Origin of the sequence: Streptomyces sp. NPDC003038 (assembly GCF_040611115.1) — a bacterium.
Classification (GTDB): Bacteria; Actinomycetota; Actinomycetes; order Streptomycetales; family Streptomycetaceae; genus Streptomyces.
In genome coordinates this window covers 57,672-114,540 of record NZ_JBEXNN010000006.1, presented here as the reverse complement: position 1 = coordinate 114,540, position 56,869 = coordinate 57,672, and the positions used below count along the sequence as shown (strand labels likewise).

At 70.3% G+C, this 56,869-nt stretch carries 51 protein-coding genes, 1 tRNA gene and 1 riboswitch (2 of these 53 only partly in view); of the genes, 12 read left to right on the top strand and 40 right to left on the bottom strand.

Annotated elements, in window-relative coordinates:
* Positions 1-104, top strand: partial view of a hypothetical protein gene (locus ABZX75_RS10145; RefSeq protein ID WP_355409687.1) — the final stretch only. The gene continues 565 nt to the left of window position 1, outside the view; only the last 104 of its 669 coding nucleotides appear in the window; its start codon lies off the left edge, out of view; its stop codon occupies positions 102-104.
* Between the two features lie 100 nt (positions 105-204).
* Here the strand turns inward: ABZX75_RS10145 and ABZX75_RS10140 are convergent, their stop codons facing one another.
* Together ABZX75_RS10140 and ABZX75_RS10135 are read right to left on the bottom strand one after the other, a co-directional pair.
* Positions 205-1,536, bottom strand: coding sequence for a class I SAM-dependent RNA methyltransferase (locus tag ABZX75_RS10140; protein ID WP_355409686.1), 1,332 nt, complete (start codon positions 1,534-1,536; stop codon positions 205-207).
* Between the two features lie 100 nt (positions 1,537-1,636).
* Positions 1,637-3,691 (bottom strand): APC family permease, encoded by a 2,055-nt coding sequence (locus ABZX75_RS10135; protein ID WP_355409685.1) that lies wholly within the window; start codon positions 3,689-3,691, stop codon positions 1,637-1,639.
* Positions 3,692-3,898: 207 nt separating this feature from the next.
* Here ABZX75_RS10135 and ABZX75_RS10130 point away from each other — a divergent pair, with 207 nt between their 5' ends.
* Positions 3,899-4,567, top strand: coding sequence for a TrkA family potassium uptake protein (locus ABZX75_RS10130; RefSeq protein WP_355409684.1), 669 nt, complete (start codon positions 3,899-3,901; stop codon positions 4,565-4,567).
* Entirely contained in the window at positions 4,564-5,226 is a 663-nt protein-coding gene (locus tag ABZX75_RS10125; protein WP_355409683.1) for a TrkA family potassium uptake protein, read from the top strand. Before ABZX75_RS10130 ends, ABZX75_RS10125 begins: the two co-directional genes overlap by 4 nt.
* Before the next feature lie 183 nt (positions 5,227-5,409).
* On the opposite strand, the gene ABZX75_RS10120 is transcribed toward ABZX75_RS10125, so the two are convergent.
* From ABZX75_RS10120 to ABZX75_RS10095, 6 genes are all read right to left on the bottom strand, one after another.
* On the bottom strand, positions 5,410-6,144 hold the full coding sequence (locus ABZX75_RS10120) for a DUF3159 domain-containing protein (RefSeq protein WP_355409682.1): 735 nt from the start codon (positions 6,142-6,144) through the stop codon (positions 5,410-5,412).
* Positions 6,145-6,147: 3 nt separating this feature from the next.
* Complete coding sequence (locus ABZX75_RS10115; RefSeq protein WP_355409681.1) at positions 6,148-6,567, bottom strand: OB-fold nucleic acid binding domain-containing protein; 420 nt, start codon at positions 6,565-6,567, stop codon at positions 6,148-6,150.
* A gap of 24 nt (positions 6,568-6,591) precedes the next feature.
* Positions 6,592-7,278 (bottom strand): response regulator, encoded by a 687-nt coding sequence (locus ABZX75_RS10110; RefSeq protein WP_355409680.1) that lies wholly within the window; start codon positions 7,276-7,278, stop codon positions 6,592-6,594.
* A 194-nt stretch (positions 7,279-7,472) separates the two neighbouring features.
* A complete protein-coding gene (locus tag ABZX75_RS10105) occupies positions 7,473-8,270 on the bottom strand; it encodes a DUF3710 domain-containing protein (protein ID WP_355409679.1) in 798 nt (265 codons plus the stop codon).
* A gap of 1 nt (position 8,271) precedes the next feature.
* Positions 8,272-8,808 carry a dUTP diphosphatase gene (dut, locus tag ABZX75_RS10100; RefSeq protein WP_355409678.1) on the bottom strand — a complete coding sequence of 179 codons (537 nt, stop codon included), beginning with the start codon at positions 8,806-8,808 and terminating at the stop codon, positions 8,272-8,274.
* Entirely contained in the window at positions 8,808-9,392 is a 585-nt protein-coding gene (locus tag ABZX75_RS10095) for a PaaI family thioesterase (protein ID WP_355409677.1), read from the bottom strand. Before ABZX75_RS10095 ends, dut begins: the two co-directional genes overlap by 1 nt.
* A gap of 58 nt (positions 9,393-9,450) precedes the next feature.
* Here ABZX75_RS10095 and ABZX75_RS10090 point away from each other — a divergent pair, with 58 nt between their 5' ends.
* Entirely contained in the window at positions 9,451-9,906 is a 456-nt protein-coding gene (locus tag ABZX75_RS10090) for a DUF3093 domain-containing protein (RefSeq protein WP_355409676.1), read from the top strand.
* Between the two features lie 45 nt (positions 9,907-9,951).
* Here ABZX75_RS10090 and ABZX75_RS10085 read toward each other — a convergent pair whose 3' ends face one another.
* From ABZX75_RS10085 to ABZX75_RS10070, 4 genes are all read right to left on the bottom strand, one after another.
* Entirely contained in the window at positions 9,952-10,872 is a 921-nt protein-coding gene (locus ABZX75_RS10085; protein ID WP_355409675.1) for a hypothetical protein, read from the bottom strand.
* 12 nt (positions 10,873-10,884) lie between these two features.
* Positions 10,885-11,181: a DUF4193 domain-containing protein gene (locus ABZX75_RS10080; protein ID WP_030154344.1), complete on the bottom strand. Its 297-nt coding sequence runs from the start codon at positions 11,179-11,181 to the stop codon at positions 10,885-10,887.
* Between the two features lie 382 nt (positions 11,182-11,563).
* Positions 11,564-12,811 (bottom strand): HAMP domain-containing sensor histidine kinase, encoded by a 1,248-nt coding sequence (locus ABZX75_RS10075; RefSeq protein ID WP_355409839.1) that lies wholly within the window; start codon positions 12,809-12,811, stop codon positions 11,564-11,566.
* 5 nt (positions 12,812-12,816) lie between these two features.
* Complete coding sequence (locus ABZX75_RS10070) at positions 12,817-13,470, bottom strand: response regulator transcription factor (RefSeq protein WP_030008767.1); 654 nt, start codon at positions 13,468-13,470, stop codon at positions 12,817-12,819.
* A gap of 246 nt (positions 13,471-13,716) precedes the next feature.
* Between ABZX75_RS10070 and ABZX75_RS10065 the strand changes: the two genes are divergently transcribed.
* Positions 13,717-13,896, top strand: a complete 180-nt coding sequence (locus ABZX75_RS10065) for a hypothetical protein (protein ID WP_355409674.1) — start codon at positions 13,717-13,719, stop codon at positions 13,894-13,896.
* A 162-nt stretch (positions 13,897-14,058) separates the two neighbouring features.
* On the opposite strand, the gene ABZX75_RS10060 is transcribed toward ABZX75_RS10065, so the two are convergent.
* On the bottom strand, positions 14,059-14,859 hold the full coding sequence (locus ABZX75_RS10060; RefSeq protein WP_355409838.1) for an inositol monophosphatase family protein: 801 nt from the start codon (positions 14,857-14,859) through the stop codon (positions 14,059-14,061).
* A gap of 14 nt (positions 14,860-14,873) precedes the next feature.
* Positions 14,874-16,028, bottom strand: a complete 1,155-nt coding sequence (locus tag ABZX75_RS10055) for a ferrochelatase (protein WP_355409673.1) — start codon at positions 16,026-16,028, stop codon at positions 14,874-14,876.
* A 171-nt stretch (positions 16,029-16,199) separates the two neighbouring features.
* Between ABZX75_RS10055 and ABZX75_RS10050 the strand changes: the two genes are divergently transcribed.
* Entirely contained in the window at positions 16,200-17,459 is a 1,260-nt protein-coding gene (locus ABZX75_RS10050; RefSeq protein WP_355409672.1) for an MFS transporter, read from the top strand.
* Positions 17,407-18,738 carry a D-arabinono-1,4-lactone oxidase gene (locus ABZX75_RS10045; protein ID WP_355409671.1) on the top strand — a complete coding sequence of 444 codons (1,332 nt, stop codon included), beginning with the start codon at positions 17,407-17,409 and terminating at the stop codon, positions 18,736-18,738. The genes ABZX75_RS10050 and ABZX75_RS10045 overlap by 53 nt, the downstream gene beginning before the upstream one ends.
* 21 nt (positions 18,739-18,759) lie before the next feature.
* Here the strand turns inward: ABZX75_RS10045 and ABZX75_RS10040 are convergent, their stop codons facing one another.
* Positions 18,760-19,590, bottom strand: coding sequence for a hypothetical protein (locus ABZX75_RS10040; RefSeq protein WP_355409670.1), 831 nt, complete (start codon positions 19,588-19,590; stop codon positions 18,760-18,762).
* Positions 19,591-20,083: 493 nt separating this feature from the next.
* Here ABZX75_RS10040 and sepH point away from each other — a divergent pair, with 493 nt between their 5' ends.
* Complete coding sequence (gene sepH, locus ABZX75_RS10035) at positions 20,084-21,136, top strand: septation protein SepH (RefSeq protein WP_355409669.1); 1,053 nt, start codon at positions 20,084-20,086, stop codon at positions 21,134-21,136.
* A gap of 75 nt (positions 21,137-21,211) precedes the next feature.
* Here sepH and ABZX75_RS10030 read toward each other — a convergent pair whose 3' ends face one another.
* Entirely contained in the window at positions 21,212-22,057 is an 846-nt protein-coding gene (locus ABZX75_RS10030) for a sulfurtransferase (protein WP_355409668.1), read from the bottom strand.
* Between the two features lie 182 nt (positions 22,058-22,239).
* Between ABZX75_RS10030 and ABZX75_RS10025 the strand changes: the two genes are divergently transcribed.
* Both ABZX75_RS10025 and ABZX75_RS10020 read left to right on the top strand, forming a co-directional pair.
* Positions 22,240-23,058: a VOC family protein gene (locus ABZX75_RS10025; RefSeq protein WP_355409667.1), complete on the top strand. Its 819-nt coding sequence runs from the start codon at positions 22,240-22,242 to the stop codon at positions 23,056-23,058.
* Positions 23,059-23,529: 471 nt separating this feature from the next.
* On the top strand, positions 23,530-24,450 hold the full coding sequence (locus ABZX75_RS10020; RefSeq protein WP_355409837.1) for a nitroreductase/quinone reductase family protein: 921 nt from the start codon (positions 23,530-23,532) through the stop codon (positions 24,448-24,450).
* 133 nt (positions 24,451-24,583) lie between these two features.
* Here the strand turns inward: ABZX75_RS10020 and ABZX75_RS10015 are convergent.
* The 20 genes from ABZX75_RS10015 to ABZX75_RS09920 form a co-directional block, all read right to left on the bottom strand.
* A tRNA-Cys gene (locus ABZX75_RS10015) sits at positions 24,584-24,655 on the bottom strand.
* A gap of 299 nt (positions 24,656-24,954) precedes the next feature.
* Entirely contained in the window at positions 24,955-26,820 is a 1,866-nt protein-coding gene (locus tag ABZX75_RS10010; RefSeq protein ID WP_355409666.1) for a protein kinase, read from the bottom strand.
* A 498-nt stretch (positions 26,821-27,318) separates the two neighbouring features.
* Positions 27,319-28,074, bottom strand: a complete 756-nt coding sequence (locus ABZX75_RS10005; protein WP_355409665.1) for a hypothetical protein — start codon at positions 28,072-28,074, stop codon at positions 27,319-27,321.
* 331 nt (positions 28,075-28,405) lie between these two features.
* Positions 28,406-28,798, bottom strand: a complete 393-nt coding sequence (locus ABZX75_RS10000) for an Imm50 family immunity protein (RefSeq protein WP_355409664.1) — start codon at positions 28,796-28,798, stop codon at positions 28,406-28,408.
* A 1-nt stretch (position 28,799) separates the two neighbouring features.
* Positions 28,800-29,288, bottom strand: coding sequence for an Imm50 family immunity protein (locus ABZX75_RS09995; protein ID WP_355409663.1), 489 nt, complete (start codon positions 29,286-29,288; stop codon positions 28,800-28,802).
* Positions 29,275-33,909 (bottom strand): putative T7SS-secreted protein, encoded by a 4,635-nt coding sequence (locus tag ABZX75_RS09990; RefSeq protein ID WP_355409662.1) that lies wholly within the window; start codon positions 33,907-33,909, stop codon positions 29,275-29,277. Before ABZX75_RS09990 ends, ABZX75_RS09995 begins: the two co-directional genes overlap by 14 nt.
* A 510-nt stretch (positions 33,910-34,419) precedes the next feature.
* Positions 34,420-35,211, bottom strand: a complete 792-nt coding sequence (locus ABZX75_RS09985) for a methyltransferase domain-containing protein (protein ID WP_355409661.1) — start codon at positions 35,209-35,211, stop codon at positions 34,420-34,422.
* On the bottom strand, positions 35,208-36,167 hold the full coding sequence (locus ABZX75_RS09980) for a cysteine synthase family protein (RefSeq protein WP_355409660.1): 960 nt from the start codon (positions 36,165-36,167) through the stop codon (positions 35,208-35,210). Before ABZX75_RS09980 ends, ABZX75_RS09985 begins: the two co-directional genes overlap by 4 nt.
* A gap of 5 nt (positions 36,168-36,172) precedes the next feature.
* Positions 36,173-37,180, bottom strand: coding sequence for a serine O-acetyltransferase (locus ABZX75_RS09975; RefSeq protein WP_355409659.1), 1,008 nt, complete (start codon positions 37,178-37,180; stop codon positions 36,173-36,175).
* A gap of 40 nt (positions 37,181-37,220) precedes the next feature.
* Complete coding sequence (locus ABZX75_RS09970; protein ID WP_355409658.1) at positions 37,221-38,528, bottom strand: peptide ligase PGM1-related protein; 1,308 nt, start codon at positions 38,526-38,528, stop codon at positions 37,221-37,223.
* Positions 38,525-39,841 (bottom strand): hypothetical protein, encoded by a 1,317-nt coding sequence (locus ABZX75_RS09965; protein ID WP_355409657.1) that lies wholly within the window; start codon positions 39,839-39,841, stop codon positions 38,525-38,527. The genes ABZX75_RS09970 and ABZX75_RS09965 overlap by 4 nt, the downstream gene beginning before the upstream one ends.
* A 12-nt stretch (positions 39,842-39,853) precedes the next feature.
* Positions 39,854-41,119 (bottom strand): glycine amidinotransferase, encoded by a 1,266-nt coding sequence (locus ABZX75_RS09960; RefSeq protein WP_355409656.1) that lies wholly within the window; start codon positions 41,117-41,119, stop codon positions 39,854-39,856.
* Position 41,120: 1 nt separating this feature from the next.
* A complete protein-coding gene (locus ABZX75_RS09955; protein ID WP_355409655.1) occupies positions 41,121-42,479 on the bottom strand; it encodes an MFS transporter in 1,359 nt (452 codons plus the stop codon).
* Positions 42,480-42,515: 36 nt separating this feature from the next.
* Positions 42,516-43,676 carry a cytochrome P450 gene (locus ABZX75_RS09950; RefSeq protein ID WP_355409654.1) on the bottom strand — a complete coding sequence of 387 codons (1,161 nt, stop codon included), beginning with the start codon at positions 43,674-43,676 and terminating at the stop codon, positions 42,516-42,518.
* A gap of 193 nt (positions 43,677-43,869) precedes the next feature.
* Positions 43,870-44,019, bottom strand: a complete 150-nt coding sequence (locus tag ABZX75_RS09945) for a hypothetical protein (protein WP_355409653.1) — start codon at positions 44,017-44,019, stop codon at positions 43,870-43,872.
* A 333-nt stretch (positions 44,020-44,352) separates the two neighbouring features.
* On the bottom strand, positions 44,353-45,075 hold the full coding sequence (locus ABZX75_RS09940; protein WP_355409652.1) for a hypothetical protein: 723 nt from the start codon (positions 45,073-45,075) through the stop codon (positions 44,353-44,355).
* A 242-nt stretch (positions 45,076-45,317) separates the two neighbouring features.
* A complete protein-coding gene (locus tag ABZX75_RS09935) occupies positions 45,318-45,968 on the bottom strand; it encodes a thymidine kinase (protein ID WP_355409651.1) in 651 nt (216 codons plus the stop codon).
* A gap of 104 nt (positions 45,969-46,072) precedes the next feature.
* Positions 46,073-47,275, bottom strand: a complete 1,203-nt coding sequence (locus ABZX75_RS09930; RefSeq protein WP_355409650.1) for a nucleotide pyrophosphatase/phosphodiesterase family protein — start codon at positions 47,273-47,275, stop codon at positions 46,073-46,075.
* Positions 47,275-47,871 carry a DUF5998 family protein gene (locus tag ABZX75_RS09925; protein WP_355409649.1) on the bottom strand — a complete coding sequence of 199 codons (597 nt, stop codon included), beginning with the start codon at positions 47,869-47,871 and terminating at the stop codon, positions 47,275-47,277. Before ABZX75_RS09925 ends, ABZX75_RS09930 begins: the two co-directional genes overlap by 1 nt.
* Positions 47,872-47,941: 70 nt before the next feature.
* On the bottom strand, positions 47,942-50,812 hold the full coding sequence (locus tag ABZX75_RS09920) for a GNAT family N-acetyltransferase (RefSeq protein WP_355409648.1): 2,871 nt from the start codon (positions 50,810-50,812) through the stop codon (positions 47,942-47,944).
* A gap of 184 nt (positions 50,813-50,996) precedes the next feature.
* Between ABZX75_RS09920 and ABZX75_RS09915 the strand changes: the two genes are divergently transcribed.
* Positions 50,997-51,278 (top strand): HPr family phosphocarrier protein, encoded by a 282-nt coding sequence (locus ABZX75_RS09915; protein ID WP_031146520.1) that lies wholly within the window; start codon positions 50,997-50,999, stop codon positions 51,276-51,278.
* Between the two features lie 348 nt (positions 51,279-51,626).
* Here ABZX75_RS09915 and ABZX75_RS09910 read toward each other — a convergent pair whose 3' ends face one another.
* The 4 genes from ABZX75_RS09910 to ABZX75_RS09895 form a co-directional block, all read right to left on the bottom strand.
* Positions 51,627-52,304 (bottom strand): GntR family transcriptional regulator, encoded by a 678-nt coding sequence (locus ABZX75_RS09910; RefSeq protein ID WP_355409647.1) that lies wholly within the window; start codon positions 52,302-52,304, stop codon positions 51,627-51,629.
* 195 nt (positions 52,305-52,499) lie between these two features.
* Positions 52,500-53,291 (bottom strand): M23 family metallopeptidase, encoded by a 792-nt coding sequence (locus tag ABZX75_RS09905; protein ID WP_355409646.1) that lies wholly within the window; start codon positions 53,289-53,291, stop codon positions 52,500-52,502.
* A 12-nt stretch (positions 53,292-53,303) separates the two neighbouring features.
* A riboswitch (cyclic di-AMP (ydaO/yuaA leader) is annotated at positions 53,304-53,463 on the bottom strand.
* A 194-nt stretch (positions 53,464-53,657) separates the two neighbouring features.
* Positions 53,658-55,025 (bottom strand): pitrilysin family protein, encoded by a 1,368-nt coding sequence (locus ABZX75_RS09900; RefSeq protein ID WP_355409836.1) that lies wholly within the window; start codon positions 55,023-55,025, stop codon positions 53,658-53,660.
* A 20-nt stretch (positions 55,026-55,045) separates the two neighbouring features.
* Positions 55,046-56,404 carry a pitrilysin family protein gene (locus ABZX75_RS09895; RefSeq protein WP_355409645.1) on the bottom strand — a complete coding sequence of 453 codons (1,359 nt, stop codon included), beginning with the start codon at positions 56,402-56,404 and terminating at the stop codon, positions 55,046-55,048.
* Positions 56,405-56,667: 263 nt separating this feature from the next.
* On the opposite strand from ABZX75_RS09895, the gene ABZX75_RS09890 reads away from it, so the two are divergent.
* Positions 56,668-56,869: the 5' portion of a DNA topoisomerase IV subunit A gene (locus ABZX75_RS09890; RefSeq protein WP_355409644.1), read on the top strand. It continues 2,252 nt past the right edge of the window; only the first 202 of its 2,454 coding nucleotides appear in the window; its start codon is at positions 56,668-56,670; its stop codon lies off the right edge, out of view.

Genomic DNA, 56,869 nt, shown 5'->3' with positions numbered 1-56,869 from the left:
AGAGCGCGGGCCAGACACGGGCCAGCCCGGTCGCCCACAACCAAAAAGGTCGCCTCTCGCAACAGGGTCACAACCTGATGCGAGAGGCGCCCCTCCATTGCTGACGACTCGTCAGGCATGGCCGTCGGCGTGCGTCAAACGTGCGTCACGAGCGTCGCGATATCGCCCGTAACGCCCACAGCGCACACTGCCCTGAACCGCAGGTCAGGCGCCCTCCCGCACCGGTTCAAGGATCGCGACGCACTCCACGTGGTGCGTCATCGGGAACAGGTCGAAGACCCGCAGGGTCCGGACCTTGTAGCCGTGCTCCTTGAAGTAGCCCAGGTCGCGGGCCAGCGCCGCCGGGTCGCAGGCCACGTAAGCGATGCGGCGGGCCGAGAGGCCCGCGATGTGGCGGACCGTCTGCTTGCCGGCGCCCGCGCGGGGCGGGTCGAGGACGATCAGGTCGCACTCGGTGATCCCGGTCTTCGGCAGGATCTGCTCGACCTTGCCCTGCTCGATGCGTACGCGCGGCATGTCCGCCAGGTTGTGCCGGGCGTCCTCGACCGCGCGCTTCGTCGACTCGATGCCGAGCACCGCGCCCGTGTCGCCGAGCCGCTCCGCCAGTGCGCCCGCGAAGATGCCGACGCCGCAGTAGAGGTCGAGGGCCATCTCGCCCTTGCGCGGCATCAGGCCCTGCATGACCGCCTTGATCAGCGTGTCGGCGGCCTGCGGGTGGACCTGCCAGAAGCCGCCCATGCCGACGCGGTACGTACGGCCGTCCGCGCGCTCCCGTACGAAGGGGCGGCCGTGGACCCGGTGGACCCCGCCGTCCTTCTCCTCGACGCGCAGGACGGAGACCGGCTTGTCGAGCTCCACGAGGGGGAGGCGGCCGCCCGGGCGGGGGGTCAGGACGACCTGGCGGTCACCGGAACCGGAGGCGGCGATGGCCTCGACGGTTTCCATCTGCGGCCAGTCCTGCTTCTCGATGCCGAGCTCGGAGACGCCCTCGGCGGCGATCATGCAGTGGTCGATCTGCTCGATCTCGTGCGAGCGGTGCTTGCGCAGGCCGACGGTGCCGTCCTCGTCGATCGCGAACTGGACCCGGGTGCGCCACTGCGGTACCTGTCCGGCCGGCAGCTTGTCGCCCTCGGCGGGCATCACGGTGCCGTCCCAGCCGGCTTCCTCCGGGGTGAGTCCGGCGAGCCGCTTCAGCTGCTCGGCGACGACCTCGCCCTTGAGCCGGCGCTGGGCGCCGGGCTTGGCGTGCTGCCAGTCGCAGCCGCCGCACTTGCCGGGCCCGGCGTACGGGCAGGGCGCCTCGATGCGGTCCTTGGAGGCTTCCAGGACGGTGATCGCGTCGGCGCGCAGGTAGCGGGAGTCCTGGTCGCCCTCGGTGACCTTGGCGACGACCTTCTCACCGGGCAGGGTGTGGCGGACGAACAGGACCCGGCCGTCGGCGGTCCGGGCGATGCAGTGCCCGCCGTGTGCGACGGGACCGACCTCGACCTCGTACTCCTCCCCGACCAGTGACTGCTTCTCGTTCTGCTCGGTCATGGCGGGGAGACTCCAAGGATCAAATGCTTCAAAGTGAAGAACGGCCGGACGACCGACCCACCAGTTTACGTCGATCTCGTCCGGCCGTTCACCACCCTGCTCAGGCCTTCGCGGCGGGGTCCTTCGAGGGCCGCGGGGTGTCCACCGGCCCTCGGCGCACCGCGCCCGGGGCGTTCCACTCCTGCCGCTTCTTCGCCCGCCTCTTGGCGAGCTCCGAGGACTCCAGCTGGTAGGGCACCGACGTGACCATCACACCGGGTGTGAAGAGCAGCCGGCCCTTGAGCCGCAGCGCGCTCTGGTTGTGCAGCAGGTGCTCCCACCAGCGGCCGACGACGTACTCCGGGATGTACACGCTGACGGCGTCGCGCGGGTTCTCGGTACGCAGGCCCTTGACGTACTCCACCACCGGGCGGGTGATCTCCCGGTACGGCGAGTCGAGGATCTTGAGCGGGACGTTGATCCCGCGCCGGTCCCATTCCTCGCGCAGGGCCTTGGTCTCGGCCTGGTCGACGCTGATGCTGAGCGCCTCCAGGGTGTCCGAGCGGGTGAGTTTGGCGAACGCCAGGGCGCGCAGCGTGGGCTTGTGGACCTTGGAGACCAGGACGATCGAGTGGACCCGGGAGGGGCGCACGCTGTCGTCGCTCGGGCCCTCGGCCGCGGCGATCTCCTCCGAGACCCGGTCGTAGTGCTTCCGGATCGCGCTCATCGTGCCGTAGAAGATGAGCATGCCGAGCAGGGCGACCCAGGCACCGTGCGTGAACTTGGTGGCCAGGACGACGACCAGCACCATGCCGGTGAAGAAGGCTCCGAAGGTGTTGATCGCCCGGGAGCGGTACATCCTGCGGCGGGTGGCGGGGTCCCGCTCCGACCTCAGGTGGCGGTTCCAGTGCCGGACCATGCCGATCTGGCTCAGCGTGAAGGAGACGAAGACGCCGACGATGTAGAGCTGGATCAGCTTGGTCGAGTCCGCGTCGTATACCCAGACGAGCAGTATGGCCGCGCCGGCGAGCAGGACGATGCCGTTGGAGAAGGCGAGGCGGTCGCCGCGCGTGTGCAGCTGACGCGGCAGGTAGCGGTCCTGGGCGAGGATCGAGCCGAGCAGCGGGAAGCCGTTGTAGGCGGTGTTGGCGGCGAGGAACAGCACCAGCGCGGTGGCGGTCGCCAGCAGGATGAAGAGGAAGCTGCCCTCGCCGAAGACGGCCTCGGCCACCTGGGAGATCACCGGGTGCTGGACGTAGTCGGCGCCGACCGGGACGCCGTTCTCCAGCAGGTCGGTGGCGGGCTTCTCGGCCATCCGAACGTTGGTGGCCATGGCCAGGCCGATGATCCCGCAGAACATGGTGACGGCCAGGCCGCCCATGAAGGCGAGGGTGGTGGCGGCGTTCTTGCTCTTGGGCTTGCGGAAGGCGGGGACGCCGTTGCTGATGGCCTCGACGCCGGTCAGGGCGGCGCAGCCGGAGGAGAAGGCGCGCAGGAGCAGGAAGACCAGCGCGAAGCCGGCCAGTCCCTGGTGCTCGGGCTTGATCTCCAGATCGGCGGTCGGCGCCTTCATCCCCTCGTCGAGGACGATGCCGCGCCAGGCACCCCAGGCGATCATGATGAAGACGGCGGCGACGAAGACATAGGTCGGGATCGCGAAGAGCTTTCCGGACTCCTTCACGCCGCGCAGATTCATCAGCGTGAGCAGCAGGATCATGGCGATCGCCGAGAGCACCTTGTGCTCGATGACGAAATGGACGGCGGAGCCGAGGTTTTCGACGCCCGAGGAGATCGATACGGCGACGGTCAGGACGTAATCGACGAGCAGGGCGCTCGCGACGGTCAGCCCGGCCTTGGGCCCGAGGTTGGTGTTGGCGACCTCGTAGTCACCACCACCGCTGGGATAGGCGTGGACGTTCTGCCGGTAGGAGGCGACCACGGTGAACATCAGCACGACGACCGCGAAGGCGATCCAGGGGCTGAACTGGTACGCCGACACGCCCGCGATCGACAGGACCAGCAGGACCTCGCCAGGGGCATATGCCACGGAGGAGAGCGGGTCGGACGCGAAGACGGGTAGGGCGATCCGCTTGGGCAGGAGGGTTTCTCCGAGGCGGTCGCTGCGTAGCGCCCGGCCGATCAGGATCCGTTTGGGCACGTCGGTCAGTTTGGACACGCAGAGGATCGTAAGCGTTCGAAATGACGCTGACGAACTTCCACCCCCTCTCACCGCAATCCCATCGCAATTCATCCGCGATTGCGCTGCGGAGGTCACGGTCGTGACCGGCCGTGTGTAGCTTGGGCCGTGGTCTGAGACCCTGTTAAGCCAGAGCATGCAATGAGGCTGGGAACCAGCGAGCCGCTGGCAGCCGGAAGGACGGCCGTGCACATCGTCATCATGGGCTGCGGAAGAGTGGGTTCCGCCCTCGCGCAGACCCTCGAACAGCAGGGTCATACGGTCGCGGTCGTCGACCAGGACCCCACCGCGTTCCGTCGGCTCGGCGCCGGATTCGGCGGCCGCCGCGTCACCGGCGTCGGCTTCGACCAGGACACGCTGCGGGAGGCCGGAATCGAGGACGCGGGCGCCTTCGCCGCCGTCAGCAGCGGTGACAATTCCAACATCATCGCCGCCCGCGTGGCCCGCGAGATGTTCGGCGTGGAGAACGTCGCCGCCCGCATCTACGACCCCAAGCGCGCCGAGGTCTACCAGCGCCTCGGCATCCCCACCGTCGCGACCGTACGGTGGACCGCCGACCAGATGCTCCGCCGGCTGCTGCCGTCGGGCGCGGAGCCGCTGTGGCGCGACCCGAGCGGCGGTGTGCAGCTCGCCGAGGTGCACACCTCGGCCGCCTGGATCGGGCACAAGGTCAGCAAGATGCAGGACGAGACCGGTGTCCGCGTCGCCTTCCTCACCCGTCTGGGCGAGGCCGTCCTGCCGACGTCGGCGACGGTCCTCCAGGAAGGCGACCTCGTCCACGTGATGATGCGCACGGACGAGATCGACAAGGTCGAGGCGGCCTTCGCCGAGGGGCCTGAGGAGGCACACGCATGAGGGTCGCGATCGCCGGGGCAGGCGCGGTGGGACGTTCCATCGCGGGCGAACTGCTGGAGAACGGCCACGAGGTGCTCCTGGTCGACAAGGCACCCACCGCCATCTCGGTGGAGCGGGTGCCGCAGGCCGAGTGGCTGCTGGCCGACGCCTGCGAGATCACCTCGCTGGACGAGGCGGCGCTCCAGCGCTGCAACGTGGTCATCGCGGCGACGGGTGACGACAAGGTCAACCTCGTCGTCTCGCTGCTCGCCAAGACCGAGTACGGGGTGCCCCGCGTGGTGGCCCGCGTCAACAACCCGAAGAACGAGTGGCTCTTCAACGAGTCCTGGGGCGTCGACGTCGCGGTCTCCACGCCGCGGCTGATGTCGGCCCTGGTCGAGGAGGCCGTCAGCGTCGGCGACCTCGTACGGCTGCTCCGCTTCAGCCACGGCGACGCCAACCTGGTCGAGCTGACCCTGCCGGCCGACTCCTCGGTCGCCGGCACCCAGATCAGCGAGATCACCTGGCCCGAGGACACCTCGCTGGTCACCATCATTCGGGGCCACCGGGTCCTCACCCCGCACGGCGAGGAGACCCTGGAGCCGGGCGACGAGCTCCTCTTCGTGGCCGCCCAGGCCCGCGAAGAACAACTGGAGATCCTCCTCCAGGCCCGCGGCTAGCCCGCTCGGCGACTCCCAGCCCCCGCCTCAGCCCCACCGGCGCTCGGGGCGCGGGGGCGCGGGGGCTCCCGCAACGGCGCCGCACCCACCGCGACGCCGAAGGGGGCGGGACGACCACGGTCGTCCCGCCCCCTTCGGCGTTGTCCAGCTCTGCGGCGGCAGCAGAAGCGAAGCCGCGGCGGCTCAGGCCCCCCGCTCCCGAGCGGCAGCGGCAGCGGCAGCGGCGTCCTTCGCCTCCCACTCCGCGATCACATCGATCGGCGGCGGCGCCTTCGCCAGGAAGACCCACGTGAAGTACACCGCGAGCACCATCGGCGGCAGCTTCAGCGCGATCAGGACCCAGCCCAGCTGCGTCGCGTCACCCCACCAGTACAGCGGGAAGAGGATCGCGTACTTGGCGAGGAAGATGATCCCCCAGGCCAGGCTGGCCTTGGTGTACGCCTTCTTGCGCCCCGGGTTGCGCGTGCGCCAGGACAGGTTCTCCTTGAACACCGGGCCCAGGATCACGCCCAGCAGCGGGAAGCCCACCAGCGCGGAGATCGTGAAGGCCGCGCCCAGGCAGACGCCGTAGATCATGCCCGGCAGGTAGAAGCCCTTCGCGCTGCCGGTGAAGAGGGCGAAGGCCACGCCCACGCCCACGCCGAAGACGCCGCTGAAGGCGTGCTTGACCGTGTCCTTGCGCAGCAGCCGCACGATCACCAGCAGGACCGCGACCGCGCCCGCCGCGATGGCGGACATCTTCACGTCCTTGTTGACCGTGTAGATCATGACGAAGAGCAGTCCGGGGAGCATCGTCTCCACGGTGCCGCGGACGCCCCCGAAGGCGTCGAAGAGCGCGGCCTGGGTCACCGCCTTCTGGTCGGCGTCGGCGCCGGCACCTGCGGACTCTGGGGTGGTCGGTTTGTCGAGTGACGTCACCGGTTAGTGCTCCTGTCCGAGCGGTCGGAGTTCGTACTTCGGGTTGAAGAGCACCCGACGGCCGTGGCTCATCGAGATGCGCCCGGAGGCGATCATGCGGCGGCCGGGCTCGATTCCCACGATCGAGCGACGCCCGAGCCAGACGACGTCCAGTGCGGCCGAGCCGTCGAACAGCTCCGCCTCCAGGGCGGGGACGCCCGCCCGCGGTCGCAAGGTGACGGTACGCAGGGTGCCCGTCACCTTGACTATCTGGCGGTCGTGGCAGTCGCATATCCGCGTACATCCCGCGGCTTCTGTGTCCTCCTGCAGCTCCGCGGAGTGCAGCTCGTCCTGTGAGGTGGACAGCCGCTCGATCATCCGGCGGAACCGGCCTGCCTGCCTGGCCGGCTTCGCGGGCTTCTCGGAACGCGGTTCAGCACTCATATAGGAAGCGTACCGGCGCACCGGCTACCTCTCGAAGCGGTACCCCATGCCCGGTTCGGTGATGAAGTGCCGCGGGTGCGAGGGGTCGGCCTCCAGCTTGCGGCGCAGCTGCGCCATGTAGACCCGCAGGTAGTTCGTCTCGGTGCCGTACGAGGGCCCCCAGACCTCCTGGAGCAGCTGCTTCTGGCTGACCAGCTTGCCGCCGTTGCGTACGAGGACCTCCAGCAGGTGCCATTCGGTGGGGGTGAGGCGTACGTCGCGCCCCGCGCGCACGGCCTTCTTGGCGGCCAGGTCGACCGTGAAGCCCTCGGTCTCCACGATCACCTCGCCGTCGCCCGCGCCGGCGGCCGGCTCGGCCCGGCGGACGGCGGCCCGCAGCCGGGCCAGCAGCTCGTCCATGCCGAAGGGCTTGGTGACGTAATCGTCGGCGCCCGCGTCCAGGGCCTCGACCTTCTCGTCGGAGCTGTGCCGGGCGGAGAGGACCAGGATCGGCACCCGGGTCCAGCCGCGCAGGCCCTTGATGACCTCGACGCCGTCCATGTCGGGCAGTCCGAGGTCGAGGACGACCACGTCTGGGTGGCGGGCGGCCGCGAGCTCCAGGGCGCTCGCGCCGTCGGCCGCGGCGTCGACCTCGTACCTGCGGGCCTTCAGATTGATGACGAGGGCTCGGACGATCTGCGGCTCGTCGTCCACCACGAGCACCCGGGTCATTGAGGTCCTGCTTCCTGTCGCTTCCTGCCTCGTCCCATGCGCTCATTCTCGGGGAGGTCCGCGCTGCCCAGGGACCGGTGAGCGCCCGTACGGCCATCCCTGACGCTTTCCTGACGCGCTCCGCGAAGCGCGGTGGGCCGTACCCCGAAGGAGTACGGCCCACCGGCCGAAAACATACGCCTGTCGGCGCGAGGTCAGCGGACCTCGGTGATCTCCGGGCCCCGCTCCAGCTGGCCCATGCCGCCGCCGAAGCGGGAGCCTTCCTGCTCCTCGGTCGTCTGCACGCCGTCCGGCACCATCTGGGCGTCGTTCGGCAGCTTCAGGACGATCGGGTCGCGGGGGGCCATCGGGCCGTCGCCGCGGACGACGACGGTGTCCCGGAAGATCTGCTCCAGCACACCCGCCGACTCGGGGCGCACCGCGCCCTGGCCGGAGATGACACCGCGCAGGAACCAGCGCGGACCGTCGACGCCGACGAAGCGGACCAGTTGGGCACCGGTCTGCCCGTCCGGGAGCGGTACGGGCACCTGTGCGCGCAGCTCCCAGCCGAGGGGGCCCTCGACCTCGTCGATGATGCCGCCCTGCTGGGAGATGCCCGTGGCGATCTCGTCGCGGACCTCCCCCCAGATGCCTTCCTTCTTGGGTGCGGCGAAGGCCTGCAGCTGTACGGCACTGTCGCCCAGGACGACGGTCGCGGCCACGATCGCGTCACCGGCGACCTCGACGCGCAGCTCCATGCCTTCAACACCGGGTACGAGGATGCCGCCCAGGTCGACCCGGCCGTCGGCCGGGTCGCCGAGCACCTCGGATACGTCCCAGGGGCCGTCGGGCCGCGGGGCCGGGGGCAGGTTCATCCGACGCGGCTGGGCGCCGCCGTCCTGCTCGTCGGCGTCGCCCTGCTCGTCGGCGCCCAGACCGGACGCGCGGTCGGCGACCTGCTCGGCCGCGCCGCCGTCCTTGGCGGAGTCGTTCTTCTTGCGACGTCCGAACACGTCACTGTCCTTCCCGGTCGGTTACGACCGAAGCGTAGCCATTCCCACCCTGCTGACCAGCGCCGGATCCGGCCACGGCCGCATGACCGCCGGTGGAGCCGAAACCCCCCTCGGCCCGGGCCGAGCCGGGAAGTTCCGCCACCTCGTGGAAGCGCACCTTCTCGACCCGCTGGACAACCAGCTGGGCAATGCGGTCGAAACGCTCGAACCGGACGCTCTCGCGAGGGTCGAGATTGACCACGATCACCTTGATCTCCCCACGGTACCCGGCATCCACCGTCCCCGGGGCATTCACGAGCGCGAGCCCGCAGCGTGCGGCCAGCCCCGAACGCGGGTGCACGAAGGCCGCGTACCCGTCGGGCAGGGCGATCGACACGCCCGTCGGCAGTACGGCGCGCTCGCCGGGCGCGAGCTCCGCGGCCCGGGTCGTCACCAGGTCGCAGCCGGCGTCGCCGGGGTGGCCGTAGGCGGGGACGGGCACCTCGGGGTCGACGCGGCGGATCAGCACGTCGAGCGGTGCGTGGTCGTTCTGGGACATCAGGGGTTCACCTCGAAGGCGCGTGCGCGCCTGACCTGGTCCGGGTCGGCCATCGCCGCCCGGATCTCCTCGGGCCGTCCGTTGTCGATGAAGTGGTCGACCTTCACCTCTATGAAGAGGGCGTCGGCGCGCAGGGCGACCGGGCCCCGCGGGCCGCCTATCCGGCCGACCGCGGTGCAGTAGATCTTCCGCCCGGCGACGGCGGTGACCTCGGCCTCCAGATGCAGCACGGTGTCCACGGGCACGGGCCGGACGAAGTCGGTCTCCAGCCGCCCCGTCACCGCGATGACGCGCAGCAGCCAGTTCAGGGACCCGAGCGTCTCGTCGAGCGCGGTGGCGAGGAGGCCGCCGTGGGCGAGGCCGGGAGCGCCCTGGTGGGCGGGCTTGACGGTGAACTCGGCCGTGACGCTCACGCCCTCGCCCGCCCGGGCCTCCAGGTGGAGTCCGTGCGGTTGACCCTCGCCGCAGCCGAAGCAGTGCTCGTAGTGCGCACCGAGGAGCTCGCCGGGTGCCGGGGCATCGGGGTGCCGCACCGGCGCCACGGCATCGGCCGGCGGCGTCAACGCTGTGTTTCGTCCACTCACAGCCGCAGACCTTACCCGCGCGGCTACCCACCGGTCGCCTCGTGGCAGGCTTGGCCGTATGCAGCTCTCCCCCGCGCACCACGACGAACGTCTGACCGCCCCCCGCTCCTGGTGGGGCATCGCCGTACTGATCGGGCTGGCGTGCGCGCTGATGCTGCTGCCGCTGGGCACGCTGCCGCTGCTGGCCGGAATGGTCGGGGGCACCGCGCTGGCCGGCCTGCTGGTCAGTTCGTACGGTTCCGCGCGCGTGCGCGTGGTCAACGGCGCCCTGGCGGCCGGGGAGGCGCGGATCCCGGTGGCGGCCCTGGGCGAGCCGGAGATCCTGGACGCCGAGGAGGCGCGCGCCTGGCGCACGTACAAGGCCGACACCCGCGCCTTCATGCTGATGCGCAGCTACGTCCCGACGGCGGTGCGCGTCGAGGTCACCGATCCGGCCGATCCGACCCCGTACGTCTACGTGTCGACCCGCGAGCCGCAGGCCCTGGTCTCGGCGATCCGCGCGGCGAAGGTCTAGGCCCGGAAGCGGTCGGCCCTCGGTCAGCCCTTGTCCGGCCCTCGGCTAGCCCTTGTCCGGACCCTCCAGTGCGGCCCTGGTGGCCTCGGGAAGGGGCTGGGAGGGCTGTTCCAGGGGCGGCAGCGCCTCCAGTGCCTTCCAGGGCACCGCGCGGCGCCGCAGGTCGCCCCGCACCTTCTCGGCGAGTTTCCGCGTATCGCGGCGGTTCATGACCGCTCCGACGGCCGCGCCCACCATGAACGGCATGAGGTTGGGCAGATTGCGGACCATGCGCTTCATGATCTGCTGGCGCAGTTCGCGCTTCATCTGACCGCCGAGCGCCGCGTTGAGCGTCGTCGGCTTCGTCAGGTCGACGCCGCGCTCCTCGGTCCACGCGGTCAGGTAGGCGAGGCTGCGCTCCTTGAGGCCGCCGGGCGGCCTCACCCCGTAGACCTCGTGGAGTTCGGCGAGGAGCTTCAGCTCGATCGCCGCGACTCCGGTGATCTCCGCCGCCAGTTCCGCCGGCATCGCGGGCGGGACGGGCATCATGGCGGCCGCGCCGATGCCCGCGCCGACGGCCGATGTGGCGTTGGCGGCGCCCGAGATCAGCTTGTCGGCAAGCTGATCGGGGCCGAGGCCCGGGAACTGCGCGCGCAGGGTCGCGAGGTCCCGAACCGGAACGCGCGGTGCGTTCTCGATGATCCGCTCGGTGATGTAGAGGGCGGCGGCCCTGGCACTTTCGCCGCCCTTGCGTACACCGTTCTTGACGGCGTGGAGCCGACGAGATCCGGACCGGCGCCGGGCTTTCTCGTCGACCTCTGCGCCCGACGGCACCGCCACTGCGGTGCCGGAGGGCACATTCGTCCCGAAAGCGGGGTCGCCGGGGGTTCCAGGACCCTTTACCGGGTCCTTGGCTCCCGCCTGCGCCTCCGCCTGATCACCACGTTTACGGAAGCGGCGCTTCCGAAACGGTGTCGAGCCAGCCACGGCCGACGCCTCTCAGTCGCAGTCGCGACAGATCGGCTGACCGTTCTTCTCGCGCGCCAGCTGGCTGCGGTGGTGCACCAGGAAGCAGCTCATGCAGGTGAACTCATCGGCCTGCTTGGGCAGGACCCGGACGGCCAGCTCCTCATTGGAGAGGTCCGCACCGGGAAGCTCCATGCCTTCCGCCGCGTCGAAGTCATCCACATCGACGGACGAGGACGACTTCTCATTGCGTCGAGCCTTCAGCTCTTCAATGCTGTCGTTGTCGACGTCGTCATCGGTCTTGCGCGGGGTGTCGTAGTCCGTTGCCATTGTTCACTCTCCCCCTCTGGGTGTTAGCGGTGTCTCAGCGCACGTAACGCGCGAGAGGCCGGACTTGTGCCCGACCTGAGGCGGAGATTTTGCCTCACATCAAGGTCTGTTACTCAATCGACACCCAGCCGCCCACCTGAAGCAGCGATTGGCTGGGATGACGACCGGGACCGTACACGGTCCGGGGGCCGTCTTGCACAAACGCCACCCCGTGTATTTCCCGCCATTGAGGGTGCCGGAAACCCGGACGTCCCGGGCTTTCCGGCCGCCCCGGGGTCACTGAACGCACATGGTCGGACACTCGCCACTGTGATCGATCGCACACGGGCGACTGCCTTCATATGGCAAACGTTCAGCCAGCAGCGAACACGGGCTGACGGCCTCACAAAGGAAGAGTGACACGCATCACGAGGCCGCCCCCCTCGCGGGGCATCGCCTGGATCCTCCCGCCGTGTGCGCGGGCCACAGAGCGCGCGATGGAGAGCCCGAGCCCGACACCCTTGTCGCTGCCCGTGCGCTCCGTACGCAGCCGCCTGAAGGGCTCGAAGAGGTTGTCCACCTCGTACGCGGGAACGACGGGACCCGTGTTCGACACCAGGAGGACCGCCTGGCCGTGCAGGGCCTCGGTGGTGACCTCCACCCAGCCGCCTTCCGGCACGTTGTACCGGACGGCGTTCTGCACGAGATTGAGGGCGATCCGCTCCAGGAGCACGCCACTGCCCTGTACGACGGCCGCCGCGCGCTCGCCGCGGATCTCCACGCCCTTGGCCTCCGCCTCGCCGCGCACCTGGTCGATGGCGCGCGAGGCGACCTCCGCCAGGTCCACGGGCTTGCGCTCGATGATCTGGTTGTCGCTGCGGGCCAGCAGCAGCAGGCCCTCGACCAGCTGCTCGCTGCGCTCGTTGGTGGCCAGCAGGGTCTTGCCCAGCTGCTGGAGCTCCACGGGAGCGCCCGGATCGGAAAGATGCACCTCCAGCAGCGTCCGGTTGATCGCGAGCGGTGTCCGCAGCTCGTGCGAAGCGTTCGCCACGAACCTCTGCTGGGCCGTGAAGGCCCGCTCCAGCCGGTCGAGCATCTCGTCGAAGGTGTCGGCGAGCTCCTTGAGCTCGTCGTCCGGCCCGTCCAGCTCGATCCGCCGGGTCAGGTCGGAGCCGACCACCCGGCGTGCGGTACGGGTGATCTTCCCCAGCGGCGAGAGCACCCGGCCGGCCATCGCGTAGCCGAAGGCGAACGCGATGATGCTCAGGCCCAGCAGGGCCATCAGCGACCGGCTCAGCAGGTCGTCCAGGGCGTGCCTGCGCTGTTCGAGGACGCACTGGCTGATCGCGGCGTTGAAGGCGTCAGGGGACAGCTCTACGCCCACCACGCCCGGGCAGGTGCTGCTGGAGACCTTGACGTCCTGCCCGCCGACGATCATGAACGGGATCGCGTTGCCCTCGCGCAGGGCCTGCGCCGCCAGCAGGTAGATGATCGAGAGCAGCAGGATGCCCGCGATCAGGAACATCCCGCCGTACAGCAGGGTGAGGCGTATGCGGATGGTCGGCCTCAGCCAGGGGAAGGGACCCTCGGGCTGGCCGGGGTCCCAGGTCGGTTTCGGTGGCGCCGCTGGTGGAGCCGGGGTGGCTGCCATCGACATCAGATCCGGTATCCGGAACCGGGCACGGTCACGATGACCGGCGGCTCACCGAGTTTGCGCCGCAGGGTCATCACGGTCACCCGCACGACGTTGGTGAAGGGGTCGGTGTTCTCGTCCCAGGCCTTCTCCAGCAGTTGCTCGGCGGAGACGACGGTGCCCTCGCTGCGCATGAGGACCTCCAGCACCGCGAACTCCTTGGGCGCCAGCTGCACCTCCTTGCCCTCACGGAACACCTCGCGCCGGTTCGGGTCCAGCTTGATCCCGGCCCGCTCCAGTACGGGCGGCAGGGCCACGGTGGTCCTGCGCCCGAGCGCCCGCACCCGCGCGGTCAGCTCGGTGAAGGCGAAGGGCTTGGGCAGATAGTCGTCCGCTCCCAGCTCCAGTCCCTCCACCCGGTCGCTCACGTCACCGGAGGCGGTCAGCATCAGCACGCGGGTCGGCATGCCCAGCTCGACGATCTTCCGGCAGACGTCGTCACCGTGTACGAGCGGAAGGTCCCGGTCGAGCACGACCACGTCGTAGTCGTTCACTCCGACGCGCTCCAGGGCCGCGGCGCCGTCGTACACGACGTCCACGGCCATGGCCTCCCGGCGCAGGCCGGTGGCCACCGCATCGGCGAGCAGCTGCTCGTCCTCGACGACGAGTACGCGCACGTCGTTTCCTTCCTTCGAGCCCAGAAGGGCACACGTGTATGGCGTCGTCCATCCTGCCCGTTTCAGCCGTAAACCGGCTGTAAGGCACCGCTCGGAGGGGGCGGGCGGGGCGGAAGTGAGGATTCACCGGCCCGGCGAGGTTTCTGGGACCGGAGTGCCGGGGAGGACGAGATCACACCCCATCCACTCCCTGACGGCGGACTGTCACGTGCCGCCGCCGACCCACGAAGAGGGGGCGAACCCACCATGGACGCATTCACCGCGGGTCTCCTGCAGCGCATCAGGACCACGCAGTCGGACCTCATGCAGGCGCGCGAAGCGGGCGACGACTTCCTCGCGGAAGTGGAACAGGCCGAGTTGGAAGACCTCCAGCGCCTCGCCGCGGAGCACGGCGTTCCCGTCTCCGTCTCCGTCTCAGCCTGCTGACCTCGGCACCTCGGCATCTCGGCACCTCGGACTTTCAACACGTCGGCACGTCCGTGCACCCCGTACGTCCGTCCGTCGAACCCTCGCACACCGAACCCCGGCCGCCCTCACGGGCGCCGGGGTTCCGTCATGTCCCGGACCCGGGTCACCGGGCTCCCGGCTTCAGTCGTGCCAGGCGCCGGCTTCCTCCAGCAGCGGCTGGAGGGAGGCGAAGACGGCCGCGGTGGCCGCCAGGGTCAGTTCCCCCGAGGCGGGGAGCCCCGGGCGCCCGCCGGTCACCGCGCCGGCTTCCCGGGCGATGAGCTCGCCCGCCGCCAGGTCCCACGGGTTCAGCCCCCGCTCGTAGTACCCGTCCAGCCTTCCCGCGGCCACGTCGCACAGGTCCAGCGCCGCCGACCCGCCCCGCCGGATGTCGCGCACCAGCGGGATGATCCGGCGCGCGACCTCCGCCTGGCGGGCCCGGCGGGACTGGACGTACGCGAACCCCGTCCCGACCAGTGCCTGGTCCAGCGGCGCCGCCCCCCGGCACGCCAGCCGCACCTCACCCGACCACGCCCCGCCGCCGAGCACCGCGTGGTACGTCTCGCCCCGCATCGGCGCCGCCACGACGCCCACCACGGTCTCGCCCCGGTACTCGGCCGCGATCGACACGCCCCAGCTCGGCAGCCCGTAGAGGTAGTTCACCGTGCCGTCCAGCGGGTCGACGACCCACCGCACGCCGCTGGTCCCGGGGCTGTCCGCGCCCTCCTCGCCCAGCAGCCCGTCCTCGGGCCGCCGCTCCGCGAGGATGCCGGTGATCAGCTTCTCCGCCGCGATGTCCATCTCGGTCACCACGTCGATGGGGCTGCTCTTGGTCGCCGCCACCGCCAGGTCCGCCGGCCGGCCGTCGCGCAGCAGAGCCCCGGCCTGCCGGGCGGCTTCCAGGCCGACGTCCAGCAGTTCTGCCCTCAGCTCTTCAGAGATCACGGTCCCACTCCCTACGCGTACGGACTGTCCGCGCCCGCGGCCGCCGGCCGGGGCCCCCGCGCCGGGCAGCAGCCCACCGCGCAGCGATCATGGCTCGCTCCCAGCATCCCCAGCGCGCACCGCTCCACGGGTTCGCCCCGTTCGGCCGCGGCCCGCTCCAGCACGAGGTCCCGTACGGCCGCGGCGAACCGCGGGTCTGCCCCGACCGTCGCCGACCGGGCGACCGGGAGCCCGAGCTCCGCCGCCTTCGCCGTCGCCTCCGTGTCGAGGTCGTACAGGACCTCCATGTGGTCGGAGACGAAGCCGATCGGCACCATCACGGCCGCCGGGGCTCCGGACGCGTGCAGCGCCTCCAGGTGCTCGCAGATGTCCGGTTCCAGCCACGGGATGTGCGGGGCGCCGCTGCGCGACTGGTAGACCAGCTCCCAGGGCAGTTCGGTGCCCGTCTCAGCCCGCACGGCGTCCGCGACGACCCGGGCGACGTCCAGGTGCTGCTTGACGTACGCCCCGCCCGCGCCGCCGGTCGTGTGCTCCTCAACCGGACCGGAGGTGTCCGCGGCCGCGGTCGGGATGGAGTGCGTGGTGAAGACCAGGTGCGCACCGGCCCGGACCTCGGCGGGCAGCGATTCCAGCGAGGCGAGCACCCCGTCGATCATCGGCTGGACGAAGCCGGGGTGGTTGAAGTAGTGGCGCAGCTTGTCGACCTTCGGGAGTTCCACTCCCTCCTCGGCGAGGGTGGCCAGCGCGTCGGCGAGGTTCTCGCGGTACTGCCGGCAGCCCGAGTACGAGGCGTACGCGCTGGTGGCGAGTACCGCGATCCGGCGGCGCCCGTCGGCGGCCATCTCCCGCATCACGTCGGTCAGGTACGGGGCCCAGTTCCGGTTGCCCCAGTAGACCGGCAGGTCCAGCCCGTGCTCGGCGAAGTCCTTGCGCAGCGCGTCCAGCAGCTGCCGGTTCTGCGCGTTGATCGGGCTGACCCCGCCGAAGCCGAAGTAGTGCTGCCCGACCTCCTTGAGCCGCTCGCGCGGGATGCCGCGCCCGCGGGTGACGTTCTCCAGGAACGGTACGACGTCGTCGGGTCCCTCGGGGCCGCCGAAGGAGAGCAGCAGGAGGGCGTCGTACGGGGCTGCGGGCCCGCCGGGGGGCGGGAGGAGCTGGTCTGACATGCGTCGAATCCTGCCACCCGTCGCCCTCGGGCGGGAACCGACCCGGCCCGGCCAGGACCCCGTGCCACAGGTAAGGTGACCCTAACTTCCACTGTCTGGAATTTCCCCGTGCGGGTGCCTTGTCGGCGGTCGTAACCTGTATGGGCCGATGACGTCCCTTACGGAGATCCCTTGCCCAGTCCCTACCGCGCGATCTTCGCGGCCCCCGGCACCAAGGGGTTCAGCGCCGCCGGCCTCATAGGCCGGTTGCCGATTTCCATGGTCGGCGTCGGCATCCTCACGATGATCTCCGAGATCACCGGCCGCTATGCGATGGCGAGCGCCCTCACCGGCACCCTCGCCCTCGCGGCAGCCGTCATCGGCCCCCAGGTGTCCCGGCTGGTGGACCAGTACGGCCAGCGCCGGGTCCTGCGCCCCGCCACCCTGATCGCCGTGGGGTCGGTCGCCGGACTGCTGCTGGCCGCCGCGAACGGCCTGCCGGACTGGACCCTCTTCCTGTTCGCGGCGATCGCGGGCTGCGTGCCCAGCGTCGGCTCGATGATCCGGGCCCGGTGGACCATGATCTACCGGGACTCCCCGCGCGAGCTGCACACCGCCTACTCCTTCGAGTCCGTGGTGGACGAGGTCTGCTTCATCTTCGGCCCGATCATCGCCATCGGACTGTCCACCACCTGGTTCCCCGAGGCCGGGCCGCTCATCGCCGCCGTCTGCCTGCTCGTCGGCGTATGGCTGCTCACCGCACAGCGCTCCACCGAGCCCGAGCCGCACCCGCGCGACGAGCACACGGACCGCACATCGGCCCTGCGCTCCCCCGGCCTCCAGGTGCTGACGGCCACCTTCGTCGCGACCGGCGCGATCTTCGGCTCCATCGACGTGGCCACCCTGGCCTTCGCCGAGGAGCAGGGCCACAAGTCCTCCGCCAGCTTCATTCTGGCCATCTGGGCGCTCGGATCCTGCCTCGCGGGCATCGTCTTCGGCCTGCTGCATCTCAAGGGCCGGACCGAACTCAGGTGGGTACTGGGCGTGTCCGCCATGGCCGTGAGTATGATCCCCCTCCTACTGGCCGGGAACCTCCCGTTTCTGGCCGTGGCGCTCTTCGTCTCGGGCCTCGCCATCGCTCCCACGATGATCACCACGATGGCCCTGATCGAGGCGCACGTACCCCGCGCGAAGCTGACCGAGGGCATGACCTGGATCAGCACCGGTCTCGCGGTCGGCGTCGCGATCGGCTCGTCCGTGACCGGGCTGGTCATCGATGCCGCCGGCGCGCAGCGCGGGTACGTCGTCTCCATCGCGGCGGGTGCGGCCGCGGCGGCGGTGGCGTTCGCGGGTTACCGCCGGCTGACGAGGCCGGCGCAAGGGGAGGAGCCAGGTACCGATGGGGACGGCGACAGCAGGGAAGTCCGGGCCGACACGGACCGCGTGGCGTAACTGGGCGGGCAATGTCACCGCCACACCCGCCCGTGTGGTGACCCCGGCCTCGGTCGGGGAGCTTCAGGAGGCGGTCCGCCGGGCCGCCGAGGACGGAATGCGGGTGAAGGCGGTCGGGACCGGCCACTCCTTCACCGCGGCCGCCGCGACGGACGGGGTCCTCATTCGTCCGCAGGCGCTGAGCGGGATCCGCGGGATAGACCGGACCGCCGGGACCGTCACGGTGGCGGCGGGCACGGTCCTGAAGGACCTCAACCGGGCCCTGGCCGGGCAGGGCCTGTCGCTCACCAACATGGGCGACATCATGGAGCAGACGGTCTCCGGGGCCACCAGCACGGGCACGCACGGCACCGGGCGCGACTCGGCCTCCATCTCCGCCCAGATCCGCGCCCTGGAACTGGTCACCGCCGACGGGCGGCTGCTCACCTGCTCCGAGAAGGAGCATCCGGACGTCTTCGCGGCGGCCCGGCTCGGCATCGGGGCGCTCGGCATCGTCACCTCGCTCACGTTCGCCGTCGAGCCGATCTTCTTCCTGACCGCCCGTGAGGAGCCGATGGGCTTCGACCGGGTGACGGCCGAGTTCGACCAGCACGTCGCGGAGAACGAGCACTTCGAGTTCTACTGGTTCCCGCACACCGGCAACTGCACCACCAAGCGCAACAACCGCAGCCAGGGCCCGGCCGCCCCGCCCGGACCGGTGAGCGCCTGGATCGAGGACGAGCTGCTCTCCAACGGCGTCTTCCAAGCCGTCAACTCGCTGGGCCGCGCGGTCCCCGCCACCATCCCCGGCATCGCCCGCATCGCCAGCAGGGCCCTGTCGGCCCGCACCTACACGGACATCCCGTACAAGGTGTTCACCAGCCCCCGCCGCGTGCGGTTCGTGGAGATGGAGTACGCGCTCCCCCGCGAGCGGGCCGTCGAGGCGCTGCGGGAGCTGAAGGCCGTGGTCGACCGCTCCTCCCTGCGCGTCAGCTTCCCGGTGGAGGTGCGCACGGCTCCGGCGGACGACATCACGCTGTCGACGGCCTCGGGGCGCGAGACGGCGTACATCGCGGTGCACATGTACAGGGGAACCCCCTACCAGTCCTACTTCACGGCGGCCGAGCGGATCTTCACCGCGCACGGCGGGCGACCGCACTGGGGCAAGGTGCACACGCGGGACGCGGAGTACTTCGCGCGGCTCTACCCGCGGTTCGGCGAGTTCACCGCGCTCCGGGACCGGCTGGACCCGGAGCGGGTGTTCGCCAACGACTATCTGCGGCGCGTCCTGGGCGAGTGAGCCCGCGGACCTGACCCGGCCTCAGGGCGCGCTCCGCTGCCCCTGCCCGGTGCCGGCGCCGCCCGCGGGCGTCGACTCGTCCGGGCCCGGGGTGGGAGTCGGTGTCGGGGTGGGGGTGTGCTTCGACGGGGACGGGCTGGGCGTCGGATCCACCGGGGCCGAGCGGCTCGGCTCCGGAGCGGGGCCGCGACCGCCGGACGAGCGGGAGGGGTCCGCGGAGGTGTCCGGGGAGGTGTCCGGGCCGGGGCTCTCCCCGGACTTCCCGCCCTTCTCGGGCTTTCCGTCATTCCCGGGCTGGAGGGGTCCAGGCTTTACGCCGCCGCCCCCGTCCTCCTTCGGCGGGTCGGGCTTGTGGTCGGGCGCGGTGGCGGCGCCGCCGGTCAGCAGGGTGCGGCCGTCCGCGCTGACCGAGGTGCCGGCCATCGCCTCGTACGTTCCGAGGCCGCCGATCGCGAGGGCGAAGGCCGCGCCGGAGGCCACCGCCGTGCGCTTCCAGCCCCGTACGCGCGTGCCGTGGACGGTGGCCGCGCCGAACTCCGCCGCGGGCGGGGCGCCGGCCGCGTGCGGAGCCGGCACCTGACCGGTCTTCGGCCGGGCGGCCGTCCCACGCAGCTGGTCGCCGGTGCGCCGGAAGAAGTGCTGGATGACGGGCCCGCCCGCGGTGGCGACGACGCTCACGACACCGGCACCCAGAATCGTCCCGTAGACGCCCAGCTTCGAGGCGAGCAGCGCCGCCGCGACGGTGGCGAGGGAGCTGCCGGCCACCTGAGCGGCGCTCAGGTCGAGCTTCCCCTCCGGTTTTTTCTCCGGTTTCCTCTCCGGTTCGACGTCCCGTGTCGCCTTCTGACCCATCGCCATCTCCGGTGTGTTCCGTCTCTCCCGCTTCTCCTCTTTCAGCAGTGAGTGACACCTGAGCGAAACGGAAAGTTCCATTTCTGGGGATTCTGTGAAGCAAGACACCCGGAAACGGACACGGGTGCAGGTGGGGCCCGCCAGAGGGCAGCCCAACTCCCGCCGTCCGGGAGAAGTTCGGCGGCGCGGCGGTCCACCCGGGTGGCCCGAATGGAGTACTGTGGCGAGCCCTGGGGCCGTCCTTCCTTACGGATGTCCGGACCCGGGAGAGGGGGCCGGCTGATGGAAAACGGCGCTCAAGACCGGTGATGCCGCGGTATTGCACGGGTTCCTGCTGCGCACAGTAATCGTTCGGTCACTGTGCGTGCCCAACAGGTAACCGTGCCATAACGGCGATCAAGGGCGCATGCCCGACACGCCGGTTTAACACGGCAAGGTTGTGGCAGGCTGCACCCGGGCAGGCCACACTCGACTAGCGGAAGCAGCGACGCACGTGACGTCGGCAGGCACCACCCGGGAGGTCCCCATGCCCGAACTGCGTGTCGTGGCCGTCTCAAATGACGGCACACGACTGGTGCTCAAGGCTGGGGACAGCACGGAGTACACGCTTCCGATCGACGAGCGCCTGCGCGCTGCCGTGCGCAACGACCGCGCACGCCTGAACCAGATCGAGATCGAGGTGGAGAGCCACCTCCGCCCCCGCGACATCCAGGCCCGCATACGGGCCGGTGCCTCCGCGGAGGAGGTCGCTCAACTCGCCGGCATCCCCGTCGACCGCGTACGCCGCTTCGAGGGGCCCGTGCTCGCCGAGCGCGCGTTCATGGCGGAGCGGGCGCGCAAGACTCCCGTGCGCCGCCCCGGCGAGAACACCGGACCCCAGCTCGGCGAGGCCGTTCAGGAGCGGCTGACCCTGCGCGGGGCCGAGAAGGAATCCCTCCAATGGGACTCGTGGCGCCGCGACGACGGCACCTGGGAGGTCCTGCTCGTCTACCGGGTCGCGGGCGAGCCGCACTCCGCGAGCTGGACGTACGACCCGCCGCGCCGCCTGGTCGTGGCCGTGGACGACGAGGCCCGCTCCCTCATCGGCGAGTCGGACGACCTGCCGGCGACGCCCGAGCCGAGCTTCCCGTTCGTGCCGAGGATCGCGCGGCTGCCGCGCGACCGGCCGCTGGACCGCGCCCTGGACCGCCAGTTGGAACGGCCGGTCGCCCCCGCGCCGGATCCGGAGGAGGAACGGGACACCCTGACCAGCCTGCTGGAGGCGGTGCCGAGCTTCCGCGGTGACATGGTGGTCCCCGACCGGACCGAACCGCCGGCGGAGGCGGAGGCCGAGGCGGAGGAGCCGCCGGCCCCGGCCGCCTCGGCGGGCGCGGGTTCCGCGTACGCCGATGTCCTGATGCCGCGCACGGTGGCGGGCCACCGCGACCGTCTGACGGGCACCACCGACCGCCAGGCCGAGGCCGACGGCGTGCGCCCGGGCCGCCGTGCGGCGGTCCCGAGCTGGGACGAGATCGTCTTCGGGACCCGCCGCAAGAAGCAGGAGTAAGCCCGCGAGCCGGCCGGGGCGACTCGGCCGCGGCGCTCAGATCGGCGCCACGGCCGGCGCTGCGGCCGACCGCCGCTAGTGCGGGTCCGGCCCCGTGGCCACCGGGCGGCCGGGTTCCGAGGACCACTGCGACCAGCTGCCCGCGTAGAGGTCGGCCGGGATGCCCGCCACTTCCAGGGCGAGGACTTGCTGGGCGGCGGAGACACCCGAGCCGCAGTACACGCCCACCGGGATGTCCGGGGACACGCCGAGACCCGCGAACCGGGCGCGCAGCGCGCCCGCCGGCAGCAACCGGCCGTCCGGCCCCACGTTCTCCGAGGTCGGAGCCGACACCGCGCCCGGGATGTGGCCGCCCACCGGGTCGATCGGCTCGACCTCCCCCCGGTACCGCTCCCCCGCACGCGCGTCCAGCAGGATCCCCGCACGCGCCCGCGCGGCCGCCCCGTCCGCGTCCAGCACTCCGACCGCGCCCGGACTTGGCTTGAAATCACCCTCCGCGGGCGTCACCCTGTCGGCCGTCACCTCACCCCCCGAATCGGTCCACGCGGCCAGGCCGCCGTCCAGCACCCGCACGTCCGGGTGACCTGTCCAGCGCAGCAGCCACCACGCCCGGGCGGCGGCCCAGCCCTGGCCGCCGTCGTACACGACCACCGCCGCGTCCGCCGAGACACCGGCCCGCCGCATCACCGCCCCGAACTCCTCCGGGTCGGGCAACGGGTGCCGCCCGCCCGACCCCGCCGGACCTGCCAGTTCGCGGTCGAGGTCGATGTACACGGCGCCCGGCAGGTGCCCCGCCTCGTACGCGGGCCGCTGGTCGGGGCCGCCCAGCTGCCAGCGGACGTCCAGCAGCACCGGAGGCCGGGAACCGGACAGTTCGCGCTTCAGTTCGGTCGCGGAGAGGATCGCAGATTTCGCAGTCATGCGGCCCATCTTCCTCCGCGCCCGGCATCCGTATGACGATCCCGTCAACAGCGGGGCACACTGATCCGGTCATGTGTGTACCCCGCCCCGCTGATACGGCCGGTCGGGGCGCGCCGGGCTCCGCGGAGTGGAAGCATCAGCCAGAGCGAGCGGCAGGACCCACAACGGAGGAGACGGCTGACATGACCGAGGCAGCGGAAGCTACGCGGCGCCCGTCCGGCACGCCGTGCTGGGTGAGCCTGATGGTGCACAGCCTCGGGACCACCGAGGACTTCTACGCCGACTTGTTCGGCTGGGAGTACGTACCGGGTCCCGTCCAGCTCGGCCCGTACGTCCGGGCCCTGCTGGACGGCCATGAGGTGGCCGGCATCGGCGAGATGCCGCCGGACCGACACCTTCCGGTGGCCTGGACGACGTACCTCGCCACGGACGACGCCGACGCGGCAGCCGAATCGATCCGCTCCTGCGGCGGCACGGTCGCGGTGGGCCCGCTGGACGCCGGCATCGCGGGACGGATGGCGATCTGCTCCGACCCGCTGGGCGCTATCTTCGGGATCTGGCAGGCCCAGACCCACATGGGAACCCGCGTCCACGGAGCGCCGGGCACCCCGGTCTGGAACGAGCTGGTCACCCAGGACACCTCGACGGTCGGCAAGTTCTACGAGCACGTTTTCGGCCACGAGGCGCAGACGCACGGCACGGCCTCCGAGGATTTCGACTACGTGACCCTGCTCCTGGAGGGCCGCCCGGTGGCAGCCGTGCACGGTGTCGGCCGCTCGCTGCCGCACGACCGGGGCCCGCACTGGATGGCGTACTTCGAGGTCGAGGACACCGACGCGGCCGCCGCCCAGGTCACCGAGCTCGGCGGGCGCATCGTCGAGGCGCCCCGCGATGGCCTGCGCGGCCGATTCGCCACGGTCGCCGACCCGGAAGGCGCGGTCTTCACGCTCGTACGGTCGCGGCCGGGCGCCTCGCTCGCCCCCGGCGGGGGACCGGCCTGACGGTGATCCCGTAGCGGCCCGCCCTCGGCGCCGCTCCCCCACCGAGGGCGCGGCCGGGCATGCGGCGCGTGCGGTACGGGGCCGGCCGGTCCAGGCGTTGACAGCCGGCGGACCGTGGGTTCTCATGAGCATCGTGGCGCGTGGCGCCGGCCAAAGAGCAGTGGGCCGGCCGGCGATCGGGCGACCACCCGCAGTTCGAGGGACCACCATGAGTCCACCTCCCGTGCGCCGCACCTGAGTCGGTGCTTTCGCGCACGGCGTCGCCGTGCGACGCGCACGTGCATGCCCGTCTCCGTGACCGACGACCGCTTCCGGTGCGTCCTCACGGCGCGGCACGCACACGATCGGCCCGCCTTCCGGGCCTCTCTTGCCGACATCACCGCATCACCGCATCGCCGCGTCATCGCGTCATCGCGTCATCGCGTCATCGCGGATTCTGCGCCTTCCATGGAGATCTGAAGCACCATGCCCATGCCCACTGACTTCAATCAATCCGTCATCGAAGAGTTCCGAGTCAACAAGGGGAAGGTCGGCGGCTACTTCGAAGACGGCGACCTGCTGCTGCTGACCACGACCGGCGCGAAGTCCGGCAAGGCGCGGACCGTGCCCCTCGGCTACGTCCGCCACGGCGATCTGCTGCTGATCGTCGGATCGAACCTCGGGGGCCCTCGCCACCCCGACTGGTACCACAATCTGATGGCCCATCCACTGGTCCGGGTCGAGCTCGGAGCGGAGGAGTTCGAGGCGATAGCGGTGCCCGCCGAGGGCGAGCGCCGGGACCGCCTGTTCGCGCATGTGGTGAGCGCGGAGCCCGGGTACGGGGAGTATCAGGAGAACACCTCCCGTGTACTGCCGGTCGTGGTCCTGGAATCCGCCGAAGCGGCGGACGGTGAGGGCCCCGCGGAGGTCGGGAACCTCGCCGACAAGCTCATGGAGGTCCACGTCTGGCTCCGGGCCCAACTGGGCCACGTACGCGAGGAGGTGGAGGCGCACTTCGCCGCGCGGGCGGCGCACCAGGGGCCCGGTGAGCCTCCGGCTCCGGGGCTCGGCCTGCAGATCCGGCAGCGATGCCTGGCGTTCTGCCAGGCACTGGAGTTCCACCACACCGGCGAGGACGCGCACGTGTTCCCCGCACTGGAGGCGCAGAACCCGCACCTCGCCGACGCCTTCGAACGGTTGCGGGTCGAACACCGCACGGTCGCCCGCCTACAGGAGGAACTGAGCGGCCTGCTGGCCGACATCGCGGTCGCGGACCCCGAGCGGTTCCGTGCCGAGCTGGAGCGGATGTCGCACGAACTCACGGCGCACCTCGACTACGAGGAGGAGTCCCTCCTCCCGATCCTCGCGCAGATCCCGTTCCCGCCGGGCCCCCAGGCGGCCGACCCTGGCTGACCCCGGGCCGGGCCGCGGTGGACGCGCACCGCAGGCAGGAGCGACGGACGCGTGCGCACGGTGGGGGTGCGGTGCGCCGCATGCGAAACCGCTGCCCAGCCGGTGAGAGGACCGGCCGGGCAGCGGCTGAGGGAGACCGTGGCGGGATTCGAACCCGCGTCACCGGAGTTGCAGTCCGGCCCCTGGGCCACTCGGGCACACGGTCGTGGTGGGGCGTCGGTATGACCGTAGGGGGGTGACGCGCCGCCGGGGAAGGGCGGAGCGCGGGCTGTCATACGACTGCCATACGGCGTTCACGGTCGTACGGCCGACGGGCGAACCCGCGCCACGGTGGTGGCGGCGGCAGTGGACCTCGTAGCCGAGACGCTGCGGGTCCGGCCTCGGGCCGCAGCCCTCAGGGCCTCATGCGGGGGCCGCCGCGCAGCACGCGGCGGTCGCTCCGCGACCGTGTCGTCGAGGCCCGTCAGGCCCGGCGGGCGGACGACACTACCTCGACGCCACTCCCTAGACCTGCCTCGTCCAGCGCTGCGATGACTCCCCGGCACACGTCTTCGTCACCAGGCCGCTGCTCATGCCCAGATCGAGACAGCCGCCCCCGTAGTCGCTCCGGAGGCTGCCGCCTGAACCCGTACGCCACAGCCGGCCGATGTCCTGGGCGCAGTCACCCACGAAGACGGCCTGACCGAGCCCGTTGGAGTACAGGCACTGGCCCGTCTGCTGGTTGACGAGCTTGAAGCTGCCGTCCGATCTGCCCTGTACGGTCCACCGGGCGGTGGAGTCGGAGCAGGCACCGTGGTCCGAAGATCCGTAGACCTGGGTGATGCACTTGCCGTTGTCGCCGTTGCGGTAGCGGTGGGTGCCGGAAGCGGGGGGCGTGGTGGCTGCGGGCGTCCCACCGCCGGAGGGGCTCGAGCTGCCGGAGCCGCCCGGGGCGCCCGAGCCGTTCTGTGTGCCGGGGCCGGTGCTGGCGCCGGTGCCTGTGCCTGTGCCTGTGCCAGTGCCAGTGCCTGGACCGGTCCCGCCCGCACCGCCGGCGGCCGGGGTCGGGGGCGCGCCTTCCCCTCCCTGCTCCGTGCCCTTGCCGTCCCCCTCAGCCTTGTCCTCGGCCGGCGACTGCGCCGGAGACGCCGTATCCGACGGGCTGCCGCCCGGGGTCGACGGCGTCGTGCCGGCCGGCGTCGCCGGGACCGAGGCGAGCGGGGTGGCATGTGTCCCGGCCCGCGGCGAGGAGGTGTACGGCAGTTGCTGGATGGCGAGTGTCGTCCCGCCGGCGACCACGACGACGGGGATGACGGCGAGGAGGACACGGGTACGGCGTCGGCGTTCCGGCGGCTCGGGCCGTTCCGGACGAGACGCAGCCGCGGGCTCGGGCTCGGGCTTCGGCTCGGCGGCCTTCTCCGGTTCCGGGCCCTGCTTTCCGCCGGTGAGCGGGACCGTCGGTACGTCGATCTCCTGAACGTCCGCGGCGAAGGCGGCCCGCTCGGCCAGGCGCTCGGTGATGGCCTCCGGCCACAGCGGGGTGGTGGCCGGAGCGTGCCGCCGGGCGCGTTCGAGGAGTTCTGCGGCTGTGGGGCGGCCCTCGGGGTCCTTGTCGAGACAGGCCGCGACGACCTCGGCGAGGTCCGGCTCCAGCTCCCGCAACGGCTCCAGGTCGGGCTTTTCATGGACGATGCGGTACAGCACGCCGTGCCCCGACTCGTCGCCGAAGGGCGGCCGGCCGCACGCCGCGTAGGCGAGTACCGAGCCCAGCGCGAACACGTCGGTGGCGCCGCTCAACTTCCGTGTCGCCGAGGCCTGTTCCGGCGCCATGTAGGCGGGCGTGCCCACGACCATGCCGGTCCTGGTCAGTTGGCTCTGTTCGGCAGCCCGGGCGACGCCGAAGTCGATCAGGGTGAGCCCGTCGAGGGTCAGCATGACATTGGACGGCTTGAGGTCCCGGTGCACCATGTCCAGCGCATGCACTGACGCCAGGCCGGCCGCCATCTCCCGCAGCAGCAACCACAGCGCGTGCGGGGGCAGGGGCCTGCCGTGCAGCTGGACGGCTTCCCGCAGAGTCAGCCCGGGGATGTACGCGGTGGCGAACCACGGGGGCCGTGCGGTGCGGTCGCTGGCGAGCAGCGGCGCCGTGGTTTCCGCGGGCAGCCGGGAGAGGTTGTCCAGCTCGTGCCCGAAACGGCGCAGGAAGTCCTCGTCCTCGCCGACGACGGAGGACAGCAGCTGCTTGACGGCGACGTACCGGCCGTCCTGGACCCCGAGGTACACCCGCCCCATACCGCCAGCCCCCAGCCGTCCCACCACCGGAATCGACCCGATCCGGCGCGGATCCCCGGCCTCCAGCGGCTCGGCCCCGCTGCCCCTCAGCTCTAACACGTCAGCCCCGTTAGAATTGGAATCAGTTTCCAGAAATCTACTGGACATGAAACCAGAGCCCCCCGAGGTCACTTGAACCGACCCGTTCAGCCTCTCACTGGAGACGGGCCGGGCTTGCCTCTCCGAGGCGTGGCCGCAGCCGGAACCGCTCCGAGCCGTCGGCCCAGTAGACCACCGCGTTGTCCGTGGGGGTGAAGGGTGTGGTGTCCAGCGCTTCACCCCTGCGCCAGCGTCACGGCGTACTCCCGCCACGCATGACGTGCTGGGGCGGAAGCTCGTGCGGCCTCTAGAGCTGAACGCGGCCGGCGAGCTCGACTGGTCCGGGCCTGCGTGGACGGCTCCCACATCCATGCCAAGAAGGGGGCGCCGACACCGGTCCGTCGCCGGTCGACCAGTGGAAGACGGACACCAAACACCCTGATCTGGGACGGACGCGGCACCCCACTCAAGGTCATCACGACCGCGGCCAACGTCAATGACGTCCCCAACCGACCGTCACTACTTCCCGTAGTCCTCCACCAAGACGGCGATTTTCGCCGTCAGGGCGTCGATTCGGTGCCGGTCCTCGCGCTGGTTGCGCAGGCTGTGGTCGAGTGCCCGGAGGCTGGCCAGGGCGGCCGGGTCCCGGCGCCTCACCTCGTCGAGCAGCGGCGTTGTGATGAGGTCCAGGCTTTCGGTGAGCAGGAGCCGGGTGGCCGGGAGGGGGGGAGCCGGGTCGGGGGCGGCGAAGCCGCTGGTCAAGTACCGCGCGGGATCCGTGAGGCTCCAGCCGACGACGGTCCCGTCCTGGATCAGGAGCGCCACGTCGGGTGCGATGCCGATGCGGGCCTCCAGCGGCTCGTCGAGGACGTCGAGGTCGCGCAGGCAGGTCAGCATGGTGTCCCCGGGGGCGCGGCACAGCTCCATGGTCACCTCCAGGCGGAAGTCCCGGGCCTCGTCGGCGCGGAGACCACCCGGGTGGACAAGGGGTGTGGCGGGAACACGGGCAGAGTCCTCGACGTCAGCGGCCTCACCGGCGATCTGAAACTCGGCGCCGACCAGTTCCCGGCTGGCCGGATCGAAGCGGAGTTCGTCGGGCGTGTCCCACAGCCACGGCTGACTGCCGAAAGTGTCCCGAAGGAACCGCCCGCGTTCCTCGACGTTTGCGTACGTCGCGATGCGCACACTGAAGTCCCAAAAATCAAAACGAGGGGTGATGCGCAGCGGATCGCCCGTCACCGTCGCGGTCCAGTCATCGTCGATGGTGAGTCTCATCGTGATTGCCACCTCATCTGACCTGCTCTGCGGGAAAGCCATGTAGCCGTTCTCGGCTGCCATCCTGCCCTCCCCACGTCTACGTGCGTGATCGGTGCACCGGGATCGGTGGGCAAGCCGCCCAGCGCCTGGACCCCGGAGGGACCCTTCCGCATCGCCCGCCATCAGACGGCTCCCGCACGGGCGTCGGGGAGGGATGCAGGCGTGGTTGACCGGGAGGACGTCAGGGGAGGGGGCGCCGCACCTCCGCGGCCTTCCTTTCCAGTGACAACCACCTTGGCCTGCGCGGTCGAAACCACCCCGCCCAGGGCTGTTCCTCTCCGTCTCGTCGCTACACGCCGCCCTGGAGCTCGACTCGGATGTGAGTGACTCGGGAAGCGACGGCGGAGAAGGAGATCTCCCGCCTGCCACCGACCACTGCCACGTCAAGGCAGCCCGATGTGCCCTGGGCGATCCGGACGCTGCGCTCCGCCTCCGCCACGATGCCTGCCATGCGAAGGTTGGTCACACCGGTGAATTCCACGAAGAAGCGCAGGGTGTTGTAAGGCTTGGTCAACCACTCTGGCTTTGGTTGCGGCGGTAGCTGCGAGGTCTCAAACCCGAAGGTCACCGAGGTTTCCCGCTCATCGACGTGAACGTAGAAAAAGCCGCAGGTATTCAGGTCGGGCAACTGCGTCGCGCCGTACAGGGCCCGCAGTTCCGGCCATTCACTTGAACCAGTCATCTCACACACGCTCGTAGAAAGTGTTCACATACGTCGGGGGAACCGTCCGGTAGAGCCTGCGCTCGAGCCCACGACTGAAGTGGTGCAGGCCGCTGTCCCCGCCGTCCGCGTCCCGCGTGAACACGCTGAATCTTCCCGCAAGGACTGACCCGTTTGCCGTGAACGACACGGCAACGCCGGGCGCCACCACGTCCACGGCCAGCCGGTGTTCCGGCAGCGCACGCAGTGCGACATCCGCCGTAACCGGCGGCTGCCACCCCTCCATCAAGAAGTCCTGCACCATCAGGAATTGGATCTGGCACTGCATCGTGTCGCCCGGTGCCCCGTCCCAGCGGTCGGGGAACCGCGGCAGGTCGAGCCGCAGGGTGACGGTCGGGTCCCAGCCATCCAAGTGCACCGACCGCAGCCGGACTCCCACCAGGTCGGGCACCTCGTCGTAGTACGTCGTGAAAGCATCCTTCGCATTCACGACAAAGTCATTCCAGGTCATAGTAGTAGTGCTCCTCTACGCCAGGGATCTGCCCGTTCCGGGTGTTTTCGCCTGGCCGCATATGCACGTGGGGCGGCTGGTACCCCGGTTCGCCCGGCTTCTGGTGGCCGAACCAGTGGTCCTGGTAGACGACGATGTCGCCGTTGGGTAGTTCGTACCACTCCTCGGTGTAGTGGATCGGCTGGTGGTCCGGCCCCATGAGCTGCTTCGCACCCTGCCACTCAGCAGTCCTCCCCGGCACCCACTCATCCACGAACCACGGCTCCAAACCCTCGGGCACGCCCGCGTCGCGAAGCGCCTGCGCCTTCGCCTCGTCCCTGTTCCGGCCCACCTTCGGCGGGCAATCCGGGGCCAGCCCCAGCGCGTCGCTCCACGTCAGCGGGTTCGTGACGTACGTCGACGCGTTGGGCGCCGGGCCGAGGCCGAGGGGATCGATCGACAGGTAGCGGGCGGTCTCGGGGTCGTAGTAGCGGAAGCAGTTGTAATGCAGCCCCGATTCTGGGTCAAAATACTGCCCGGGGAAGCGGAGCGGGGTGTAAGCGTGCGCCTTCGCGTTCCAGGTGGTCGTCCCCCACACGGTGCTGCGCGTACGCCAGGCGATCTCGCCTGCCTCGTCGACGAGTTCCTGCGGGGTGCCGATCAGGTCGGTGACGATCGCGAAGAACCGGCTGGCGATCTCCCGTCCGTCCGCCGCAGCCAGCCGGTCCGTCTGGGCCAGTGGCTGGAGGCCGTCGTGGTCCCACGTGAGGGTGACTCCGTGCGGGAGTTCCGGGCCAGTCGTCGTCTGCTCGCAGAGGGTCATGCCGTCCCATACGAAGGTGACCTCCTCGGCCACCGTGACCCCGTCCGCCGCCATCCGCCGCTTGGCGCTGCGCCGGCCGATCGCGTCGTAGGTATAAGTCCACAGCGTCCCGTCCGGGGTGGTGACGGCGGTGAGCCTATCTTCCACGTCCCACTGGTAGCGCCAGGTGTCCGGCTTGCGGGACAGTCGGGTGCACTGGCGGAGGGTGATTCGTCCCATTGCGTCGCACTCGTACCGGACACGGCCCGCACCGGTGAGCCGGGTGCCGTCATAGCTGCGCGGCCCCGTGGCCTCAGAACCACCCGGCCAATCGGTCGGCCACTCGGCCATCGTCTGGTTGCCCGCGGCGTCGTACGCGTAGCGCTCTGTCCAGTGCGCGGCACTGACCCCGGTGACTCGACCCACTGGGTCCGCTTCGTACGTCCGGGCCCCCCCGAGATGGTCCTCCACTGCCAACAGGTGGCCGTCGGCCCGATAGGAGTAGCCCCGACGCTGCAGGACACGGCCATCGGCACGGGTCACACGCTGGTCCACTAGCCGTCCCAGGTCGTCTCGCACCAGATCGAGCACGACGGCGTCACTCACACGGCGGGCCGTCTCACGGCCGAGCACATCCCGCTCAAAGTCGATGCGGCGGCCGGATGTGGTCAGCCCGGTCCGGTGGCCGGCGGCGTCGTATGTCCATTCGGCGGTTGCCCCGGCCGGGGTGGTGCGGGACACGAGGCGGCTGAGCTCGTCATACGTACGGGTCAAGGTCCGCCCGTCGACGGACTCCTTGTGGATGCGGCCGAACCGGTCGCGGAGGTACGTCATACGGCCTCCCGGGCCGGTCGCCGCGGCCAGTCGGTCCGAGTGGTCGTACTCGTACCGGGTTACCTCGCCGTCCGCGTCCTTCAGGATGCGCTTGTCCAGCACGTCGTATTCCAGGCGGACCGTCTGACCCAACGCGTTGACCCGGCCGACCAGCCGGCCCGCCGTGTCGTGCACGTAGCGCAGGGTGCGGCCGTCGAAGTCGGTCTCCGACTCCGGCATCCCCGCCGCGTCGTAGGTGTAGCGCCAGCTGAGCCCCTGTGGGTTGACGACCTCGGTCAGTCGCAACTCGCTGTCGTACGCGAACGTGTATCGCGCGCCGTCCGGGGCGGTGCGCGCCCTCACCATGTCAAAGGGGCCGTACTCGTAGATGGTGGTGCCACCAAGCGCGTCTGTCTGGGTGATGCAGTTGCTCTCGCCGTCGTACCTCCACTCCTGCGCCGAGCCGTCGGGCTCGACGCGGCGCGCGAGCTGCCCCTCGGTCGTCCACTCCAGTGCGGTGGTGTTCCCGAGCGCGTCCGTGATCCGCACGGCCCGCCCGAACAGGTCTCGCTCGTACCGGGTGACCGCCCCGACCGGGTCAGTGATCTCGATCGGCAGGCCGGCACGGTCACAGCGGATCCGCGTGGTCCCGCCGAGCGCTCCGGTTACCGACCTGAGGCCCCCAGATGCGTCATAGGTGTAGTGCGTGGTGCCGCCAACCGGCCCGGTACGGGAGGTGCGGTTGCCCCGCTCGTCGTATGTGAACCGCCAAGCGGTGCGGTCGGCCTTCGCCTGTAGCACCGGCTGGCCGGCCTCGTCATACTCGGTGGTCAGCTCCCGGCCGTCAGGGCGTACGACGGAGACCAGTCGGCCCTCCTCGTCCCGGCCGAAAACGGTGGTGCGGCCCAGCTGGTCAGTGCGCGAGGCCAGGCGACCCCGGGCGTCGTAGGCGGAGCGGGTCACCGCGCCCTGCGCGCCGACCGTCTGGACCACCCGGTACCCCTGGTCGACGAGGTAGCGGCGGGTGTGGCCCGCGCCGTCGGTGGTCGTGGTGACTCGGTAGCCGGTCTCCGGGTCTCTTGCCTCGTAGGACACGCGCAGGCTCATATGGCCCTCGGTGCCGCGTTCCGCGATGCAGCGGTCCTCGTCGTCGTAGGCGTAGGTGTAGGAGCGGTCGTTGGTGTCAGTCCAGGAGGTGATGCGCCCGCGCTCGTCATAGGTGAAGCACAGCGGCAGACCGGAGGAGTTGACGATCTCGGTGAGGTGCCCGTCGGTGTAGCCGTAGGCGAGGATGCGGGGGCCGCCCGTCAGGTGGAGGGCGGTGATCCGGCCGTTGGCGGTCTCGAAGCCTAGGTGGTAGCCGCTGTGGGCGATCCCGAGCGGGGTGCCGTGCGGGTCATACTCGAAGATGATGAGATTGCCGTTGCGGTCCTCGAGCTGCGTGATTGGCGCGATGCCGTCGCCATCCGGGCCGCCGGCCGGTGCGCTGAATCGGCGTATCTGGCCGGTGGTGGGGTCGGTGAGCGTCCAGTCGCCGTCCTGGGTTCGCTCCAGCGGACGGCGCGGCGCTGACGCTGACACGGGGAGGACAGGCACGCCGGGGGCCGGGTGCGGGTAGGCGACGACGAGGCCGTCCTCAGTCACGAGGACGATTCCTTCGGGGTCGATCTCCAGGTGCTGGTCGATGGTTGATGACCAGGAGGGGCCGAACCAGCGACCTGCGGTGTAGCCGGACTCGGCTCGCCGGGTGAAGACCAGAGGCAGGGTGCCAGGCAGCACGATGTCTGTCTGTGGCAAGAACATCCGGCCGGTGGCGAGATCGATCGGGTCGGTGCCGTCGCACCGTTTGTCGCAGTCGGGCTTGTCGCTCTTGTGGGGGCCGTCGCTGTCCAGGCTCTTACGGCCGGGGCCCGTGATGTCGTCGGCGACCTTGGCGACCGACGCCGCCTTCTTCGAGGCGCCGAGGCCCTTGGTGCCGATCAGCTCCGGGATGAGTTTGCCGATGCCTTCGCTGGGGTCCTTCATGAACTGGTCGAGCATCTGCTTGCCCGCGCCCATGGGGTCGTTGACCGCCACGACAAGGCCGGCGACCGTCGAGTTGAGGCTCGTCCGGTACTCGGCCGGGTGCGTCACGTTGTACGGGTCCAGCGGGTTGACCGAGCGGACGAAGTTGACCACGCCCGCGGTGCCCTTGAGAACACCGCCCGCCAGGTGGGTCTGCGCGAGGTCCAGGTAGTCCGTGCCGTCTTTGAGCTGCTCGGAGTACGAAGGCTTGGGCGGGGCCGCGTCGCGGGCCGTACGGACCGCCGTACGGGCCGTCTCCGCCACCTCGTTGCGCTGCTTGCGCGCGGTGTCGAGCTTGTCCTGAGCGGCCTTGGCCAGCGGGACGCCGGGGTCGGTGAAATCGTCCGACGGCCTCGGCGGCAGCGTGTCCTTCTTCGCCTCGACCGCGTCCTTGTAGACCTCGATCGACTTGTTGTAGGCATTGCGCGCGTCCTGCGAGACCTTCTTGGCCTTGTTGTACTCCTCCAAGGCCTCCTTGGCCTGGACCTGCGCCCACTCCACGGTCTCCGCGAAGCGGCCCATCGCGTCAGCGGCCTTGCCGAACGCCTCCGACGCCTTGAACCAGCGCGGAGGCTCCTTGGCCACCGCCTCCCGGAACGCGTCCGCCGACGCGCCCTTCAAACCATCGCCTGCCAGACCCTTCAGGCCGTTGCCGACCATGGTGAAGGAGGACTTGAAGTCGTTCAGGTGCGAGACCTGCGCGCGGATCTTCGACACGCTGCCGTAGACCAGCTTGCTCGGGTCCTCGGTCTGACCCAGCTCCAGCTCCGCGACGTCCGCGCCGAGCTGGTTGGCGGCGGAGCGGCTCTTGTCGCGGACCCAGTCGCCCGCCCCGTCGAGACCGACGTCCTCCGCGACGTCGGCGACCTTGTCGCCGGTCCACTCGATGGCGTCGCCGACGTCCTCGGCCCGGTCCTCGGCCCAGTCCTCCACCGAGTCCGGTACGAAGTCCCTCCAGCCCATCAGTTACCACCCTGGTCGGCCTGGTCCAGCAGATCCTTCAGCGAGCCGATCCTCCCGCTGGACGTCAGCTTGTCGCCCGTGTCCGACCAGGTCTGCTTGATGTCCTCGCGGCTCTTCTCGAAGGACTCCGCGCTGTAGTCCGGCTTGTAGACGTCCGCCCGCCAGATGTCACCCCACGCCTTCTGCTCGATCTCGTCCTACGCCGCCCCCTCCAGGCCTTGCTTCCCCTGGAAGACACCGTACTCAGCACCTCTGACCCCAGACCAATCCCACCAACCTGCGAAGACGCACTGGTCCCGGGTTCGAGCCGTATGCACGGGCGCCGGGGAGGGAATTCAGGCCGACTCCAGCGCTGTCCCCCGCCGGCGGGACCACATCCAGCACCGGGTCGACGCCCCGGGGCGCGACGCGAGGTTCGTCGGCTGGGCAACGGACGCGGACGCCTCTGGCCAGAAGCCAACCCTTGTCGAACCCTTGTCAGTTGCCCCGACCCGAGGCGGCATCCCCGGCTCAGGAACGCTTCGTGGCGGTGAAGAGGTACCGATTCAGACTGAAGAAGTAGTCGTCGCCGAGTCCACGTAGTTCGTGCGACCAGGCGGCGACCTCGTCCTCGGTCAGTCCGTTGCGCCCGACGACGTACGAGGCGACGATGTCGATCAGGCCGGCGCTGTACGTGTCGCGCCGGTAGCCGACGTTGAGCAGCGGTATGACGAGCGGTGGGGACGTCTCGAAACCGGCCCGGCGCAAAGCCGGGAGAAGGGTGCGGGGGAGGTGCGGATCGGCGAGATGCTGATCCCATGCGGCGAGCATCCGGGTCATCCGCGGCCGGTCGGTGCAGTGCCATACGAGGGAGTCCCAGTCGGTGTCCAGCACCGCGACCCGCCCGCCCGGCACGAGCACCCGGTGGATCTCGGCGAGCGCGCCTGCCACGTCCACGATGTATTCCAGGACCTGCGTCGACACTGCCACGTCGACGCTCGCATCGGCGCACGGCAAGTGATCTGCCGCCGCGGCTCGCAGGTCGACCTTGGCCCCGCCCGGCACGACGGCCCGGGTTCGAGCCAGCGCCAGCATGCTTTCGCTCACGTCGACGCCGATGACGTGACCTCGTGCGCCGACGACCCCGGCCATCTCCGCGGCCAGCAGACCCGGCCCGCACCCGATGTCGAGCACCCGCTCGCCGGGCCGCAGCGCGAGGGTGTCGAGGACGGTGTGGCGCTGCGCGACGACATCCGGTGTGCGGTAGGTCCGCTCGATCCTACGTGCCGCTTCCGCGTTGAAGGTGAGCATGTCGGTCATCATGTGCTCCTCGGGTGAGTGGTCTCGCCGGGCTCCGCGAGCTCGGCGAGATAGTCCTGGGCAGAGTCGTAGGCAAAGGTCAGGATCTTTGTGCCGGGACGGCAGGTCCGCGCACAGGTGAGTGCGGCGACGACGTTGGCCGCGGAGGACAACCCGACCGCAAGGCCTTCGACCCGCATCAGCGTCCGCATCATCGTCGCGGCCTCGTCCTCGGCGACGACGATCTCCTCGTCGATGAGCGCGACGTCGAGGTTGGCGGGCACCAGTCCGACGGCCAGACCTTGCAGTCGGTGCGTGGTGAACCTGTTCTGTGTGTACGAGCATCCTGGAGGCGCGACCGCGACGATCCGCAGATCCTGTCTGTGTCGGCGCAAAGTCCGGCCGATTCCGGTGAGATGCCCGCCGGTCCCGACCCCAGCGATCATCACGTCCGGGAGCTTCCCGGAGAATGCCTCCAACAGCTCGATGGCGGTGGTCCGGTCGTGCACGGCCGGGTTCGCGGGGTTGGCCTGCTGGTTGAGCAGGATCCAGTCCGGATGGTCGAACTGCAGCTCCATCGCCTTCTCGCCGTGCGAGTTGCCGCCCAGATGGTGATCGGACAACACGATCTCGGCACCGAACGCTCGAAGGAGCCGCTGCTTGGCCGGGCTGTAGTTGTCCGGGATGACGAGGACCAGGCGGTATCCGAGCGATGCCGCGACCATCGCGAGCCCGATGCCGGTGTTCCCACCGGTGGGTTCGAGGATGGTCTGCCCGGAGCCGCGAACGAGGAGCCCCTCCTGCTCGGCGGCCAGCACCATGTTGAGCGCGATCCGTGCCTTGTGGCTTCCGCCCGGGTTCAGCATCTCCAGTTTCAGGTACACGGTCCGGTCCAGGCCGGCGGTCAGCCGCCGCAGTTCGAGCAGCGGCGTGCGGCCGATGAGATCCAGCACCGATGAGGCGATCAGGGGCGTGGCCATGTCCATCACCCCGCCCCGGCCTGTGGCGCGGCGGAGCCGGCTCCACCGTCGCGCGTTCGCCGGACACCGGCGCCGCGGGGTACCAGAATCGACGTACTGGTGCCGTCGGGCACGGTCAGCCGGACATGTGCAGGGGGCTTGCCGGCCGTCGCGTCCAACTCGAGCAGCAGATGCCGGTTGCCGCGGTCGAGAACCGCCACCGGCGTGGCGTTCCGGCGGCGGCCGGACAGTCCCTCCACGCGGAGGCCGGGATGGGCCAGACCGCTGCCGCGCACCAGGAGGAGGCCTTCGCCGATCACTTCGATGGCGGTGATGCCGATGGTGGTTCCGCCTCGGATCTCCTGATACTGGCTCAACACGCTCACCCGGGCGCCTGCCGGGATGTCACACTGCACGAGGGCATGGCATCCGATCACGGCATCGTCACCGATCTCGACCGGGCCGAGAACGCGTGCGAACGCACCGATCTCGACTCGCGAGCCGATGGCCGGGTGCCGCCGGCCTCGCGGATTGTCCGCGATTCCCGTCGATCCCAGGACGACACCGTGCAGGACGTAGCAGTCGTCGCCCAGGCTCGCGGTCTCGCCGATGACCGTCCCCATGCCGTGGTCGACGACGAATCGCCTGCCGATCGCGGCCGCCGGGTGGATTTCTACCCCCGTTGCCACCGTGGCCTGCTCGGCAATGGAGCGCGCGAGCGTCCGCCGGCGAATGCCGTCGGCATCGGAGCGCAGGGGCGTGCCGAGGATCGAATGTGCCAGTCGATGGCTCAGCACTGCCCGGAAGCAGCGGTAGGAACCCACGACCTCACGCCATGAGCCGTGGGCCGCGGGATCCCGCTGCGTGAAGGCGAGCAGGTCGCCTTCCACCAGGTCGATGAGCTCCGGTGAGCACGGTTCCCACGCCCCGAGCACCGAGCTGATCTGGCGCATCCGCGGACGCGCGACGTCCCGCAGCGCGGCAGCCAGCACCGCGTGCCGCTCCGGGGCCTCCGCATCGCCCACGGCGGTCATGTGTCGAAGCCGGGTCGCGGCGACCTCGCCCGGCGAACGGCTACGTCTCATCGAACAACCTCTCCAGTTCACGTTGGTATGCCGCTTCCTCCTCCGGATCGCCGCAGACGATCACATACAGGAACCCGCCCTTCCCGGATGACTGCGAGAGGGGCATCGTCATGAGCACGCCGCGCCGTCGATCACGGTCGAACAGGAGGCCGGCATCGGCCACGGTCTTGAGGAAGCCCGCAGTGGAGATCGGCTTCCAGGTCGCGGGGGTGAGCCGCTGGCTGAGCATCGTCATCTCGCCGGGCGTCAGGCCCGCCATGGTCTCGTAGAGGTGAGTGGATGTCGTCGTCCGGGCGTTGACCTCGGTGAAGGCGATCCGCCCGTCCCCGGTGGCCACCGCGTCGGCGCAGAGCTGCCCTCGGTATCCGATGCCGTGGTAGGCACGGGCAAGGGTCTCGGCCCCGGAGACCAGCTCCAGATGTTGTGACTCGGTCAGCGAGCGCGCCGGGAACGTCTCCAAGGCAAGCCTCCGGTCGATGAAGGACAGGTGGCCGACGCCCCCCAGCTCGACCCCTGCATCGGTCAGGGAGTACTCGGCGTAGTAGCTGGCGGTGGCATCGAGCAGCTGCTCGACCACGACGGCGTACCTGCCGTCCGCGGAGGCCCAGTCCCACCGGTCACGCCAGTACCGCGACACGGCGTCCTGTCGGCCGTCCAGCTCGTGCACGGTCCGGCCGCCGATGTGAGCGGGCGCGTGCCGGCCTGGCCGCAGGACCATCTCGTTGCCGGACCCGGCCCCGTGGTGCGCCATCTTCACCATCACGTCGTGGCCGGCGTCCAGCAGCCACTGGGTCGCCGCAGTCGCCTCGAGGTGGCTGCGGCACACCGACCCCGCCGCGATGCGCACCCCGCCACCTGCGGCCATGGCTCGGAACGTCGCCTTGCTGTTGGCCAGCTCACCGCCGCCCTGGGCGATGAAGTCGGCTCCCGGCAGGCGATCCCGGATGCCGAGCCGTGATGCGAACTCGCTCAACTGGGCGGACGGGAACAGGCTGAACACCTCGGTGACGCAGGCGACGTCCCGGGCGATCGAGTCGAGGAACCGCCGGTCGAACAGCGCGAGGAAGTCGATCCGCCGCCTGCCGTGCAGGCCCTCGGGACACAGACGGACGTCCACCCGGGACATGTCGGTGCCCTTGACCCTGCCGACGTGCCGGACGAAGGCCGGATCCGGCGTGTCGGAGACGAGGACGAGATCGCCTTCCTCCGCGAACCAGAACACGCGTTGCGCCCACGCTCGGGGATCCGGCCGGAGAAACAGGGTGTCGTCGATGTCGTTCGCAATCAGGAGTCTCATCGCATTCCCATCGCCGGTGCTCGGTGCGTGAGGCGCAGGGGTGCGCCGACCGAGGCGACCTCGCTCCCGGCCCGGAGTGCGGCGCGGCCGCGCTCGTCGTGGATCGCTCGTACCCGGGCCACGACCTCGGCCATGACGTGCCGGCACTCGGATTCGTCCGCCACGGCGACGGTCGCGTACCCGATCCCGGCGGACGAGGTCTCGGACATGTCCCGCATCGGCACGCCCACGGGCACGAGAACGACACCGTCGACACCCGGGACGGCCCTGATGTCGGCCTCGTGCACGGTGTTCGGGAACCCGGCCACCGACGGCAGGTGAACCCATCCGTGGACCTTGTCCGGCGACGCCGTGAGCGTTTCCACCTCGTCTCCGGTGAACAGCTGCGTGGCGGCGGCGAACAGGTCGAGGCCGATCGTCTTCTCGGCAACCGTCCACAACCCGCTGCCGCCGGGCCGGCAGGCGAGTTCGTTGGCGACGAACCCGCCTGGGTGGCCGAACGCCTCGAAGTGGAAGACGCCGGTCTCCAGCCCGAGCGCCTTGAGTGCGCGCGTCGCGAACTCGTTCGCGGCGGCGTACGCGCCGCGATGCCTGGCTGGAGGAAGGCCCATCGACCGGGTGGGCTCGCCCCGCTTGGTGCACAGCAAGGGTGCGCCGTACCGGGAGACCATCAACCTGCCGATCGATCCGTTCCGGACGAAGCCGTCGAAGTGCCATTCCGGGCCGTCGATGAACTCCTCCACGAGAACCCTGCGCAGCTGAGGGTTGTGGCGCGCGAGCCGCACGATGTCGTGGGCGGTCTCCGCGACGGATACCGCCTCCGCGCCGCCGGCGGCCGGGGGCTTGACGACGACCGGGAACTCGAGGCCGGCCGCGGCCAGCAGCGTGTCCACGGCGTCGACGGACTGCGCCGCCGCCTCCGGCAGGACCGCGAACTTCGCCGTCGGGACGTCTGCCTCCTGCCACTTGCTCTTCTGCAGGGCCTTGTCCCGGCAGGCGAGGGCGACAGCGGGGTCCAGGGCGATGGCGTCGAGCTGCTTGCCGAGGATGGCGGCACCGACAACGCCGTACTCGTTGGTCGTCAGCACCGCGTCCACCCTCGGTATCGGTCCGAGGTGGTGCAGGGCCGACCACAGCGCTTCCACATGGCGGTAGGAATCGACCGCGCAGGCGCGGGTCGCGAGTTCCCTGAGCCCGGGGGTGCGGTACATCCGGTCCCCGTCCGCCGCCTCGTACAGCACCGTGATCTCGTGGCCGCCGCGGTGGAGCCCGCGGATCGCTTTGGGATGTGCGCCGATGTGCAGAACGTGCATGGTCTTCCTCCGTCATGAGTGGGTGATCGGCCCGCGGTGAATCCCGGAGCCCAGGTCGGTGCCGGGTGCGCGCCGCGGGGTGCCATCCGGAACGGTGAAGTACTCCTGGCACTCGCCGGTCCGGCGGATGTCCCAGGTCGCGCAATGCAGCGAGCCGCCGAACTCGTAGACATTGCGGAACGGGACCGTGAGGACCTCGAACCCCAACCCGCGCAGCAGCTCGTGCAGGTTCTTCTCGCTCGCTTCGCAGACGACCACGTCCGGAGCGACGCTCAGCAGGTTCATCGACAGCCATTTGGAGGACTGGCAGTAGCGGGGCATCTCGTCATTGCCGTACGCCGGCGTCGGCGCGTCGACGAGTCGCCATCCGTTGCGTACGAAGAACTCCCGCTCGTCGGCCTTGAGCGGCCGGTCCGGGTTCGTGAGCACCAGCCCTGGTCGCAGCGGGACGAATGTGCAGTCGATATGGGAGGGAAAGAGATCGAGCGGGAAATGCAGGGCATGGACGCGGAAACCGCGAGGTTCGAGTTCTCTGCGCAGCCAGCGGATACCCGCCCGGTTGGTCGTCATGGATTCCTGGACGAAGATGTCACGGCCCGCCCTGGTGATGTCAGCCGCATCGAAGACCACTTCGTCCTGCGTGACGCAGAACTCGAAGTCGTGCATCCTCGCGTGCCGCTCATCCAGGGTCAGCTCCCAGAATTCCGGGCGGTACATCGTGTCGCTCATGGAAGGCTTCGGAGCCGCGGTCCACACCACGCGCTCGTCGGCGGTCCAGTAGTGGTAGACGAGGTCCCGGTACGGCAGGTACTCGAAGAACCTGGCTCTCCGCGACATCGTGGCCTCGATGATCTGGTTTCCCACCGTGATGAGGACGTCGCGAGGGCAGACGGAGCAGTACTGGTTCGCGACCTCGAAGAACGGCGTCTTCACGGGCGTCGTGTAATCAGCGGCGCCGGGACGGCGAACCGTCACCCCGAGCGTGCGCAGGAGCTTGGCAAGCCCTTCGAGCTCTTCGTTCGCGCGGGCTATCGCATCGGGCGGCTTCGGCCCGGTGGGGAAGCGCTGACCGCCGGGGGTTCCGCGGAGTTGGGGGCGGTACCCGGATTCGGTCGGTTCGAAGCAGGCTCCGTCCGCGCGGCCGATGAGGATCTCCTCGAGCGGGTCCCATTCGTTCCACGAATTGACGATCGGGCCGGCACTCGCGCCTGGCGGGGTCACCCTCGATACGTCGGGGCGGATGTCCACCTGCTGCGGCGAAAAAATCTCCAGAGTCATGTCAATCCCTCTCCGAGTCGGTATGGGCCTTGATTTCAGATGGCGTCCTGGCGAGTTCCTCGGCGGTGGCCCGGTCCGAGGACTCGGATTCCCACCGGGCGAACTTCGGCAGGGCAACGGCCAGCAACGCAGCCGCGAGAACGGATGTCGCGCCGCCGATGACGGCGGACAGGCCGGGTGAGGTGATCGCGCCGAGCGCGCCGGCACGCATACCGCCGAGCTGTGGGCCTCCGGCGCCCACGACGAATTCGACCGCGCTCACCCTGCTCCGGTAGGTGTCGTCCACCGTGGTCTGGACGATCGTCGTGAGGAAGACGACGCTGATGACGTCCGCCATACCCGCGACGACCAGGAGCGCGATCGCGAGTACCGGAACCTGGACCAGCCCGAAGATCGCGATGCAGGTCCCCCATGCGGCACCCGCGAGGAGCATGCCCCGGCCCTTGTGGGCGACTCGACCGGCCCGCCCGGAGAACAGCGATCCCAGGACGCCTCCGACGGCCGGCGCCGCCATCAGCATGCCGAGGGTCTCGGCATTGCCCCCCAGATTCAGATCATTGATCGCCGGAAGCAACGGGGTCGGGGTCGCGAGCAACGTCAGGCTGACATCGGCGAGGAACGCACCCCTGAGGACGTCGTTCACGCGGATGTAGCGCAGGGCGGCGACGATCGCCTTGGCACCGGGGCGGGCGATCGATCCTTGCGGCGGCATGGCCGGGAGTTTCGCGACGACGTAGATCGCAGCGATGAAACTGAGGGCGTCCACGGCGTAACACACCTGCAACCCCCAGACACCGGCGACCGCACCGGCGAAAATCGGACCTGCGATCCCGGCGAAATGCATGGTGAGCATGGTGAGGGCGGCGCCTGCCGGGATCTGGTCCTTGGGCAGCAGGTGCGCCATGAAGGTCCTTTTGGCCGGGACGCTGATGGCACCGAGGGTCGACTGGGCGGTGCAGAGGACATACAGCAGCCAGAGCCGGTCGTTTCCGGCGACGGCCTGCACGGCGAATGCCAGCGACACCGCCACCTGACCGCAGCCGGCGAAAAGGACGATCTTCCTGCGGTCGTACGTGTCGCCGAGCGTGCCTCCGACGAGCGCTACGGACAGCATGGGAACCACGGTGCACAAACCGATGACGCCGACCGCCAGAGTGCTCTTCGTGAGCAGATAGACCTGGAGCGCCACGGCGAAAACGGTCATCTGTCCGCCAACGCCGGAAACGGCTTGCCCGATCCAGAGCAGGCGGAATGCCGGCGACTGCCGCAATGGCGTCACGTCGAGCATCAGCTTCCTGGCCATGCCGTCCAGATCCTTCCTCGCTTGTGAATAGGGGTCGATTGCGTCGAGCAGACGCATTCGTTCTCGGCACCACGTCTGCGCGCCCGCCTCGGATCAATGGCGAAGGCTCACGGGCAGCGCTTCCAAATTGCGAAGCGTCGCGGAGCGCATGTATCTGGGCTCGCCAGCCAAGGTCAATGCCGCCGGCCACTCGTGCAGGAAGTCCAAGAGCTCATACAGCCAGTCCGTTGCGAGTTGTGCGCCGGCACAGACGTGCGGACCCCATCCGAATCCCAGATGCTGGTTGGGTGAACGGTCGAGAAGGAGTTCGTCCGGCCGGGCGAAGTACTCCGGATCCCGGTTGGCAGCGGCGAAAAGGGTCACGACGGCCTCACCCCGCTCGATCGTGACGCCGCCGATACTCGTTCGCTCTGTCGCCACCCGGCTCGTGCCCTGGGCCGGGCTGCAGAAACGGATCAGCTCCGCCACCCCCGTGGCCATCAGGCTGCGATCGCGCAGCTGATCGAGCACGTGCGGGTGCTGCAGCAGAGTCAGGATGACGGCTCCGGTCGAGGCATAGACCGTGCTGTAACTGGCGTTGAAAACCGCGCTCACCGTGTTCCGGACGTATGCGTCCGGCATCGTCTTCGTGTGCGGGCTCTCCCGCAGGCTCGCGATCATTCCCCGAAGCCGGGTCTTCTCGAACCACGCCTTCATCATCGCGTGGAGTTCGAGTCCCACGTTCTCCCCGGGCTCGGCGTGGCTCGGCTCGAGCCCGCTGTCCATCCGCAGGGTCAGCCCTTCGAAGATCCTCACGTAGGTTTCCAGCGCCGGCGGTTCCACGCCGACCAGGTCACAGGTGATCTGCAGTGCCAGTGGGGCCGCGACCTCGCTCATGAGGTCGAACTCCTCGCGACCGCCGAGCCGTTCGCAATGTCCCTCGAGATCGGGTCGGGCGCGTCGGCAGATGTCCCTCGTGTCCGGTGTCCGCATGGCGCTGACGATCAGAGCACGCAACTTCGCCTGTTCCGGCGGGTCCTGGTACTGGATGTTCAGTCGCTCATCGGGAACGTCGGCGCCGACTCGGCGCAAGTCCCGAGCCCACAACGCGTGGTTGCGCAAAACGTCTCGACAGTCGACGTATCGAGTGAGCACCCAGGACTGCATCTGCTCGTGCCAGAACACCGGCGCATGGGCGCGCAACTCGGCATAGACCGGATACGGGTCGACAATCGTTGACCAGTCCAATGGGTTGTAGCTGATGGATGTCGTCATTGGCCTTCGTTCCTGTTTTCGGTCTCGGCGGATCATGTGTGAAGTGAAATGAAGTGAAATGAGGTCGGGCCCGGCATCTCCCGGGCCCGACCTGCTTGAACTAAAGGCAGTGGTCATATCGCATGGGGACCCCTCCTTCCCGTGGGAAGTATCGGCCGCGGGCTCGGCGGCCGATACTCAGCAAGCAGCGGCGCTAAGCTGCGCGGCAGGCGACGGACGGAACCGCCTTGGTGTGTACTGTCGGCGATGCGAAGGCCGTGGCCGGGACCAGCACGACGGTGCCGGCCAGAGCCAGGGTGGCCGTGGCCATCGACAGACGACGCGTCCAGAAATGCCCATTCATCGGACCCTCCCTCGAGTTTTGCGGGGTTACTGTTTGCCCCGCGGAAATGAGCTGAAAGCTCGGCCTCGTATTTCGTTATGGGTAGGGGTTGGGGGTGAGGCCGTGACGTCAAATAAACCCGACCGGGCAACACGCGTCATGTCACTGGAGAACGTGACTTGACGTCCTTACGCAATCTCGGTAGGGGCCGCGTCGGCGGCATGCTGGGAACTCCAAGTGACCGATAGGTAACTCTCCGAGCATGAAGGCGGCCGTGCGTCAAGCGGGGACGTGGGTGTTGCTTTGTCTCGCGGCGCACAGACCATCAAGGGTGCGGATTCCCGTATCCGCTGCTCACTTGCCCTTTTTCGGCTTCGGCCAGTCGTAGCTGCTGGGCACGTCGACCTTCAGGTCTGCCGGCCCGTATACGAGCGCGATCTCGTCGCGGTCCCGGAGCTCGATCGCGGCCGGGTTGCCGGGGCGCTCCTTGCCGTTCACGTAGGCGTGGAATTCGTTGGCGCCGTCGGCCTTGAGCCCGCCGATGGAGTCCTGGGTGAGGGCGACGTCCCATTCGGTCATGAACTGGCCGAGGGAGAAGACGGCCTTGACCGGGGACTCGACGTGGATCACCCCGTTCGCCACGTGTGTGTGCAGCGGGCTGATCTGCTGCGTCTTCTGGTCGATGCCGATGTTCCCGGGGACGGCCACCGGTTTGCCGTTCACGATGACGTCCAGGTGGACGTGGATGTGCTCGACGTGGCCCTCCTCCCCCAGCATCGGCAGCCCGGCTGCCGCGACCCGCGCAGAAGGATCACTCGGCGCGGCCCACGGCGGGCTGGTCGTACGGCCCGAGGCGGTCTTCATCGGAGTGGCCGGTATGCCGGCCTCGGGAGCCGTGGAAGGGGACGGCCCGCCGCTTGTGGAGAGCCCCGCGATCGTGAGCCCGGCGATGACCAGGGCCACCACGATGCTCACGATCAGTGTGAACCGCAGTCGGCGGCGGCGTTCGGCACTCGCCTGGTCACGCAGCGCGGCAGCTCGGGCACTGCGGCCCTGCGACGATCTCCTGTCGGGCATGGGAGTCATGAGACGGTCACTGTTCCTCGGCAGTCGGGCGAGCACACCCTGCGCGTAAGCCGGACGATCAGACGAGCCCCACATCAAGGCTACGCGTCGGCGACACTCGGCGCCCTCGGTGGCAGCCTTGGCTTCACAGCCTCTGGTTCCGCCGCCTACGGCACCATCAGCCAGACCCACCAACCTGCGAAGACGCACTGGCCGCAGGTTCGAGCCGTACGCACGGGCGCCGAGGAGGGGATTCAGGCGTGGTTGACCGGGAGGACGTCCGGGGAGAGGGCGCCCGCGTGGGCCGCGGCGCTCGTCATCCGCTTGCGGTGGTGGCGGCGGCAGAGGACCTCGTAGCCGATCTCCCCCGCCGGGCGGTTCACGTCACCGACCACCACCTGGGCGCCCTCGACCACCATCTCCCCGCCCACCGTACGGGCGTTGTGCGTAGCGCGAGCGCCGCACCAGCACAGGGCCTCCACCTGAAGCTGCTCGATCCGGTCCGCCAGCTCGATCAGCCTCTGCGAACCGGGGAACAGCTTCGTACGGAAGTCCGTGGTGATCCCGAAAGCGAAGACGTCCAGGCCGAGATCGTCCACGGTGCGCGCCAGCTGGTCGATCTGCTCCGGGGCCAGGAACTGCGCCTCGTCCACGATCACATAGTCCGCCTTGCCACCCTTCGAGAGCTGGGCGACCAGGTACGCGTACAGGTCCATCCCCTCCGTGGCCTCGACCGCCTCCGTCACCAGACCCAGCCGGGACGACAGCTTGCCCTCCCCCGCCCGGTCGTCACGCGTGAAGATCACACCCTGAAGCCCGCGAGCCGAACGGTTGTGACCGATCTGGAGCGCCAGAGTGCTCTTTCCGCAGTCCATCGTTCCGGAGAAGAACACCAGCTCGGGCATGGGAAGTACGAGACCTTTCGGGTCGTGGGCAGCGGGCGGGCGCCGGTCTGGAGGCCGGCTGCCGGGGCAGGAGGTCGGGAGGGGCGGCAGGGCGGGGAAGTCCGTCAGGAGCGGATTTCGAGCAGCGGGACGAGCTGCTCCGCCGCCGTCATGGAGCCGTGCATTCCGACGAGCGCCGACTCGTTGGGCTCGTTGCGGGAGGCGGTGATCGCGACATCGGCCTGGGCTGCCGCGACCACGTCGCCGATCCGCCCCAGCACGCGCTCGTCACACTCCCCCGGCGGCCCGAACCAGCCCAGTTCCAGGGCCTCTTCGCGGCTCGCGATCCAGAACCGGTCGCCGAGCACCTCGCGCCACACGGTCAGGACGTCGTTCTGCGCGCCCGGCACCGCGTACACGTGCCGGGCCCGGCCCTCGCCGCCCAGCAGGGCCACGCCGGCGCCCAGCTCCCAGTCCTCGTCGTAGTCGATCCGCGCCTCCTCGTCGAGGGGGATGTCGACCATGCCGTGGTCCGCGGTCACATACAGGGCGGTGCGCGGCGGCAGTTGCTCGACGAGCCGCTGGACGAGCCGGTCGACGTACATCAGCTGGCCGCGCCAGGCGTCCGAGTTCACGCCGTGGCGGTGGCCGGCGCCGTCGAGCTCGCTGTAGTACGTGTAGACGAGCGAGCGGTCACCGGCCCCGAGGCGCTCGGCCGCGAGGTCCATGCGCTCCTCGCCGGTCATCCGGCCGAGGAAGGTGCCGCCGCTCAGCGCGACCTTGGTGAGCGGGGTGGTCTGGAAAGCGGGCGAGGACACCTGGGCGGTCGCCACACCGGCCTTGTCGGCCAGCTGGAAGACCGTCGGGTACGGCTGCCAGGGCTTCGGCTGGGTCCACGGATACCAACGGAGCTGGTTCATGAGCTCGCCGGTGGCGGGGTTGCGCACGGCGTAGCCGGACAGGCCGTGGCGGGCGGGCGGCAGTCCGGTGCCGACGGAGGCCAGCGAGGTGGCGGTGGTCGCGGGGAAGCCCGAGGTGAGCGGGCGACCGGTGCCGCCGCGCGAGCTGCCGAGGAGGGAGGTCAGGTACGGGGCCTCGTCCGGGTGGGCCTTGATCTGCTCCCAGCCCATGCCGTCGACCAGGAACACGCAGTTCCGGTCGGCCGGGGTCAGCTCCGGGATGGCGGCGCTGAAGCCCGGTACGCCCTGGCCGGCCGCGAGCGTGGGCAGCAGGTCGGCGAGCGAGCCGCTGCCGTACTCCGGGACGGGGGCGCCGGCGAGGTCGAGCAGCTCCGGCTCCTGCCAGTCGTGCGCTGTCGAGTACACCATCAGCGGGCGGGAGAGGAGGTCGCGGCCGTCGCTTCGGAGAGCGCCTGCGCGAAGGCGAGGGTCTGGCGCACCGCCTCCGGACCGTCGCCCGCCTCGCTGACCCGCAGGCTGAGGTCGTCGGCGGTGGAGTTGCCGGTGTAGCCGTGGTCGGAGTCGCAGTTCGGGTCGCCGCACGCGGCGGGCTCCAGGTCGATCCGGGAGACCGCGCCCCAGCCGATGGTCAGGACGACCTCGCGGGGCAGGGTGCCGGGGGTGTAGGACTCCGGGTTGGCGACGACGCGGCTCACCACCACGGAGGAGATGCTGGAGAGCTTGACCGACTCGGTGGAGGTGGTCGCGTACGGGGAGGGGGACCCGGCGTCGGCGGCCTGCTCGTCGGTGTGGCTGACGATGAAGCGGTTGCCGGTCAGGACCAGCACGGTGACGTGGCGGCGCACCTCGTTGGAGTCGAAGGTCGTCTCCTGGTGGACCAGGTACGACGAAATCGGCTCGCCGCCCACCGCGGCCTCCACCGCCTCGGCCACGAGGGCCGGGTAGTAGCCGCTGCGCTCGATCGCCGTGCGCAGCCCCTGGGTCGTCGTACCGGATTTCGCCATGAGGTCCATCCTAAGGCCCGTACGGGGCACCCCGGCCGCTCCGTACCCGGTCAGTCAGGTCGGTGGCCGCTCAGTAGCTGGGGAGGGTCCGCGGCCCGAGATCGCCGCGGGCCGGCGGGTGGGCGACGCGGACGGTGGCGCTGAGCACGGAGAGCCCCTCGGCGGCGACCACGACGGGCTCCAGGGTGACCTCGATGACCTCGGGGTGGTCGTCCACGAGACGGGACAGGCGCAGGAGCAGTTCCTCCAGGGCGCGGGTGTCGACGGGGTCGCTGCCGCGCCAGCCGAAGAGGAGGGGAGCGGTCCGGATGGACCGGATCAGCCCGGCGGCGTCGCGGTCGGTGGTCGGTACGAGGCGGTGGGCGGTGTCGCCGAGGAGCTCCGAGGCGACCCCGGCGAGCCCGAAAGACAGGACGGCGCCGGCGGCCGGGTCGATGACGGACCGCACGACGGTGTCGACGCCGCGGGGCACCATGGCCTGGACGACGGGGAGCAGCTCCGCCGGCTTGCCCAGCGTCTCGGTCAGCTCGTCGTACGAGCGCCTCAGCTCGGACTCGCTCGTGAGATCGAGCCGTACGCCGCCCAGGTCCGCGCGGTGGCGCAGGTGCGGGGCGGTGGTCTTGAGCACGACGGGATACCCCAGGGCCCGGGCGGCGCGGGCCGCAGCGTCGGGGGTGAGGGCGGACAGGGTGGGCAGCACCCGGATCCCGTACCGCTCCAGCAGCGTGTGGGCGTCGAAGTCGCCCAGGGTGACCACGGCCCCCTCCTCGACGGAGGCGAGCAGCCGGGCCAGCTGCGCGGCGGCTCCGGACTCGTCGATGTCCTCGTACTCGGGCACCTGTCCGGCCTCGGCGTTGGTGTGCCGCCACTGGCGGTAACGCACGCCCTCGGCGACGGCCTTGACGGCCCGCTCGGCGGCGGGATAGGCGGGGATCCGGGCCCCTGCGGGCGTGGCCGAGGCTCCCCGCGGTGCGGCGGTCGCGGCCTCGCCGGGGGGCGGCTCCGAGGGGGCGCCTCCCAGCGGCGGCCGGGTGAGGCGGCCGGGGGAGGCCGAGGCGCGGGGCCCGGGAGCCGGGTCCGCGGTCTCGGGCGGGCGCGGGGCGGGGGCGGGGCCGCGCGCGGCGGACAGGGCCTCCGCCAGCTCGCCGAGCTCCACGTGGACCACGGCCACCGGCTTGCCGGGGTGCTCCCCGACCGCGTCCCGCAGGGCGTCGGCCAGGTCGTCCGCGAGCGCCTGCTCGCCGACCCACGGGATGGCGGTGACGATGACCGCGTCGTTGTCGTCCGAGGCCAGGGCGGCGGCCAGGGCGTCCCGGAAGTCCGCGGGCGAAGCGGCCGTCGTCAGGTCCAGCGGCGGCAGCGGGCGCAGGCCCTGCGTCAGGCAGGCGTCGTAGGTGAGGACCCCGAGGGACTCGGAGTTGCCGAGGATCGCGATCCGGGGTCCGGCGGGCAACGGCTGCGACGCCAGCAGGAGGCCGACGTCCACCAGCTCCGTCACCGTGTCGACCCGGATGACGCCGGCCTGCCGCAGCAGGTCGGAGACGGTGGCGTCGGGCAGCCGGGTGTCCGGGACGACGTGCCCGGCCGGGGTGTGGCGGCCGCCCCGGGCGACGACCACCGGCTTCACGGCCGCGGTCCGGCGGGCGAGGCGGGTGAACTTCCGCGGGTTGCCCAGGGTTTCCAGGTACATCAGGGCGACATCCGTCGCCTCGTCGTCGTACCAGTACTGGAGGATGTCGTTGCCGGAGACGTCGGCCCGGTTCCCCGCCGAGACGAAGGAGGACAGGCCCTCGCCGCGGCGCAGGAGCGCGGAGAGCAGGGCGATCCCGATCGCCCCGGACTGGGTGAAGAGGCCGATCCGGCCGCGCATGGGCATCGGGGCGGGCGTCAGCGAGGCGTTGAGCTCCACTTCCGGGGACGTGTTGATCACCCCGTACGCGTTCGGCCCGATCAGGCGCATGCCGTACGAGCGCACCTGGCGCACCAGTTCGCGCTGGCGGGCGAGCCCCGCCGGGCCGCTCTCCCCGTATCCGGCGGACAGCACCACGAGCCCCTGCACTCCGTGCTCACCGCAGGCCGCCACCGCTTCCGGGACCCGGTCGGCCGGGACCGCGACGACCGCGAGGTCGACCGGGGCGCCGATGGCGCCGAGCGTGCGGTAGGCCCGTACGCCGTCCAGCAGATCGGCCGTGACCGCCTCGTTGACGGCGTAGAGGTGGCCGCGGAATCCACTGTCCCGCAGGTTGCGCAGCGCGGCGGCGCCCACGCCCGCGCCGGAGCGGCTGACTCCGATCACGGCCACCGAGCCGGGGGCCAGCAGCCGCTGCACCGAGCGGGCCTCGGCGCGCTGTTCGCGGGCGCGCTGGACGGCGAGGGACTCGGCGGTGGGTTCGAGGTCGAGGGTGAGATGGACGGAGCCGTCCTCGAAGCTGCGCTTCTGCTGGTAGCCGGCGTCCGTGAAGACCTTGATCATTTTGCTGTTCGCCGGGAGCACCTCGGCGGCGAACCGCCGGATGCCGCGCTCCCGGGCCACCGCGCCGATGTGTTCGAGGAGGGCGGAGGCGACCCCGCGGCCCTGGTGGGCGTCCTGGACGAGGAAGGCGACCTCGGCCTCGTCGGCGGGGCCGGAGGCGGGCCGGCCGTCGGCGCCGATCCGGTCGTAGCGGACGGTCCCGATGAACTCTCCGCCGATGGTCGCGGCGAGGCCGACCCGGTCCACGTAGTCGTGGTGCGTGAAGCGGTGCACGTCGCGGTCGGAGAGCCGGGGGTAGGGAGCGAAGAAGCGGTAGTACTTCGACTCGTCGGAGACCTGTTCATAGAAGCTGACCAGCCGCCCCGCGTCCTCGGCGGTGATGGGCCTGATGCGGGCGGTGCCGCCGTCGCGCAGGACGACGTCCGCCTCCCAGTGGGCCGGGTACGAGGGGTCCGACTCGGTGGTCATGGGGCCACCTTAAGGCCGGGACGGGTCAGGTGGTCCTGGCGCGGCGCATCATGCGAGCCGACGCGAATCAGTGCAAGCTGGGGAGGGCCGAACGGCGGGAGATCCGGGCAGGAGGTCGGTCCGAGCATTCCGGGTGTCGTGAGAGACTGGTCTAGACAACGTTAAGAACCTGAAGGGCATCACCATGGCAGAGCGCCGCGTCAACGTCGGCTGGGCCGAGGGCCTGCACGCTCGTCCCGCCTCGATCTTCGTCCGTGCGACGACCGCTTCCGGCGTCCCGGTGACCATCGCGAAGTCCGGGGGCGACCCCGTCAACGCCGCTTCCATGCTGGCGGTTCTGGGCCTGGGCGCCCAGGGCGGCGAGGAGATCGTCCTCGCGTCCGAGGCCGAGGGCGCGGAGGTCGCGCTGGACCGCCTCGCGAAGCTGGTCGCCGAGGGTCTCGAGGAGCTCCCCGAGACCGTCTGACCCTTCGGGTTCGAGTCACGCGGCGAAGCCGCGGTCGCCGGTACGCCGGGGACCGCGGCTTCGCTGTTTCGTGAGGCGGCCGATCCCGGTGGGCGGCGGCGGTGGAGGGCCGGTGGCGGTGGCCGGATGCCGTGACCCGCGGCCCGACCGCATCCACGGCATCCACGGCATCCACGGCTCCGCAGAAATCCAGCTCGGCGGAAATCGCATTCCACCCGAATCCAGTGCCGTCGAAATTCGGCACGACCCGACCACCCGACCCGCCGACACATTTCCGGGCAGTGAATTCACGCCACGTCGCGAATTCCGACAGCGGCGCACGACACCTGCATGTGTATACGGACTCTGTTAATGCCGGCCGCTCGACATGTTTACGGCAGGTTGCGAAGTCCTCACCGCGAGGCGCAGCCGCGGCCTGTGCGCTCCGGCGGCCCGGTCCGCGTGGACGGCCGTCAGCGCCCGCGCCCGCTCGGCGTCCCCGCGCGCCACCGCGTCCACGATCGCCCCGTGCTCCGCCCAGGACTCCACCGGCCGGGCCGGCGCCTCCACCACGTACATCCAGGCCACCTTGTGCCGCATCTGCGTGAGCAGAGCGATCAGACCGGGGCTGCCGGAGGCCTGTGCGAGCGTCTCGTGGAACCAGCTCCCCAGGGCCCGCAGATCCTCGCCCTGGCCCCGCCTGGCCCGCTCCTGCCCCAGCCTGACCAGTCCGCGCAGCACCTTGAGGTGGGCCTCGGTGCGCCGCCCGGCGGCTCGGGCGGCCGCCAGCGGCTCCAGCAGCATCCTCAGCTCCAGGAGGTCGGCGGCCTCCTCCTCGGTCGGTTCGGCCACGCAGGCGCCCGCGTGGCGCCGCGTGGTCACGAACCCCTCGGACTCCAGGGTGCGCAGCGCCTCGCGGACCGGGACGCGCGAGACGCCGTACCGGCGGGCCAGCACTTCCTCGGTCAGCCTGCCGCCCGGCTCGAAGACCCCGGAGACGATGTCGTCGCGAATTGCCGTGCATACCGCGTGCGCAGGAATACGCAAGACCGGACCTCCCCCTTTTTCCGACTGCATCGTCAATGAACGCGCGTGCGCGTCCTGCGACTCTATTGCAACACACGATTATTTCCGAGAGCGGCCGGAAATCCGGAATTTTTGCACAACACGAAGACCCCGGCTCGGCGAGCCGGGGTCTTCGGTGAAGCGAGAGGGAGCGACGGCGCGGGGCGGCCGTACGCGTCAGAGGCTGACGCCGTGCGAGCGCAGGTAGGCGACCGGGTCGATGTCCGAGCCGTAGTCGGCGCCGGTGCGGGCCTCGAAGTGCAGGTGGGGACCGCTGGAGTTGCCCGTGGAGCCGGCCAGGCCGATCTGCTGGCCCGGGGCGACCTGCTGGCCGACGGAGACGTTCAGCGCGGACAGGTGCCCGTACTGGGTGTAGGTGCCGTCGTTGTGCTTGATGACGACGTTGTTGCCGTAGGCGCCGCCCCAGCCGGCCTCGACGACGGTACCGAGACCCACCGCGCGGACCGAGGTGCCCGTGGAGGCGTGGAAGTCGATGCCGGTGTGGCTGCCGGAGGACCACATGCCGCCACCGGCGCCGTACTGGGTGCTCACGTACGAGCCCGCAACCGGGGAGACGAAGGTGTTGAGGCGCTTGCGCTCGGCCTCACGGGCGGCGCGCTCGGCGGCCTCACGCTCGGCCTTCGCCTTGGTCTCGGCCAGGCGCTTGGCCTCGGAGGCACGCTGCTTCGCGTCGGCCTCGGCCTGCGCCCTGGCCGCGGTGGCCTCGGCGGCACGCTGCTGGGAGTCCGCCTGGTCCTCGATGTCGCCCACGAGGTCCTCGGCCACGACGACGGCGCCCAGGCCGTTGTCCTGCGCGGAGTTGTCGATGTCCGCCGCGAAGGCCGGGCCCGCGAGGGAGCCGACGACACCAGTGGTGGCGAGGGCGGCGATACCGGCGTAGCCGGCGGTCTTACGGCTCAGACGACTGGAACCGCGGTGCTTACCGGCGGCACGACTGCCAAACGCCATGAAGAGATTGATCCTTTCCTTCCCTCTCGCCTACCGGGTTAGCTGACGGGTTCGGAGCAGGAAGGTCTCCTACGGACCTCCTCTTGCGAGGCGGTCCGATTCACCCCAGGGACTGATGTGGGTCCCCGGCTCCCCAGGCTCGCGCCTGACGGGGACTCGGCGATTGCTGTCCGGTGCCGCGGATGCGGCGGGCACAACTGACGAACAGCACGGCCGACGCTAGGCGGATCATCAGTCAATCGCCAAACAGACACGCCTTTTTGTTGCGTACGCCACATCACATAAAAGCAACCTCACCACTTAACGGACAAAGGGGGCCCCGACGGACAAGCCGCCAGAGCCCCCTGCCAAACCGCCAGTTGGTTGTCAGTTGGTGACGACGCTCACATCGCCGATCCCCAGTGCGCGCACCGGTTCCTCGATGACCGCGGCGTCACCCACCAGGATCGTGACCAGCCGGTCGACCGGGAAGGCGCTCACGACCGCCGAAGTGGCTTCCACCGTTCCGGTTTCGGCGAGCCGCGCGTACAACTGCGCCTGGTAGTCGTCCGGGAGCTCCTGCTCGACCTGGTCGGCGAGCGTGCCGGCGACGGAGGCCGCCGTCTCGAACTTCAGCGGGGCCACCCCCACCAAGTTCTGCACCGCCACGTCCCGTTCGGCATCGGTCAGGCCGCCCTCCGCGAGGGCGCGCAGCACCTTCCAGAGGTCCTCCAGCGCCGGACCCGTGTTGGGGGTGTCCACCGAGCCGCTGATCGCGAGCATCGAGGCGCCCTTGCCGTCGGCGGTGGAGCGCAGCACCTGGCCGAAGGCGCGCACACCGTACGTGTACCCCTTCTCCTCGCGCAGCACCTTGTCCAGCCGGGAGGTGAGGGTGCCGCCCAGGCAGTACGTGCCGAGCACCTGGGCCGCCCACACCCGGTCGTGCCGGTCCGGCCCGATCCGGCCGATCAGCAGCTGCGTCTGGACGGCGCCGGGCCGGTCGACGATGACCACGCGGCCCGTGTCGTCGGCGGTCACCGGCGGCACCGGGAGGGGCTCCGCCGCATCGCCCGTCCAGCCGCCCAGGGTGTCCGCCAGCACGGCGTCGAGGTCGATGCCGGTCAGGTCGCCGACGACCACCGCGGTGGCGGTGGCGGGGCGTACGTGGGCCGCGTAGAAGCGGCGTACGGCCGCGGAGTCGATACGGGCGACCGTCTCCTCGGTGCCCTGCCGCGGGCGGGACATCCGCAGGGACGCCGGGAAGAGCTCCTTGGAGAGCTGCTTGGCGGCGCGGCGCTGCGGGTTGGCCAGCTCGTGCGGGATCTCGTCGAGCCGGTTGCGCACCAGCCGGTCGATCTCGGCGTCGGCGAAGGCGGGCGCGCGCAGCGCATCGGCGAGCAGCCCGAGCGCCTTGGGCAGGCGGGAGGCCGGGACCTCCAGGGAAACCCGCAGGCCGGGGTGGTCGGCGTGCGCGTCGAGGGTGGCCCCGCAGCGCTCCAGCTCGGCGGCGAACTCCTCGGCGGAGTGCTTGTCGGTGCCCTCCGACAGGGCGCGGGCCATGATGGTCGCCACCCCGTCCAGGCCCTCGGGCTCGGCGTCCAGCGGGGCGGCGAGGTTGATCTCGACCGCCACCACCTGCTGGCCCGGGCGGTGGCAGCGCAGCAGGGTCAGGCCGTTGGACAGGACCGAGCGCTCCGGGGCCGGGAAGGCCCACGGCTGCGGCTCGCCGGCCTGCGGCTGCGGGTGGAAGGTCATCGTGACGGCTGCGGTGTCGCTCACTGCTCCGCCCCCTCGTTCTCGTCGGACTCGTCGGACTCGTCGGCGTCACCGGCGGGCAGCGGCTCGTACACGAGCACCGCGCGGTTGTCCGGGCGCAGCCGGGCGGCGGCCACGGCCTGCACCTCCTCGGCGGTGATGTCCAGGACGCGCTGGACGGCGGTCAGCGCCAGCTGCGGGTCGCCGAACAGCACCGCGAAGCGGCACAGTTCGTCGGCGCGGCCGGCCACCGTGCTCAGCCGGTCCAGCCACTCCCGCTCCAGCTGCGCCTGCGCGCGCTCCATCTCCTCGGCCGTCGGGCCCTCGGCGGCGAACCGCGCGAGCTCCTCGTCCACGGCCGCCTCGATCGCGGGGATCTCGACGCCGCTGGAGGTCTTCACGTCCAGCCAGCCCAGCGAGGGCGCCCCGGCGAGCCGCAGCATGCCGAAGCCGGCCGCGACGGCCGTCTGGTCTCGGCGCACCAGGCGGTTGTGGAGCAGGGAGGACTCTCCGCCGCCCAGGATGGTCAGCGCCACGTCGGCGGCGTCACACTCGCGGGTGCCGTCGTGCGGCAGCCGGTAGGCGGCCATCAGCGCACGTGCCGGGACCTCTTCGACGATCTCCTCGCGCAGCTGCTCCCCGATGATGTCGGGCAGCGTGCCGTCGCTCGGCGGCTGCTTGCCGTCGTGCGCCGGGATGGTCCCGAAGTACTTCTCGACCCAGGCGAGGGTCTGCTCGGGGTCGATGTCACCGACGACCGACAGCACCGCGTTGTTGGGTGCGTAGTACGTACGGAAGAAGTGGCGCGCGTCCTCCAGGGACGCGGCGTCCAGGTCGGCCATGGAGCCGATCGGAGTGTGGTGGTACGGGTGCCCCTCGGGGTACGCGAGGGCGGTCAGCCTCTCGAACGCCGTGCCGTACGGGACGTTGTCGTACCGCTGGCGGCGCTCGTTCTTGACGACGTCGCGCTGGTTCTCCATGGACTCGTCGTCCAGGGCCGCCAGCAGCGAGCCCATCCGGTCCGCCTCCAGCCAGAGCGCGAGCTCCAGCTGGTGGGTCGGCATCGTCTCGAAGTAGTTGGTGCGCTCGAAACTGGTGGTGCCGTTGAGGGAGCCGCCGGCGCCCTGGACCAGTTCGAAGTGCCCGTTGCCCTTGACGCTCTGCGAGCCCTGGAACATAAGGTGCTCGAAGAGGTGAGCCAGGCCGGTACGTCCCTTGACTTCGTGGCGCGAGCCGACGTCGTACCAGAGGCAGACCGCGGCGACCGGGGTGAGGTGGTCCTCGGAAAGCACCACGCGCAAGCCGTTGGCCAGCCGGTGCTCGGTCGCTGTCAGGCCGCCGGAGCCGGCCTGAGCTGTGGCCGTGTGACCCATGGGCATGTGGTCCCTTCGATCGCGATGCAGAGATTTCTGTCAGACCTGCCACTGTATGCAAGCGCGTCGGCAGCCGGAGAAGTTCCCGGGTCAGACCTGGGTCGGAGTCGGCGTTGTCGGTGCCTCGGGCCACAATGGTCCGCGTCAACCCCCGCCAGACCCCCGTCAGACCCCCACTAGCCACCGTCAGTCACCGCCAGACCCGCCAGACCCGCCAGACCCGTCAGACACACCGCACACCTCTTTCTTGGTTAAGGAGCCGCGCAGCGATGGCCCGCCGCAGCACGAAGACCCCGCCGCCGGAGGATTTCGAGGAGAAGATCCTCGACATCGACGTCGTCGACGAAATGCAGGGCTCCTTCCTCGAGTACGCGTACTCGGTGATCTACTCCCGCGCCCTGCCCGACGCCCGGGACGGCATGAAGCCGGTACACCGCCGCATCGTCTACCAGATGAACGAGATGGGCCTGC

Bases quoted from the DNA above. Each gene is read 5' to 3' on its own strand.
- ABZX75_RS10055 (WP_355409673.1), bottom strand. From the start codon at position 16,028: ATGTCAGACCAGCTCCTCCCGCCCCCCGGCGGGCCCGCAGCCCCGTAC.
- ABZX75_RS09905 (WP_355409646.1), bottom strand. From the start codon at position 53,291: ATGGCGTTTGGCAGTCGTGCCGCCGGTAAGCACCGCGGTTCCAGTCGT.
- ABZX75_RS09930 (WP_355409650.1), bottom strand. From the start codon at position 47,275: ATGGTGTACTCGACAGCGCACGACTGGCAGGAGCCGGAGCTGCTCGAC.
- ABZX75_RS10020 (WP_355409837.1), top strand. From the start codon at position 23,530: ATGCCCACTGACTTCAATCAATCCGTCATCGAAGAGTTCCGAGTCAAC.
- ABZX75_RS09960 (WP_355409656.1), bottom strand. From the start codon at position 41,119: ATGACTCTGGAGATTTTTTCGCCGCAGCAGGTGGACATCCGCCCCGAC.
- ABZX75_RS09955 (WP_355409655.1), bottom strand. From the start codon at position 42,479: ATGCGTCTGCTCGACGCAATCGACCCCTATTCACAAGCGAGGAAGGAT.
- ABZX75_RS10140 (WP_355409686.1), bottom strand. From the start codon at position 1,536: ATGACCGAGCAGAACGAGAAGCAGTCACTGGTCGGGGAGGAGTACGAG.
- ABZX75_RS09940 (WP_355409652.1), bottom strand. From the start codon at position 45,075: ATGCCCGACAGGAGATCGTCGCAGGGCCGCAGTGCCCGAGCTGCCGCG.
- ABZX75_RS09925 (WP_355409649.1), bottom strand. From the start codon at position 47,871: ATGGCGAAATCCGGTACGACGACCCAGGGGCTGCGCACGGCGATCGAG.
- ABZX75_RS10110 (WP_355409680.1), bottom strand. From the start codon at position 7,278: ATGACCCGGGTGCTCGTGGTGGACGACGAGCCGCAGATCGTCCGAGCC.
- ABZX75_RS09920 (WP_355409648.1), bottom strand. From the start codon at position 50,812: ATGACCACCGAGTCGGACCCCTCGTACCCGGCCCACTGGGAGGCGGAC.
- ABZX75_RS10075 (WP_355409839.1), bottom strand. From the start codon at position 12,811: ATGGCAGCCACCCCGGCTCCACCAGCGGCGCCACCGAAACCGACCTGG.
- ABZX75_RS10090 (WP_355409676.1), top strand. From the start codon at position 9,451: ATGCAGCTCTCCCCCGCGCACCACGACGAACGTCTGACCGCCCCCCGC.
- ABZX75_RS09945 (WP_355409653.1), bottom strand. From the start codon at position 44,019: ATGAATGGGCATTTCTGGACGCGTCGTCTGTCGATGGCCACGGCCACC.
- ABZX75_RS09965 (WP_355409657.1), bottom strand. From the start codon at position 39,841: ATGCACGTTCTGCACATCGGCGCACATCCCAAAGCGATCCGCGGGCTC.
- ABZX75_RS10025 (WP_355409667.1), top strand. From the start codon at position 22,240: ATGACCGAGGCAGCGGAAGCTACGCGGCGCCCGTCCGGCACGCCGTGC.
- ABZX75_RS09900 (WP_355409836.1), bottom strand. From the start codon at position 55,025: ATGACCTTCCACCCGCAGCCGCAGGCCGGCGAGCCGCAGCCGTGGGCC.
- ABZX75_RS09950 (WP_355409654.1), bottom strand. From the start codon at position 43,676: ATGACGACATCCATCAGCTACAACCCATTGGACTGGTCAACGATTGTC.
- ABZX75_RS10125 (WP_355409683.1), top strand. From the start codon at position 4,564: ATGAGGGTCGCGATCGCCGGGGCAGGCGCGGTGGGACGTTCCATCGCG.
- ABZX75_RS09980 (WP_355409660.1), bottom strand. From the start codon at position 36,167: ATGGCCACGCCCCTGATCGCCTCATCGGTGCTGGATCTCATCGGCCGC.
- ABZX75_RS09975 (WP_355409659.1), bottom strand. From the start codon at position 37,180: ATGACCGCCGTGGGCGATGCGGAGGCCCCGGAGCGGCACGCGGTGCTG.
- ABZX75_RS09895 (WP_355409645.1), bottom strand. From the start codon at position 56,404: ATGCCCATGGGTCACACGGCCACAGCTCAGGCCGGCTCCGGCGGCCTG.
- dut (WP_355409678.1), bottom strand. From the start codon at position 8,808: ATGTCCCAGAACGACCACGCACCGCTCGACGTGCTGATCCGCCGCGTC.
- ABZX75_RS10080 (WP_030154344.1), bottom strand. From the start codon at position 11,181: ATGGCAACGGACTACGACACCCCGCGCAAGACCGATGACGACGTCGAC.
- ABZX75_RS09915 (WP_031146520.1), top strand. From the start codon at position 50,997: ATGGCAGAGCGCCGCGTCAACGTCGGCTGGGCCGAGGGCCTGCACGCT.
- ABZX75_RS09985 (WP_355409661.1), bottom strand. From the start codon at position 35,211: ATGATGACCGACATGCTCACCTTCAACGCGGAAGCGGCACGTAGGATC.
- ABZX75_RS09970 (WP_355409658.1), bottom strand. From the start codon at position 38,528: ATGAGACTCCTGATTGCGAACGACATCGACGACACCCTGTTTCTCCGG.
- ABZX75_RS10005 (WP_355409665.1), bottom strand. From the start codon at position 28,074: ATGAGACTCACCATCGACGATGACTGGACCGCGACGGTGACGGGCGAT.
- ABZX75_RS09995 (WP_355409663.1), bottom strand. From the start codon at position 29,288: ATGACCTGGAATGACTTTGTCGTGAATGCGAAGGATGCTTTCACGACG.
- ABZX75_RS10115 (WP_355409681.1), bottom strand. From the start codon at position 6,567: ATGAGTGCTGAACCGCGTTCCGAGAAGCCCGCGAAGCCGGCCAGGCAG.
- ABZX75_RS10000 (WP_355409664.1), bottom strand. From the start codon at position 28,798: ATGACTGGTTCAAGTGAATGGCCGGAACTGCGGGCCCTGTACGGCGCG.
- ABZX75_RS09935 (WP_355409651.1), bottom strand. From the start codon at position 45,968: ATGCCCGAGCTGGTGTTCTTCTCCGGAACGATGGACTGCGGAAAGAGC.
- ABZX75_RS10040 (WP_355409670.1), bottom strand. From the start codon at position 19,590: ATGGGTCAGAAGGCGACACGGGACGTCGAACCGGAGAGGAAACCGGAG.
- ABZX75_RS10030 (WP_355409668.1), bottom strand. From the start codon at position 22,057: ATGACTGCGAAATCTGCGATCCTCTCCGCGACCGAACTGAAGCGCGAA.
- ABZX75_RS09990 (WP_355409662.1), bottom strand. From the start codon at position 33,909: ATGGGCTGGAGGGACTTCGTACCGGACTCGGTGGAGGACTGGGCCGAG.
- ABZX75_RS10045 (WP_355409671.1), top strand. From the start codon at position 17,407: ATGGGGACGGCGACAGCAGGGAAGTCCGGGCCGACACGGACCGCGTGG.
- ABZX75_RS10065 (WP_355409674.1), top strand. From the start codon at position 13,717: ATGGACGCATTCACCGCGGGTCTCCTGCAGCGCATCAGGACCACGCAG.